The sequence below is a fragment of the Streptomyces spinoverrucosus genome, from assembly GCF_006539505.1.
GTDB lineage: Bacteria > Actinomycetota > Actinomycetes > Streptomycetales > Streptomycetaceae > Streptomyces > Streptomyces spinoverrucosus.
The window spans coordinates 1-54,884 of the sequence record NZ_BJND01000043.1 but is presented as its reverse complement, the minus strand read 5'-3'; the positions used below and the strand labels follow the sequence as shown (position 1 = coordinate 54,884).

At 71.6% G+C, this 54,884-nt stretch carries 54 protein-coding genes, 3 pseudogenes and 1 riboswitch (1 of these 58 running past the window's edge); of the genes and pseudogenes, 28 read left to right on the top strand and 29 right to left on the bottom strand.

Annotated features, from left to right (window positions below):
- Together SSP24_RS27300 and SSP24_RS27295 are read right to left on the bottom strand one after the other, a co-directional pair.
- A protein-coding gene (locus SSP24_RS27300) for a zinc-binding dehydrogenase (RefSeq protein WP_141312367.1) crosses the window boundary here: on the bottom strand, positions 1-663 show its 5' portion. It extends 309 nt beyond the left edge of the window; the window shows 663 of its 972 coding nt (coding positions 1-663); it begins with the start codon at positions 661-663; its stop codon lies beyond the left edge, outside the window.
- 51 nt (positions 664-714) lie between these two features.
- The gene (locus SSP24_RS27295; RefSeq protein ID WP_141312366.1) at positions 715-1,884 is read right to left on the bottom strand and encodes an FAD-dependent oxidoreductase; all 1,170 of its coding nucleotides are present in this window, start codon (positions 1,882-1,884) and stop codon (positions 715-717) included.
- Positions 1,885-2,022: 138 nt separating this feature from the next.
- On the opposite strand from SSP24_RS27295, the gene SSP24_RS27290 reads away from it, so the two are divergent.
- Positions 2,023-2,703 (top strand): pentapeptide repeat-containing protein, encoded by a 681-nt coding sequence (locus tag SSP24_RS27290; RefSeq protein ID WP_167529721.1) that lies wholly within the window; start codon positions 2,023-2,025, stop codon positions 2,701-2,703.
- 75 nt (positions 2,704-2,778) lie between these two features.
- Here the strand turns inward: SSP24_RS27290 and SSP24_RS27285 are convergent, their stop codons facing one another.
- The gene (locus SSP24_RS27285) at positions 2,779-3,279 is read right to left on the bottom strand and encodes a hypothetical protein (RefSeq protein WP_141312364.1); all 501 of its coding nucleotides are present in this window, start codon (positions 3,277-3,279) and stop codon (positions 2,779-2,781) included.
- A gap of 38 nt (positions 3,280-3,317) precedes the next feature.
- Between SSP24_RS27285 and SSP24_RS27280 the strand changes: the two genes are divergently transcribed.
- Positions 3,318-4,727: a M1 family metallopeptidase gene (locus tag SSP24_RS27280; protein ID WP_141312363.1), complete on the top strand. Its 1,410-nt coding sequence runs from the start codon at positions 3,318-3,320 to the stop codon at positions 4,725-4,727.
- Positions 4,728-4,778: 51 nt separating this feature from the next.
- Here SSP24_RS27280 and SSP24_RS44320 read toward each other — a convergent pair.
- Positions 4,779-4,949, bottom strand: a pseudogene (locus SSP24_RS44320) (helix-turn-helix domain-containing protein); the annotation flags it as partial.
- Between the two features lie 116 nt (positions 4,950-5,065).
- Positions 5,066-5,641, bottom strand: a complete 576-nt coding sequence (locus SSP24_RS27270) for a TerD family protein (protein WP_141312362.1) — start codon at positions 5,639-5,641, stop codon at positions 5,066-5,068.
- Between the two features lie 172 nt (positions 5,642-5,813).
- Between SSP24_RS27270 and arfB the strand changes: the two genes are divergently transcribed.
- Together arfB and SSP24_RS27260 are read left to right on the top strand one after the other, a co-directional pair.
- Positions 5,814-6,254, top strand: coding sequence for an alternative ribosome rescue aminoacyl-tRNA hydrolase ArfB (gene arfB / locus SSP24_RS27265; RefSeq protein ID WP_141312361.1), 441 nt, complete (start codon positions 5,814-5,816; stop codon positions 6,252-6,254).
- Between the two features lie 109 nt (positions 6,255-6,363).
- Positions 6,364-7,215 (top strand): sigma-70 family RNA polymerase sigma factor, encoded by an 852-nt coding sequence (locus SSP24_RS27260; RefSeq protein ID WP_141312360.1) that lies wholly within the window; start codon positions 6,364-6,366, stop codon positions 7,213-7,215.
- A 6-nt stretch (positions 7,216-7,221) separates the two neighbouring features.
- Here SSP24_RS27260 and SSP24_RS27255 read toward each other — a convergent pair whose 3' ends face one another.
- A complete protein-coding gene (locus tag SSP24_RS27255; RefSeq protein WP_167529720.1) occupies positions 7,222-7,824 on the bottom strand; it encodes a flavin reductase family protein in 603 nt (200 codons plus the stop codon).
- 320 nt (positions 7,825-8,144) lie between these two features.
- On the opposite strand from SSP24_RS27255, the gene cdgB reads away from it, so the two are divergent.
- Both cdgB and SSP24_RS27245 read left to right on the top strand, forming a co-directional pair.
- On the top strand, positions 8,145-9,809 hold the full coding sequence (cdgB, locus tag SSP24_RS27250) for a diguanylate cyclase CdgB (protein ID WP_141312359.1): 1,665 nt from the start codon (positions 8,145-8,147) through the stop codon (positions 9,807-9,809).
- Positions 9,810-9,930: 121 nt separating this feature from the next.
- Positions 9,931-10,869, top strand: coding sequence for a carbohydrate-binding protein (locus SSP24_RS27245; RefSeq protein WP_141312358.1), 939 nt, complete (start codon positions 9,931-9,933; stop codon positions 10,867-10,869).
- A gap of 13 nt (positions 10,870-10,882) precedes the next feature.
- Here SSP24_RS27245 and SSP24_RS27240 read toward each other — a convergent pair whose 3' ends face one another.
- The 3 genes from SSP24_RS27240 to SSP24_RS27230 all read right to left on the bottom strand — a co-directional run bounded on the left by SSP24_RS27240 (position 10,883) and on the right by SSP24_RS27230 (position 14,100).
- Complete coding sequence (locus tag SSP24_RS27240; protein ID WP_141312357.1) at positions 10,883-11,812, bottom strand: 1-phosphofructokinase family hexose kinase; 930 nt, start codon at positions 11,810-11,812, stop codon at positions 10,883-10,885.
- Positions 11,813-11,944: 132 nt separating this feature from the next.
- Complete coding sequence (nagA, locus tag SSP24_RS27235) at positions 11,945-13,051, bottom strand: N-acetylglucosamine-6-phosphate deacetylase (protein ID WP_229864913.1); 1,107 nt, start codon at positions 13,049-13,051, stop codon at positions 11,945-11,947.
- 104 nt (positions 13,052-13,155) lie between these two features.
- Positions 13,156-14,100 carry an ROK family protein gene (locus SSP24_RS27230; protein WP_141312355.1) on the bottom strand — a complete coding sequence of 315 codons (945 nt, stop codon included), beginning with the start codon at positions 14,098-14,100 and terminating at the stop codon, positions 13,156-13,158.
- Between the two features lie 160 nt (positions 14,101-14,260).
- Between SSP24_RS27230 and SSP24_RS27225 the strand changes: the two genes are divergently transcribed.
- The 3 genes from SSP24_RS27225 to otsB are packed head-to-tail and all read left to right on the top strand — an operon-like array spanning position 14,261 to position 16,667.
- Positions 14,261-15,499 carry an extracellular solute-binding protein gene (locus SSP24_RS27225; protein WP_141312354.1) on the top strand — a complete coding sequence of 413 codons (1,239 nt, stop codon included), beginning with the start codon at positions 14,261-14,263 and terminating at the stop codon, positions 15,497-15,499.
- 36 nt (positions 15,500-15,535) lie between these two features.
- A complete protein-coding gene (locus SSP24_RS27220; RefSeq protein ID WP_141312353.1) occupies positions 15,536-15,763 on the top strand; it encodes a DUF3263 domain-containing protein in 228 nt (75 codons plus the stop codon).
- Positions 15,764-15,806: 43 nt separating this feature from the next.
- Positions 15,807-16,667 (top strand): trehalose-phosphatase, encoded by an 861-nt coding sequence (gene otsB / locus SSP24_RS27215; protein WP_141312352.1) that lies wholly within the window; start codon positions 15,807-15,809, stop codon positions 16,665-16,667.
- 522 nt (positions 16,668-17,189) lie between these two features.
- On the opposite strand, the gene SSP24_RS27210 is transcribed toward otsB, so the two are convergent.
- Together SSP24_RS27210 and SSP24_RS27205 are read right to left on the bottom strand one after the other, a co-directional pair.
- Entirely contained in the window at positions 17,190-18,590 is a 1,401-nt protein-coding gene (locus SSP24_RS27210) for an alpha,alpha-trehalose-phosphate synthase (UDP-forming) (protein WP_141312351.1), read from the bottom strand.
- A gap of 94 nt (positions 18,591-18,684) precedes the next feature.
- Positions 18,685-19,629 (bottom strand): glucosyl-3-phosphoglycerate synthase, encoded by a 945-nt coding sequence (locus tag SSP24_RS27205; RefSeq protein ID WP_141312350.1) that lies wholly within the window; start codon positions 19,627-19,629, stop codon positions 18,685-18,687.
- Between the two features lie 171 nt (positions 19,630-19,800).
- Positions 19,801-19,942: riboswitch (SAM riboswitch) on the top strand.
- A 17-nt stretch (positions 19,943-19,959) separates the two neighbouring features.
- Between SSP24_RS27205 and thrC the strand changes: the two genes are divergently transcribed.
- The 6 genes from thrC to SSP24_RS27175 all read left to right on the top strand — a co-directional run bounded on the left by thrC (position 19,960) and on the right by SSP24_RS27175 (position 27,155).
- Positions 19,960-21,249 (top strand): threonine synthase, encoded by a 1,290-nt coding sequence (gene thrC, locus SSP24_RS27200; RefSeq protein WP_141312349.1) that lies wholly within the window; start codon positions 19,960-19,962, stop codon positions 21,247-21,249.
- A gap of 90 nt (positions 21,250-21,339) precedes the next feature.
- The gene (locus tag SSP24_RS27195) at positions 21,340-21,615 is read left to right on the top strand and encodes a ubiquitin-like small modifier protein 1 (protein WP_141312348.1); all 276 of its coding nucleotides are present in this window, start codon (positions 21,340-21,342) and stop codon (positions 21,613-21,615) included.
- A 437-nt stretch (positions 21,616-22,052) separates the two neighbouring features.
- Complete coding sequence (locus tag SSP24_RS27190; protein ID WP_019057200.1) at positions 22,053-22,259, top strand: cold-shock protein; 207 nt, start codon at positions 22,053-22,055, stop codon at positions 22,257-22,259.
- A gap of 293 nt (positions 22,260-22,552) precedes the next feature.
- Entirely contained in the window at positions 22,553-24,175 is a 1,623-nt protein-coding gene (groL, locus tag SSP24_RS27185) for a chaperonin GroEL (protein WP_141312347.1), read from the top strand.
- Between the two features lie 220 nt (positions 24,176-24,395).
- Positions 24,396-25,523 carry an NADH:flavin oxidoreductase gene (locus SSP24_RS27180; protein ID WP_141312346.1) on the top strand — a complete coding sequence of 376 codons (1,128 nt, stop codon included), beginning with the start codon at positions 24,396-24,398 and terminating at the stop codon, positions 25,521-25,523.
- Positions 25,524-25,670: 147 nt separating this feature from the next.
- Positions 25,671-27,155 (top strand): MFS transporter, encoded by a 1,485-nt coding sequence (locus tag SSP24_RS27175; RefSeq protein WP_141312345.1) that lies wholly within the window; start codon positions 25,671-25,673, stop codon positions 27,153-27,155.
- Positions 27,156-27,180: 25 nt separating this feature from the next.
- Here SSP24_RS27175 and SSP24_RS27170 read toward each other — a convergent pair whose 3' ends face one another.
- Complete coding sequence (locus tag SSP24_RS27170; protein WP_141312344.1) at positions 27,181-27,750, bottom strand: hypothetical protein; 570 nt, start codon at positions 27,748-27,750, stop codon at positions 27,181-27,183.
- Between the two features lie 65 nt (positions 27,751-27,815).
- Between SSP24_RS27170 and SSP24_RS27165 the strand changes: the two genes are divergently transcribed.
- The gene (locus SSP24_RS27165; protein ID WP_141312343.1) at positions 27,816-28,481 is read left to right on the top strand and encodes a class I SAM-dependent methyltransferase; all 666 of its coding nucleotides are present in this window, start codon (positions 27,816-27,818) and stop codon (positions 28,479-28,481) included.
- A 9-nt stretch (positions 28,482-28,490) separates the two neighbouring features.
- On the opposite strand, the gene SSP24_RS27160 is transcribed toward SSP24_RS27165, so the two are convergent.
- The gene (locus SSP24_RS27160; protein WP_141312342.1) at positions 28,491-28,820 is read right to left on the bottom strand and encodes a helix-turn-helix domain-containing protein; all 330 of its coding nucleotides are present in this window, start codon (positions 28,818-28,820) and stop codon (positions 28,491-28,493) included.
- A 394-nt stretch (positions 28,821-29,214) separates the two neighbouring features.
- Entirely contained in the window at positions 29,215-29,703 is a 489-nt protein-coding gene (locus SSP24_RS27155) for a hypothetical protein (protein WP_141312341.1), read from the bottom strand.
- A gap of 150 nt (positions 29,704-29,853) precedes the next feature.
- Here SSP24_RS27155 and SSP24_RS27150 point away from each other — a divergent pair, with 150 nt between their 5' ends.
- Both SSP24_RS27150 and SSP24_RS27145 read left to right on the top strand, forming a co-directional pair.
- Complete coding sequence (locus SSP24_RS27150) at positions 29,854-30,534, top strand: hypothetical protein (RefSeq protein ID WP_141312340.1); 681 nt, start codon at positions 29,854-29,856, stop codon at positions 30,532-30,534.
- Positions 30,497-30,864: pseudogene (locus SSP24_RS27145) on the top strand (class IV adenylate cyclase); the annotation flags it as partial. The gene SSP24_RS27150 and the pseudogene SSP24_RS27145, both read left to right, overlap by 38 nt.
- A gap of 146 nt (positions 30,865-31,010) precedes the next feature.
- Here SSP24_RS27145 and SSP24_RS27140 read toward each other — a convergent pair.
- The 4 genes from SSP24_RS27140 to SSP24_RS27125 form a co-directional block, all read right to left on the bottom strand.
- A complete protein-coding gene (locus SSP24_RS27140; RefSeq protein WP_141312339.1) occupies positions 31,011-32,660 on the bottom strand; it encodes an ABC-F family ATP-binding cassette domain-containing protein in 1,650 nt (549 codons plus the stop codon).
- Between the two features lie 318 nt (positions 32,661-32,978).
- Positions 32,979-33,509: a putative immunity protein gene (locus tag SSP24_RS27135; protein WP_141312338.1), complete on the bottom strand. Its 531-nt coding sequence runs from the start codon at positions 33,507-33,509 to the stop codon at positions 32,979-32,981.
- Between the two features lie 85 nt (positions 33,510-33,594).
- Positions 33,595-34,530 (bottom strand): N-acetylmuramic acid 6-phosphate etherase, encoded by a 936-nt coding sequence (murQ, locus tag SSP24_RS27130; protein WP_141312337.1) that lies wholly within the window; start codon positions 34,528-34,530, stop codon positions 33,595-33,597.
- Positions 34,531-34,623: 93 nt separating this feature from the next.
- Complete coding sequence (locus tag SSP24_RS27125; RefSeq protein ID WP_373306668.1) at positions 34,624-35,652, bottom strand: MurR/RpiR family transcriptional regulator; 1,029 nt, start codon at positions 35,650-35,652, stop codon at positions 34,624-34,626.
- A 67-nt stretch (positions 35,653-35,719) separates the two neighbouring features.
- On the opposite strand from SSP24_RS27125, the gene SSP24_RS27120 reads away from it, so the two are divergent.
- Together SSP24_RS27120 and SSP24_RS27115 are read left to right on the top strand one after the other, a co-directional pair.
- Positions 35,720-36,103, top strand: a complete 384-nt coding sequence (locus SSP24_RS27120) for a DUF8819 family protein (RefSeq protein WP_141312335.1) — start codon at positions 35,720-35,722, stop codon at positions 36,101-36,103.
- Positions 36,100-36,375 carry a DUF4031 domain-containing protein gene (locus SSP24_RS27115; RefSeq protein ID WP_141312403.1) on the top strand — a complete coding sequence of 92 codons (276 nt, stop codon included), beginning with the start codon at positions 36,100-36,102 and terminating at the stop codon, positions 36,373-36,375. The genes SSP24_RS27120 and SSP24_RS27115 overlap by 4 nt, the downstream gene beginning before the upstream one ends.
- Here the strand turns inward: SSP24_RS27115 and SSP24_RS27110 are convergent.
- Both SSP24_RS27110 and SSP24_RS27105 read right to left on the bottom strand, forming a co-directional pair.
- Positions 36,361-37,458: a GNAT family N-acetyltransferase gene (locus SSP24_RS27110; RefSeq protein ID WP_141312334.1), complete on the bottom strand. Its 1,098-nt coding sequence runs from the start codon at positions 37,456-37,458 to the stop codon at positions 36,361-36,363. The genes SSP24_RS27115 and SSP24_RS27110 overlap by 15 nt on opposite strands.
- A gap of 28 nt (positions 37,459-37,486) precedes the next feature.
- A complete protein-coding gene (locus SSP24_RS27105) occupies positions 37,487-38,140 on the bottom strand; it encodes an HD domain-containing protein (RefSeq protein ID WP_141312333.1) in 654 nt (217 codons plus the stop codon).
- Positions 38,141-38,169: 29 nt separating this feature from the next.
- On the opposite strand from SSP24_RS27105, the gene SSP24_RS27100 reads away from it, so the two are divergent.
- Together SSP24_RS27100 and SSP24_RS27095 are read left to right on the top strand one after the other, a co-directional pair.
- Complete coding sequence (locus tag SSP24_RS27100) at positions 38,170-38,847, top strand: maleylpyruvate isomerase family mycothiol-dependent enzyme (protein WP_373306669.1); 678 nt, start codon at positions 38,170-38,172, stop codon at positions 38,845-38,847.
- A gap of 179 nt (positions 38,848-39,026) precedes the next feature.
- Positions 39,027-39,719 carry a copper homeostasis protein CutC gene (locus tag SSP24_RS27095; protein WP_141312332.1) on the top strand — a complete coding sequence of 231 codons (693 nt, stop codon included), beginning with the start codon at positions 39,027-39,029 and terminating at the stop codon, positions 39,717-39,719.
- Between the two features lie 49 nt (positions 39,720-39,768).
- Here SSP24_RS27095 and SSP24_RS27090 read toward each other — a convergent pair whose 3' ends face one another.
- Positions 39,769-41,808, bottom strand: a complete 2,040-nt coding sequence (locus tag SSP24_RS27090) for a HelD family protein (RefSeq protein ID WP_141312331.1) — start codon at positions 41,806-41,808, stop codon at positions 39,769-39,771.
- A 704-nt stretch (positions 41,809-42,512) separates the two neighbouring features.
- Between SSP24_RS27090 and SSP24_RS27085 the strand changes: the two genes are divergently transcribed.
- Together SSP24_RS27085 and SSP24_RS44315 are read left to right on the top strand one after the other, a co-directional pair.
- Positions 42,513-42,698, top strand: coding sequence for a hypothetical protein (locus SSP24_RS27085; protein ID WP_141312330.1), 186 nt, complete (start codon positions 42,513-42,515; stop codon positions 42,696-42,698).
- Positions 42,699-42,715: 17 nt separating this feature from the next.
- A pseudogene (locus SSP24_RS44315) lies at positions 42,716-43,807 on the top strand (glycosyltransferase 87 family protein); the annotation flags it as partial.
- A gap of 20 nt (positions 43,808-43,827) precedes the next feature.
- On the opposite strand, the gene SSP24_RS27075 reads toward SSP24_RS44315, so the two are convergent.
- Positions 43,828-45,471: a DNA repair helicase XPB gene (locus SSP24_RS27075; RefSeq protein WP_141312329.1), complete on the bottom strand. Its 1,644-nt coding sequence runs from the start codon at positions 45,469-45,471 to the stop codon at positions 43,828-43,830.
- Positions 45,472-45,626: 155 nt separating this feature from the next.
- On the opposite strand from SSP24_RS27075, the gene istB reads away from it, so the two are divergent.
- Entirely contained in the window at positions 45,627-46,868 is a 1,242-nt protein-coding gene (gene istB / locus SSP24_RS27070; protein WP_141312328.1) for an IS21-like element helper ATPase IstB, read from the top strand.
- On the opposite strand, the gene SSP24_RS27065 is transcribed toward istB, so the two are convergent.
- The 3 genes from SSP24_RS27065 to SSP24_RS27060 all read right to left on the bottom strand — a co-directional run bounded on the left by SSP24_RS27065 (position 46,846) and on the right by SSP24_RS27060 (position 50,019).
- The gene (locus tag SSP24_RS27065) at positions 46,846-47,073 is read right to left on the bottom strand and encodes a hypothetical protein (protein WP_229864914.1); all 228 of its coding nucleotides are present in this window, start codon (positions 47,071-47,073) and stop codon (positions 46,846-46,848) included. The two genes, istB and SSP24_RS27065, sit on opposite strands and share 23 nt — an antisense overlap.
- Positions 47,074-47,184: 111 nt before the next feature.
- On the bottom strand, positions 47,185-47,307 hold the full coding sequence (locus tag SSP24_RS44970; protein ID WP_268255075.1) for a hypothetical protein: 123 nt from the start codon (positions 47,305-47,307) through the stop codon (positions 47,185-47,187).
- A gap of 180 nt (positions 47,308-47,487) precedes the next feature.
- Positions 47,488-50,019 (bottom strand): helicase C-terminal domain-containing protein, encoded by a 2,532-nt coding sequence (locus tag SSP24_RS27060; RefSeq protein WP_141312327.1) that lies wholly within the window; start codon positions 50,017-50,019, stop codon positions 47,488-47,490.
- A 160-nt stretch (positions 50,020-50,179) separates the two neighbouring features.
- Between SSP24_RS27060 and SSP24_RS27055 the strand changes: the two genes are divergently transcribed.
- A complete protein-coding gene (locus SSP24_RS27055; RefSeq protein WP_141312326.1) occupies positions 50,180-51,139 on the top strand; it encodes a hypothetical protein in 960 nt (319 codons plus the stop codon).
- Positions 51,140-51,204: 65 nt separating this feature from the next.
- On the top strand, positions 51,205-51,840 hold the full coding sequence (locus tag SSP24_RS27050) for an HAD family hydrolase (RefSeq protein WP_141312325.1): 636 nt from the start codon (positions 51,205-51,207) through the stop codon (positions 51,838-51,840).
- Here the strand turns inward: SSP24_RS27050 and SSP24_RS27045 are convergent.
- The gene (locus SSP24_RS27045) at positions 51,816-52,067 is read right to left on the bottom strand and encodes a hypothetical protein (RefSeq protein ID WP_141312324.1); all 252 of its coding nucleotides are present in this window, start codon (positions 52,065-52,067) and stop codon (positions 51,816-51,818) included. The genes SSP24_RS27050 and SSP24_RS27045 overlap by 25 nt on opposite strands.
- Positions 52,068-52,231: 164 nt before the next feature.
- Here SSP24_RS27045 and SSP24_RS44965 point away from each other — a divergent pair, with 164 nt between their 5' ends.
- The gene (locus SSP24_RS44965; RefSeq protein WP_129798464.1) at positions 52,232-52,615 is read left to right on the top strand and encodes a cold-shock protein; all 384 of its coding nucleotides are present in this window, start codon (positions 52,232-52,234) and stop codon (positions 52,613-52,615) included.
- Positions 52,616-52,639: 24 nt separating this feature from the next.
- Here SSP24_RS44965 and SSP24_RS27035 read toward each other — a convergent pair whose 3' ends face one another.
- From SSP24_RS27035 to SSP24_RS27025, 3 genes are read right to left on the bottom strand one after another with little or no spacing between them, the layout of a single operon-like run.
- The gene (locus SSP24_RS27035; RefSeq protein ID WP_141312323.1) at positions 52,640-53,482 is read right to left on the bottom strand and encodes a 1,4-dihydroxy-6-naphtoate synthase; all 843 of its coding nucleotides are present in this window, start codon (positions 53,480-53,482) and stop codon (positions 52,640-52,642) included.
- Complete coding sequence (locus SSP24_RS27030; RefSeq protein ID WP_141312322.1) at positions 53,479-54,165, bottom strand: futalosine hydrolase; 687 nt, start codon at positions 54,163-54,165, stop codon at positions 53,479-53,481. The genes SSP24_RS27035 and SSP24_RS27030 overlap by 4 nt, the downstream gene beginning before the upstream one ends.
- Positions 54,135-54,605, bottom strand: a complete 471-nt coding sequence (locus tag SSP24_RS27025; protein WP_141312321.1) for a DUF2771 domain-containing protein — start codon at positions 54,603-54,605, stop codon at positions 54,135-54,137. Before SSP24_RS27025 ends, SSP24_RS27030 begins: the two co-directional genes overlap by 31 nt.
- Between the last annotated feature and the right edge of the window lie 279 nt (positions 54,606-54,884).

Genomic DNA, 54,884 nt, shown 5'->3' with positions numbered 1-54,884 from the left:
GGTGTCGCCGCCGACGCCGTCGTACACGATCGTGACCTTGCCGTCGTACGCCCGGACCTTCTCGGGCCAGGCGGGGTCCCGGTAGTCGACGGCGAGGTCGGCGCCGTTCGCGGCGACCCGCTCCGTCTTCCGGGGGCCGCCGGCCAGGCCGATGACCGTGGCGCCCGCGTTCTTGGCGTACTGCACGAGGAGGGTGCCGATACCGCCGGCCGCGGCCGGGATCAGGACCACGTCACCCGGGCCCGGCTCGGCGAACTGCACGATCCCCATCGTGGTACGCCCCGTGCCGATCATGGCGACCGCCTCGGCGAAGTCGAGGCCTACAGGGATCTCGTGCAGACGTTCGGCGTCGGTGACGGCGCGTTCGGCGTAGCCGCCGGGGACGAAGCCGAGGTGCGCGACGACGCGCTTGCCGAGCCAGGCCTCGTCGGTCCCCTCGCCGAGCGACTCGACGACTCCAGCAACCTCGCGGCCGGGGATGGTGGGCAGCGTGGGCGCGGGGCCGGGGCCCTGGTGGCCGGCGCGGATGGCCGTGTCGAGCAGGTGTACGCCGGCGGCGGCGACGGCGATACGGACCTGGCCGGGGGCGGGTACGGGGTCGTCGACCTCCTCAGGGATGAGGTTCTCGGCGGGGCCGAAGGTGTGAAGGCGGATGGCGAGCATGGGGTCCCCCCGTGACTGGCGGTGTTCGTCTGACTTCCCCACTCTTCAACCTCAAGCATGCTTGAGGTCAAGCGTGTGCGGGCCGTGCTGTCCGAGCGCCAGCGATACGGCGGTCAGCGCGCTGTTGAAGGACACCTCCGACAGGACACCGGGCGCGGCGACCTGGTCGCCGGCCAGGTACACGCCGTCGCCGCGGTCCACGGCGGGCCGGTCGCGCCAGGTGGTGCCGGGCAGGTCCACGGCGCCGGTACGGCCGCCCGCGATCGCCTCGCGCCGCCAGGTGACGCGGTCCCGCCAGCCGTCGAACCCGAGATCGAGCAGTTGTTCGGCGCTGGCGATGCCATCGGCGCGGGACTCGTGCGGGGCGATCGGGATCTGGCCCTGGATGAGCTGCTCGCCGGCCGGGGCGAGGGTGCGGTCCTGCGCGGTGAAGCGTTCGAGCCAGCCGGGCGCGTCCAGGTCGGAGACGACGAAGGGGTCGCCGCGCCGGGTGCGTACGGCCAGGTCGATGAGGGCCGTACGACCGCTCGGCCAGCTCAGCGAGTCGTCGCCGAGGAGGCGGCGGGCGGCGTCGAGGGAGGTGGCGACGATGACGGGCGTGTCGGTGGGGAGGGTGTCGACGCGGGACAGGGTCTCGATACGGACGCCCAGATTCCAGGCGCGGGCGGCCATCCGGTCGATGACGCTCGCCCAGCCGCCGCGCGGATAGTGGGCCTCGGGCGGCAACTTGGTGGCCCGGCGCAGCCGTTCCTGCACGAACGCGGCGGACAGGGCGCCGGGGTCGTGGTGAAAGAGGGCCACGGCGGAGTAGTGCGCGGCGGCACGTGCGCCCTGCTCGCCCACCTGTTCGGTGGCCCAGGTCAGGAAGTCCAGGTCGACCGGGGCCTGTCGGACGGCGCGGCGCGACAGCCGGAGCATGGCGAGGGGCGGGGTGCGGCGCAGGACGCCCCGGTGGCGCAGCCGCAGCCGGGCGGCTTCCAGGGGCGGGATGGGGGCGAGGGGGCCGATCAGGTCGCGCTGCTTGAGCCAGGTCCAGTGCGGGCCGCCGTTGTAGAGGGCGTGCGGGCCCTCGTTCGTCCGGTACGGGCCCTCGGCGGTGCGCGCTCGGCCGCCGAGGGTGTGGTGGGCTTCGTGGACGGTGACCGTGGCGCCCGCTTCGGCGGCGGTGATGGCGGCGGTGAGGCCGGCGAAGCCGCCGCCGATGACGGTGACGTGGGGCATGGGGTCGGTCTCCCTTGGCTCGGGTTGGCCTTCTGGGAGTACGACTCGCTGCGCGCGCCGAATGTGACATCAGGGCGCGGATATGGGCGTTTGCGCAGGTCGGAGGGATTGTCAGTGGTGGGGTGGAGGATGGGGGGCATGGTGAGGCGGGCGGCTGGCGGCGGCGGCGTGAAGGCGGCACGGCGACCGGAGGTGCGGCTGTTGGAGTTGGAGGTGTACGGAGGGGGAGGACTGGAGTCGGACGGGGATTACGACGGGCTGGAGTTCAGGGAGGTGGAGCTGGGTGGGCAGGACGGCGGGGGCGCCCGCTTCTTGGACTGCGCGTTGACGGGGTGCGCGCTGGACGAGACGCGACTGCACCGGGCGCGTTTCCTGGGCTCGGTCCTCACCGCACCGCGCGGCGTCGGCACGAACCTGTCCGAGGCCACTCTGCGCGACGTCGAGCTGCGTGACGCCCGCCTGGGCGGTACGCAACTGCACGGTGCCGCACTGGAACGCGTCCTGATCCGGGGCGGCAAGCTCGACTTCCTGAACCTTCGCGGGGCCCGGCTGAAGGACGTGGTCTTCGACGGCTGCGTCCTGGTGGAACCGGACTTCGGGGGCGCGTCGCTGGAGCGCGTCGAGTTCACGGACTGCGCGCTGAAGGGGGCGGACTTCAGCGGGGCGACGCTGGCGGACGTGGACCTGCGGGGGGCGGTGCCACTGGAGATCACGCGGGGGGTCGACCGGCTGGCGGGGGCGGTGATCAGCGCGGGGCAGTTGGTGGAGCTGGCGCCGGTGCTGGCGGGGGCGTTGGGGATCAGGGTGGAAGGGGGGTGACTTTGGGCGGGGCTGGGGGATGAGGGGGCGTCGTCGAGGGCACGCCGGTTGCCTCGGTGACCCTCCGCCGCAGCGTCACGGCACGCGCGGAAACCGTGCCTGCAGTGACCAGATCGCCGGGTTCTCCGCCAGGTCCTCGTGCAGGTCGCACAGGTCGGCGATCAGGTCGTGCAGGAAGTCCCGGGCCTCGCGGCGGAGTTCGGTGTGGGAGAAGGTGAGCGGGGGTTCCTCGGCCGGCTGCCAGTCGGACTCGATGTCGACCCAGCCGAAGCGGCGCTCGAAGAGCAGACGGTCGGTGGACTCGGTGAAGTCCAGCTCCGCGTGCTGGGGACGGGCGGCACGGGAGCCCGCCGGGTCGCGGTCCAGCTGCTCGACGATGTCGCACAGCGCCCACGCGAAGTCGAGCACCGGCACCCATCCCCAGGCTGTGGACAGCTCCCGGTCCTTCTCGGTGTCGGCGAGATAGACGTCACCGCAGAACAGGTCGTGCCGCAGGGCGTGCACATCCGCGCGGCGGTAGTCGGTCTGGGGCGGGTCCGGGAACCGGTTGGAGAGGGCGTAGCCGATGTCGAGCACGTACGTGATGGTGTCATGCCCCTCGTAGGATCTCGGACGTGTCCCGTTTCGCACCGGTCGTCCCTGTTGCCGCCCTGCTCACGCTCGCCCTCACCGCATGTTCGAGCACCGGCGTCGAGGGCACCCCGGGCGGCTCCGGCGTGCGCGACCCGTACTTCCCGAAGGCGGGCAACGGCGGCTACGACGTCACCCACTACGACCTGGCCCTCTCCTACACCCCCGCCACCCGCCACCTCACCGCCCGCACGACGATCACGGCCCGCGCCACCCAGGACCTCTCCGCCTTCAACCTCGACCTCCAGGGGCTGAACGTCGAGACGGTCACCGTCGACGGCACCACCGCCCGCTGGAACCGAGCCGGCCAGGAACTGACCGTCCGCCCCCGCGACGACCTCGCCGAGGGCCGCACCTTCCGCGTGACGGTCCGCTACTCCGGCACCCCGGCCACCCTCACCGACCCGGACGGCTCCGAGGAGGGCTGGCTGCCCACCGACGACGGCGCGCTCGCCCTGGGCCAGCCGGTCGGCTCCATGGCCTGGTACCCCGGCAACCACCACCCCTCGGACAAGGCGACGTACGCCATCACGGTCACCGTGCCGAAGGGCCTGCGGGCGGTCTCGAACGGGGAACTGAAGACCGAGAAGACCACCGACGGCCGTACGACCACCACCTGGCACACCGCCCAACCCATGGCGAGCTACGTCACCACCCTCGCCGTCGGCCGCTACGACATCAGCCACACGCGGACCCCGGACGGCCTGCCCGTGTACACCGCCGTCGACCCGACCGAGGCCTCCGCCAGTCGCAAGGTGCTGGCCCGTATCCCCGAGGTCCTCGCCTGGGCGGAGGAACTCTTCGGCCCGTACCCCTTCACCTCCACCGGCGCGATCGTCGACCGCCCCGGTGACGCCTCCTACGCCCTGGAGACCCAGACCCGCCCCGTCTTCCCCGGCGCCCCGGACATCGAGCTCCTCGTCCACGAAATCGCCCACGAGTGGTACGGCAACTCGGTCACGCCCAAGTCCTGGCGGGACATGTGGCTCAACGAGGGCTTCGCGACGTACGCGGAGTGGCTGTGGCAGGAGGACCACGGCGGCCCCACCGCCCAGCACATCTTCGACGCGCTCTACGACGGCACCCACTACGCCATCCCCGAGGACAACAAGGCCGTCTGGTCCTTCCCGCCCGCGCATCCCACGGACGCCGCCCACATCTCCGGCGACCCCGTCTACGACCGCGGCGCGATGGTCCTGCACAAGATCCGCCAGACCCTCGCCGACGACACCGCCTTCCGCGCCCTCCTGCGCGGCTGGGCCACCACCCACCGCCACGGCAACGCGAGCACCGAGGACTTCACGACGTACGTGGAGAAGCAGGCCCCCGACAAGGACTTCGCCCCGATCTGGAAGGACTGGCTGTACGGGGAGGGCAGGCCGGAGCGGCGGTGATGAAGGCGCGGCCCGGCTTCTGAGGGGGGCGAGGTCGGTCGAGGGCGGGGGTCAGGCGACTGAGGGGCGTCCGTCCGGCGGTGCTTGGTTCGGCTCGGCGCAGCCGTGTGCGGTGAAGACGAACGTTGAGCGGTCGCCGTCGAGGTCGATCGTCAGCGACGCGTCCAGGGCCTTGGCCAGACGGGTCAGCAGTGGCAGGGTCGGTACGGAGTCGCCGCCCTTGGATCAGCAGGAGACGGGCGACGCCTGAGGCGACGGCGAAGCCTGCCACCCATGCGGCGGGCCCCCCAACGCGGCGTTGAGGGGCCCGGTGTTCAAGCCGCTGGAGTGGGCGTCGCTCAGACGTTCACGCCGAAGTCCTGGGCGATGCCGACCAGGCCCGAGGCGTAGCCCTGGCCGACTGCGCGGAACTTCCACTCGGCGCCGTTGCGGTAGAGCTCGCCGAAGACCATCGCGGTCTCGGTGGCTGCGTCCTCCGACAGGTCGTAGCGGGCGATCTCGGTGCCGCCGGCTTGGTTGATGATGCGGATGTAGGCGTTGCGGACCTGGCCGAAGTTCTGCGAGCGGTTCTCCGCGTCGTAGATCGAGACCGGGAAGACGATCTTGTCGATGTCGGCGGGGAGGCCGGCCAGGTTGACGTTGATCTGCTCGTCGTCGCCCTCGCCCTCGCCCGTGCGGTTGTCACCGGTGTGGACGATCGTGTTGTCCGGCGTCTGCTTGTTGTTGAAGAAGACGAAGTGGCCGTCCGAGTAGACCTTGCCCTGTGGGTTGACCGCGATCGCCGACGCGTCGAGGTCGAAGTCGGTGCCGGTGGTGGTGCGGACGTCCCAGCCGAGGCCCACGGTGACGGCGGTCAGGCCCGGAGCCTCCTTGGTGAGCGAGACGTTGCCACCCTTGGACAGGCTTACAGCCATGGTCGGGAGTTCCTTCCCTCGATGCGTGCGCTATGCGTGTGCGGTTACTGAAGCTACAGCTACCCCTATGAACGTCGAGGGTGGTGCCACGGGTTCCCCGGACTTTACTTTCTTTACCCAACAGCCGGATCCGGCGATATTCGGGTGACTCCCACCCCGTCCAAGCGGGAACATGTCAGCCATGTCCGGTCACCCGCACGTCATCCGCGGCTCCGTCTCGCTCCCCGAGGCCGAGCTCCAGTGGCGTTTCTCGCGTTCCTCCGGGCCGGGTGGCCAGCACGTGAACACCAGCGACACCAGCGTGGAGCTGCGGTTCGACCTCGCCGCCACCGAGGCCCTGCCCGAGGTGTGGAAGCGGCGCGCCCTGGAGCGGCTGGCGGGCCGCCTCGTCGACGGCGTCGTCACCGTACGTTCCTCCGAGCACCGTTCCCAGTGGCGCAACCGCGAGGCCGCCGCCGTACGCCTCGCCGCGCTGCTCGCCGAGGCCACCGCTCCCCCGCCCAAGCCCCGCAGGCCGACCCGCATCCCACGCGGCATCAACGAACGCAGGCTGCGGGAGAAGAAGCAGCGGTCGGACACCAAGCGGGGGCGGTCCGGTCGCGACTGGCGGTAGCGGCCCGACTGCTCCTGTCACATCGGCTGTCACATCACCCGTCCCGCATCCGTCATAGTCCTGACGGCATCGTGCCGGGCACCCACGACGAGGGCTGGTGACGGGACACATGAGCGAGCAGGACTTCCTTGCCGAGCGCTTCGAGGCGCACCGCACGCACCTGCGTGCCGTCGCCTACCGCATGCTCGGCTCCCTCGCCGAGGCCGACGACGCCGTGCAGGAGGCCTGGTTCCGGCTGAGCCGCAGCGACACCCGCGAGGTCGACAACCTCGCCGGGTGGCTCACCACCGTCGTCGGGCGGGTCTGCCTCGACATGCTGCGCTCTCGCAAGTCCCGCGCCGAGGAGCCGCTGGACCAGTCCCTGGACGCCGCCACCACAGGCCCCGGCCCCGACCCCGAGCACGACGCCCTCCTCGCCGATTCCGTCGGCGTCGCCCTGCTCGTCGTACTCGACACGCTCACGCCCGCCGAACGGCTCGCCTTCGTGCTGCACGACATGTTCGCGGTGCCCTACGACGAGGTCGCCGGCATCGTCGGGCGGACGCCGACGGCGGCTCGGCAGCTGGCCAGCCGGGCGCGGCGGCGGGTGCAGGGCGCTCCGGCGCCGGACGCGGATCTCGCCCGGCAGCGGGAGGTCGTCGAGGCCTTCCTGGCCGCCGCGCGGGCCGGCGACTTCGAGGGGCTGCTGAAGGTGCTCGACCCGGATGTCGTCGCCCGGGCGGAGATCGGCGTGACCATCGGTGCGGCCGCGGTCGCGGCCAACGCGGCGCGCTTCGCGCACCTCGCCCGGGTCTCCCGGACCGTCCTGCTCGACGGGGTGCCCGGGGTGGCGACGCTCTCCGACGACGGGCAGCGGCTGCTGCGGGCCATGCGGTTCACCGTCGTACGGGAGCGCATCGCCGTCATCGAGATCGTCACCGACGCGGCACGCCTGTCCCGGCTGGAGGTCACGCTGCCCTGAGAAACCTCACCCCAGGTGCCGGTACCGCCCCTTGAAGTACAGCAGCGGCCCGCCGTCCGCGCTCGGCACCCGAGCCGTCAGCACCCGCCCGATCACCAGCGTGTGGTCCCCGGCCGTCACCCGCTGCTCGGTCCGGCACTCCAGGGTCGCGAGCGCGCCGCCCACGAGCGGCGCGCCGCTCGCCTCGCCGCGGGCGTAGGGGATGTCCTCGAAGAGCAGGCGGTCGCTGATGCGGCCTTTCATGGCGAACCGGCCGGCGATGTGCCGCTGGCTCTCGGAGAGAACCGAGACCGCCCACAGGGGCTGTTCGGCGAGCAGGTCGTCCATGCGGGCGCCCTCGCGCAGGCTGACCAGGACCAGCGGCGGGTCGAGGGAGACGGACATGAACGCCGTCGCCGTCATGCCGACATCCTCGCCGGCCGGCGCCAGCGGGTCGTCCGGGTCGAGTGCCGGCTCGCGCGCGGTCACCAGGACCACCCCCGCGGCCAGCCGGGACATCGCGGCACGGAACTCGTCGTTGGTCACCCCCACAGCATGCCCAAAGGGCGCTGCCGTGGACGGCTGGGCGGGCACCGTGACGGGCGGTGCGGATGCGTGTGTGTTCGGCACATACGGAACGCTAATCTCCGTGCGTGCGCGCCCGCATCGGACCTCGGCCCGAAGGCGGTCCTAGGTCCTGCGACGGACACCGATGGCCACCGATGGGCACCGATGGGCATCCGCACAATTCTTGCGTTCGGTAAACGCACGGGAAAACCGCAGAAACCCCACTCAATTGTTCACGTTTAGCTGTGACTTGAGTCACAAGGGCCATTAATTGTTGACCCTGTGTACCGGGTGGGCAGCGCGCTGTGATTCAGTGGCGGGAGGGTGTAAGGCCAAACGTAAGGGCACTTGATTCGCTGCGAGATCTCGGGGGGAGGGCGAGCATGGAGACCGAGTCGGAGCCGTATGTCCGCCTTGCGTCCCTGCGACAGCTGCACCAGGTCATGGGCGACATGAACACGGCCCGCAGCCTGGCGGACACATTGCAGACGGTCGCGGACGGGGTCGTCACCGCCCTCAACTACGAGCTGGCGTGCGTCAACCTCGTACGCCCGGACGGCGACCTCGTCGTCGCCGCCTTCTCCGGCAACCCCGCCGCCGAGGCACTGATCACCGGCCGGGTCGGCTCCCGCGAGTCCTGGGAGCGGCGCCTGAGCATGGGCGAGCAGTGGGGCGACCTCGTCTTCATCCCGCACACCGAGGGCTGGGTCCTCGACGACGACGACGTCCCGCAGTGGTACACCGAGGGGCCCGCGCCGCGCTTCGAGGACGAGTGGCACCCCTCCGACCGCCTTTTCGCGCCGATGTACGCCCCCGGAGCGCAGGGCGGTGCCTCTTCCGGCGAGCTGATCGGCGTCCTGTCCGTGGACCGGCCGCGCAACGGGCGGCGGCCGGGCGCGTGGGGGCGTGAGGCGCTCCAGATGTACGCCTTCCAGGCGGCCATCGCCATCAGCAACGCGCGTCTACGCGCGAATATGCAGCGGGCACTGGTCCGCCTGGAGCGCGAGCAGCAAGCCCTGCGCGCCAGCGAGGAAAGCTTCCGGCAGGCGTTCGAGTACGCCCCCTCCGGCATGGCCATCGCCGAGATGGGCGGCGACCAGCACGGCCGCATACTCCGCACCAACGACGCCCTGTGCCGCCTGCTCGGCCGCCCCGCCTCCGCGATGCGCCGCTACTCCTTCTCCGACCTCGTCCACCCCGAGGACATAGGCACGCTCCTGCGCACCTCCGCCGAGGGCGGCCGAGCCGAGCTACGCCTCGGGCGCCGCGACGGCAGCTACGTCTGGGTCTCCTTGCGCAACTCCGTCGTCGCCGACGCCGCCGACGGCCCCCGCTTCCTGCTCACCCACGTCGAGGACATCGAGGAACGCAAGCGCCGCGAGCTCCAGCTCGCCCACCGCGCCTCCCACGACTCCCTCACCGGCCTGCCGAACTCCGCCGAGCTGCGCTCCCGCCTCTCCTCCCGGCTCTGCCAGCGCCCGCAGACCGGCTACCCCGGCGCCCACGACTCCCACGACGCGGCCTACGGCCACCCCGTCTACGACGCAGGCGGGCACGGCTTCGACTTCGTGCCGGGCGGCCAGGACAGCTTCGACGTCTACGACCACCACGTCCACACGATCGCCCCCGAGGGCGATCATGACGACGGCACCAAGGGGCTCGCGGTGCTCTTCTGCGACCTCGACGGCTTCAAGTCGATCAACGACCGGTTCGGGCACAACGCGGGCGACGCCGTGCTCATCGAGGTGGCCCGGCGGCTCAGCAACGGCGTCCGCGACGGCGACACGGTCGCCCGGCTCGGCGGCGACGAGTTCGTGATCCTCGCCGACGGGCTCGGCCGGGCCGACGCCCAGGACCTCGCCGTGCGGCTGCGCAACGAGATCATCCAGCCGATCCGGGCCGAGGGCCGGGCCGTCAGGGTCGGGGCCAGTTTCGGCATCGGCTGGGCGCACTGCGGCATGACGGCGGACGAGGTGTTGAAATCCGCTGACGAACGGATGTATGTCGAGAAACGGTCTCGTCCCAAACAGCACCGGCGGGCGGGATGATCCGCAGCTCGGGGGGATGATGCGACCGGGGTCACCCGTTTGGGCCATCGGGAGCGGGTAGGCTCGCCATTCTCATCACACGTACCGCATTCGTTCCGCACCTGTTGAGGAGTACCAAGGGATGACGCCCGGCAACAACGGCGCGAGCACGCCCGAGGACGACGACCCGTTCGGCTACCTGTACGCCGACGGTCAGGCCAACGGCGCCCAGCCCCCGTCCGGCGGCTACGGCTACCCGAACTCGGTCAGCAGGGTGCGCGCGGTCGGCGAGCGGCCGTACGGTCAGCAGGCGTACGGCCAGCAGAGCGTGCCGCAGCAGCAGGGTGCGTACGGCAGGCCGAACGCCTCCTACGCCGCCCCCGAGACGTTCCCGGGCAGCGCGCCGACCACCCAGCAGCCGATGCCCGGACACGCCTCCGGCGGGGGCGGCGGCCGGGGCCGCGGGCCCAACACCAAGGGCCTGCTGATCGGTGCGATCGCGGTGGTCGCCGCGGTCGTCATCGGCATCAGCGTGGCCATGCTGGGCGGCGGCGATGATGACGCGGCTGGCGATCAGCCCTCCCCCACCCCGTCCGTCTCGCAGAGCGCGGAGCCGACCCCGTCGGGGGAGAGCAGCGCGGACAGCGAGGTCGAGCTGCCGAAGATCGACGCCAAGGCCCTCCAGCTCGGCGGCGGCGCCACCACCGCGTCCGACATCAAGGGCGCCCAGGCGGACGGCGGCGTCTACGTGACCGGCTTCAACGCCGTCGGCGCCTCGGTCACCTGGACCGTCAACGGCATCCCCGAGTCCGGCAAGTACACCCTGTACGTCGGCTACGGCGTGCCCGGCAAGGACGCCAACGCGACCCTCACGGTCAACGGCACGCCCTCCACCACGGGCGTCGACCTGAAGAACTGGGCCAACGCCCCCGAGGGCGACTACGCCAAGGGCTGGACGCGCACCTACAACTACATCCAGCTCAACAAGGGCACCAACACCATCAAGGTCTCCTGCGAGCAGGGCAACCAGTGCGACGCCAACCTCGACCAGATGTGGCTGGTCAAGGGCTGGGTCGAGTAGCGGCGGCCGCCGCTCAGGCCGCGCTGGCCTCCCCGGTCACCGCGACCCGCCCCAGCAGCTCCTCGTACGTCCGCCGGTCGAACTCGCCCGCGACCGGCGCGTGCACCGTGGCGGTCGCCAGCGCGACCGCGCGGGTCAGGCGCTCCGGCCACGGCCGGCGCTCCACCAGTGCGGCCAGCAGGCCAGCCGTCGCGGAGTCGCCGGCGCCGGTCGGGTTGCCGTGCACACGGCCGGGCGGGGTGGCGCGCCAGGTGCCCTCCGGGGTGGCCGCCAGCAGGCCCTCCGGGCCCAGGGAGGCGACGACGGCGTGGGCGCCCCGGCGGCGGGCGGCGTGGGTGGCGCGCAACGGCTCGTGGGAGCCGGTGAGTTCGGCCAGTTCGTCGCTGTTGGGCTTGACGATGTCGGGGCGGGCGGCGACCCCGCGGCGCAGCGGCTCGCCGCTGGTGTCCAGCAGCACCGGCACGCCGGCCGCGCGGGCGGTGCGTATCAGGCCCGCGTACGCGCCCACCGGCACCCCCGGCGGCAGGCTGCCGCACAGGGCGACCGCCGAGGCCGACGCGAGCAGATCCTCGTAGGCCTCCTGGAGGGCGGACCACTCGGGCGGTGCGATCGCCGGGCCGGGTTCGTTGAGCTGGGTCGTGTCGCCGGTGCGCTCGTCGACCACGGCTATCGTGCGCCGGGTCGCGCCGCCGATCGGGACCAGCGCGTCGACCACGCCGGGCGTGGCCGTCAGCCGGTCCTGGACGATCCGTCCGGTGCCGCCGCCGGCGAACCCGGTGACCGTCACCTCGTGGCCGAGCGCGGCCAGCACCCGGGCCACGTTGACGCCCTTGCCGCCGGGGCGTTCGGTGACCTCGGAGACCCGGTGGGTGGCGTGCGGCCGCAGGGACCGTACGCGGTACGTGATGTCGAGAGCGGTGTTCAGCGTGACCGTGAGGATCACCTGGGCCGACCTCCCCCGAAGGATGCGCTTGTCGTGTTGTCCGGAGAGTTTTTCCGGAGGGTCGATCATGCCAAAGAGACGGCGGTCGGCCCAGTCCTCGGGTCGGCCACCGTCTCTCTACTGGCGGATGAATCAGCCCAGTTGGGGATCGACCACCCATTCGCCCCGGCGCATCACGCCCTTGAGGTCGAAGTCCGCGTCCAGGACCACCAGGTCGGCGTCCTTGCCGGGCTCCAGGGAGCCGATCCGGTCGTCCATCCCGAGCAGCCGCGCCGGGTTGGCGGACAGAGCCCTGACGACGTCCTCGACCGGGAGCCGGTCGATGGTCACCGCCCGCTTGAAGGCGCGGTCCAGGGTGAGCGTGGAGCCCGCGATCGAGCCGCCCTCCACCAGCCGGGCCACACCCTCACTGACCTCGACCTCCAGCGGGCCGAGCATGTAGCGGCCGTCGCCGAAACCGGCCGCGTCCATCGCGTCAGTGATGAACGCGACCCGCTCCGGGCCCGCGTGATGGAACGCCAGCTCCAGCGCGGCCGGATGCAGATGCGTACCGTCGTTGATCAGCTCGACCGTGACGCGGTCGTCCTGAAGGAGGGCGGCGATCGGGCCGGGGGCGCGGTGGCCGAGCGCGGGCATCGCGTTGAAGAGGTGCGTGGCGACCGTCGCGCCCGCGTCGATCGCCTCGACCGTCTGCTCGTACGTCGCGTCCGTGTGGCCCACCGCAGCGATCACGCCGTGCTCCACCAGCAGGCGTACGGAGTCGATGCCGCCCGGCAGTTCGGTGGCCAGCGTCAGCATCCTGGCCTGGCCGCGCGCGGCGTCGATCAGCTTGCGCACCTGGGCCGGTTCCGGGTCGCGCAGCAGGTCCTCCGCGTGGGCGCCCTTGCGGCACGGGGAGATGAACGGGCCCTCGAAGTGGATGCCGGCGATCTCGCCCTGCTCGGCCAGCTCGGAGAGCAGGCCGGCGCGGTGGGTGAGGGAGTCCATGTCGCCGGTGACCGTGGAGGCGACCAGGGTTGTGGTGCCGTGGAGGCGGTGGGTGTGAATGCCGGTGACTACGTCGTCTGGTGTGCCCGAAGTGAACGAAGCTCCACCGCCGCCGTGGTTGTGGATGTCAACGAAGCCGGGGACCACGTAGTGGCCGGTGAGGTCGATGAACTGGGCGTTCTCCGGGGCGGTGGCGGCGATGCGGGTGCCGTCGACGGTCACTTGGCCGTCTTTGACGGTTCCTGTGGGCATGACGACGTTGGCACCGGCGAGCACCGTGGGGGTTCCGGCCGTCGCGGGGTGCGGGTGGTGTGTGGCTGGTCGCGCAGTTCCCCGCGCCCCTGGGGGGGTTGCCATCAGGGCGTTGCCTCCTTGCGGTCGGTGTGGTTGAGGAGATCCCAGGCCAGGAGCCCGGCGCCCAGGCAGCCGGCCGTGTCGCCCAGGGCCGCGGGGACGATCGTCGGCAGTTTCTGGAAGGTGACGCGTCGGTCGACCGCGTCCCGCAGTGGTGTGAACAAGGTTTCTCCTGCCTCGGCCAGCCCGCCACCGATGACGAGTGTGCGCGGGTCCAGCAGGGTGAGGGCGGTGACCAGGCCGTCGGCGAGGGTGTCGATGGCCTGCTGCCAGATCCGTACGGCCCGCGGGTCGCCGGATTCGACCGCCTTCGCGCAGTCCGCCGCGTCCGCCTGGGCGTCGCCGGTTGCCGTCGCCCATGCCTCGCTGACCGCCGACGCCGACGCGAACCGCTCCAGGCAGCCGCGCTGGCCGCAGGGGCAGGGGGTCCCTCCGGGGCGTACGACGACATGGCCGATCTCGCCCGCGAAGCCGTGCGCGCCCGACTCCACCCGGCCGTCGATGCCGATGGCGCCCGCTATGCCGGTGCCCAGCGCCACGAACAGGAAGCGGTCCGCTCCCCGGCCCGCGCCGATCCGGCCCTCGGCCAGGCCGCCGGTGCGCACGTCGTGGCCGAGGGCGACCGGGATGCCGTCGAGCCGCTCGGTGAGCAGCGTGCGCAGGGGTACGTCCCGCCAGCCGAGGTTGGCCGCGTAGGCGGCGATGCCCTGCTGCTCGTCGACGATGCCGGGGACGGCGACTCCGGCGGCGCTCGCGGGGGTGCCGAGGTGCTGGGCGCCGTACGCGCGCAGCTCGGCGGCGAAGTCGAGGATGCCGTCGACCACCGCCTGCGGCCCGCGCTCGCGGCCGGTCGCGCGGCGGGCCTGGTGCAGCAGGGCGCCGTCCGCCCCGACCAGGGCGGCCTTCATCCCGGTGCCGCCCACATCGAGGGCGATGACGTGTCTCACGGGGGACAGTGTGGCCCGTGGACCCGGAAGAGGTCTAGTCCACTTGCGTGGTGTAGACCTTAATCCGGAATTCGGACCACGTGAACGATCACGTGAACGGCGTATGGACAGGGTGGGCAACAGCGTGCAGCGGCGGGGCAGGACAGGAATGATCGCGGTGATGTCCGCACTGGGCATGACGGCGGTCCTCGGCGGCTGCGGCCTCACTTCGGGCTCCGACGACGTCACGCTCAGACTGGTTGCCGCGGACTACGGCGACAGCGCGGCGAACAACTCCAAGAAGTACTGGGCGAAGCTCGTCGACGCGTACGAGGCCGACCACCCCGGCGTCCAGGTCGAGGTCACCGTCTACTCCTGGAACGACGTCGACCGCGAGGTCAAGGAGATGGTCGACGCCGGGAAGGCGCCCGACATGGCGCAGATCGGGGCGTACGCCGACTACGCGGCCGACGATCTGCTCTACACCGCCGACGACCTGCTCTCCATCCCCGTCCAGGCCGGTTTCTCCTCCGCGCTCGCGCAGGCGGGGCAGGTCAACGGGGCGCAGTACGGCATGCCGTTCGCCGCCTCCACCCGGCTGCTCTTCTACAACAAGAAGCTCTTCCAGGAGGCCGACCTCACCCCGCCGACCACCTGGGCGGAGCTGGCCGACGCCGCCGAGGCGCTGAAGGCGGAGGGCGTGAAGTACCCCTACGCGCTGCCGCTCGGCTCGGAGGAGGCGCAGGCCGAGACCATGCAGTGGCTGCTCAGCGGGGGCGGCGGCTACACCGACGGGGTCAGCACGTACACCATCGACTCGGCGGAGAACGTCGAGACCCTCACCTGGCTGCGCGACAAGCTGGTCGCCAAGAAGCTCACCGGGCCGGTCGCCCCCGGCAAGCTCAACCGGGCCGACGCCTTCGCCGCGTTCGCCAAGGGCGAGGTCGGCATGCTGAACGGGCATCCGTCCCTGATGAAGACGGCCGAGAAGCAGGGCGTGGAGTTCGGCATGGTGCCGATGCCCGGCGTGGACGGCGAGTCCAAGGCCACCATGGGCGTCGCCGACTGGATGCTCGCCTTCAAGCAGAACGGCCACAAGGAGCAGGTCGGCGAGTTCCTCGACTTCGTCTACAGCGAGGAGAACGTCCTCGACTTCTCCCGGGAGTACGACCTGCTGCCGGTCACCAACCCCGCCTCCGACGTGATGAGCGCGGCGGCGGAGGACCGGGACCTGAAGCCCTTCCTGGACGAACTCGCGCTCTCGGAGCTGTACCCGGTCGGCAAGACGTCCTGGGCGGAGGTCAGCGCGGAGGTCAAGAAGCGGATCGGCTCCGCCGTGGAACCGGGCGGCAGCCCGGAGGCGATCCTGAGCCAGCTGCAGTCGACGGCCACGACGGCGGAGAGCTCGGCGGCCGGGTAGGGGCCGTTGTCGGTGGTGGCCGCTACCGTGCGGAGCATGGACCAGCTCGCTCGACGGGAACAGGACATCCTCGCTCTGGAGCGCCGTGGCTTTTCGGGCCCCGGCGCCAAGGAGCGTACGATACGTGAGGAGCTGGGTCTGGCCCCCGTCCGCTACTACCAGCTGCTCAACGCCCTGCTCGACGACCCGCGCGCGCTGGCGCACGACCCGGTGACGGTGAATCGACTGCGGCGGATACGGGAGCGGCGGCGGGCGGAGCGGTAGGAACGGCAGGGCCGGACCGGTTCCGGGTCGATAGGGTCGCCGTATGGGCAGCCACGAGACCGGAACCGGCAAGACTCCCCCGACGCCCGCCACCTCCGCCGGGCGGGCCGGGCTCGACGCGATCCTCGCGCGGCCCGGCAAGGCGGTGATCGCGCTCGACTTCGACGGGACCCTCGCCCCGATCGTGCCCGACCCCGAGCAGGCCCGCGCCCACCCGGACGCCGTACCCGCGCTCGCCGCCCTCGCCCCGAAGGTGGCCGCGGTCGCGGTGATCACCGGCCGCCCGGCCGACGTCGCCGTGCGCCACGGCGGCTTCGCGGGCGTCGACGGCCTGGAGCACCTCGTCGTCCTCGGTCACTACGGCGCCGAACGCTGGGACGCCGTCAGCGGCGAGGTCAGTGCCCCGGCCCCGCACCCCGGCGTCGCGGCCGTGCGGGAGGAGCTGCCCGGCCTGCTCGACCGGGTCGGCGCCGGGCCGGGCACATGGATCGAGGACAAGAGCCGCGCCATCGCCGTCCACACCCGCCGCGCCACCGACCCCCAGGCCGCGTTCGAGGCCCTGCGCGAACCCCTCTCCGACCTCGCCACCCGCCACGGCCTGATCGTCGAACCCGGCCGCATGGTCCTGGAACTGCGCCCGCCCGGCATGGACAAGGGCGTCGCCCTCCTCGAATACGTCCGGGAACTCGGCGCCGAGTCCGTCCTCTACGCCGGCGACGACCTCGGCGACCTCCCCGCATACGCGGCGATCGACAAACTCCGCTCCGACGGCACACCGGGCCTCCTGGTATGCAGCGGCAGCGACGAGGTGACCGAGCTACGACAACGAGCGGACGTGGTGGTCGACGGCCCGGAGGGGGTCGTGGGTCTGCTGGCGGGGCTCGCGGCGCAGCTAGGCGGCTGATCGCGGGGCCCGCGGCTCGGCTGGTGGGCTGATCGCGGCGCTGCTGGTGGGCTTGTGGGGCTCGCGCCACAGCTGGGGGCTGCTCGCACGAGGCTGTCAGCTGCTGGGGTGCTCGTGAGGCTCGCGGCGCAGCTGGTGGGCTGCTCGCGGGGTGCGGTCAGCTGCGGGGGTGCTCGTGGGGTTCGCGCTTCAGCTGGAGGGCTGCTCGCGGGGGTGCGGTCAGCTGCGGGGATGCTCGCGGGGTTCGCGCCTCAGCTGGTGGGCTGATCGCGCGGGGCGGTCAACTGCGGGGGTGCTCGCGGGGCTCGCGGCGCAGCCGGCGGCCTACTCGCGCCGGAGCGGTCAGCCGACGGGGTGCTTGCGCGGGGCAGTCAGGTGCGGGGGTGCACGTGGGGCTCGCGGCTCAGCCAGTGGCCTGCTCGCGTGGTGCGGTGAGCCGACGGGGTGCTTGCGCGGGGCGGTCAGCTGCTGGGGTGGTCGTGGGGCTCGCGGCTCAGTCAGTGGCCTGCTCGCGCGGTGCGGTCAGGCGGCGGGCTGTTCGCGCAGGGCGTTCAGTTGGTCCAGGAACCACTGGGCCGGGGGCAGTGCCGTCGCGGATGCCGCCAGGCGCTTCGTTCGTTCGGCGCGTTCGCCGGGGCGCATCGTCAGTGCCTCGTACAGCGCGTCGGCCGTGCCGCCGATGTCGTACGGGTTCACCCCGATGGCGTCCTCGTGCAGCTCCTCGTACGCCCCCGCCTCCCGGGACAGGACCAGCGCGCACCCCTCGTCGGACACGAGCGGCACCTCCTTGGCGACCAGGTTCATGCCGTCCCGGATCGGGTTCACCAGGGCGACGTCCGCGAGCCGGTACGCGGCGAGGGAGCGGGCGAAGTCGTCCTTCACATGCAGTACGACCGGCGTCCAGCCCGGCGTCCCGTACCGCTCGTTGATCTCCTCGGCCACCCGCCGCACCTCCGCCGTGTAGTCGCGGTACACGGTGAGGTCCTGCCGCGACGGGTACGCGAAGGCGACGTGCACGACCCGCTTCCGCCACTCGGGGTGGTCGTCGAGGAGCTGCCGGTACGCCAGCAGCCCGCGCACGATGTTCTTGGACAGCTCGGTCCGGTCGACGCGGACGATCGCCTTGCGCCCCTCGCCGATCTCCGCCCGCAGCGCCACCATCCGCTCCTCGACGTCGGCCTCGTGCGACCGCTTCCGCAGGAAGTCGGCGTCCGCACCGAGCCCGTGCACGCCGACCCGCGTGTCCCCGAGGCCGCCGGCGAACGCCTCGCAGCACGCGGTGAAGGCATCCGCCCACCGATGCGTGAGGAACCCCAGCCGGTCCGCGCCCAGCATCCCCCGCAGCACTTGCCCGGCGACATCGTCCGGCAGCATCCGGAAGTACTCCGGCGGCGCCCACGGCGTATGCGAGAAGTGGCCGATCCGCACATCCGGCCGCAGCTCGCGCAGCATCCCCGGCACCAGCGTCAGGTGATAGTCCTGCACCAGCACCGCCGCCCCCTCGGCCGCCTCCTGGGCCAGCGCCTCGGCGAACGCCCGGTTGTACGCCTCGTACGACGCCCACTGCCGCCGGAACTCCGCGTCGAAGACCGGCTCCACCGGCGTCTGGTACAGCATGTGGTGAACAAACCACAGCACCGAGTTGGCGATCCCGTTGTACGCGTCCGCGTGCACGTCGGCCGGAATGTCCAGCATCCGCACCCCGGCCTCGCCGACCCCGCGCCGCACCGCCTCACGGTCACCGTCACCGAGCGCCGAGCACACCCACAGCGCACCGGCGTCCGGACCGATCGCGGACAGGCCGGAGACGAGCCCGCCGCCACCGCGTTTGGCGTGCAGCGAGCCGTCGTCGCGCACCTCGTACGACACCGGGCCACGGTTGGAGGCCACCAGTACCTGCGCAGGACCGTACGTCGAAGCCATACGCCTCAACCTAGCCCTCTCCCGAACCGCTCAAACGTACGGTTCGAGCCCTGAAGGGACCGGAAAGGACCGGGAAGGCGACCGTATACAACGGTCAGGCCACCTTCCGGGCCGCGTACTCCGCGATCTCCACCATCGGCGGCCGCTCCTCCGTGTCCACGGAGAACGTCCGTGCCTCGAACCCGTCCTCCACCCGCTCGAACTGGGTGAGGGAGGGGCGGATGAGGTGGCCCCGGGCCAGCCGCAGCTGGGCCGTGCGGTAGATCGCCGCCGCCATCCGGCCCAGCGCCTGCCCGTCCTGGTGCCGGTGCTTGCGTACCCCGATGTCGACCTGCGCGAGCGCGTCGAGCCCGACCAGATGCAGGGAATCCACCAGCATGCCCAGCTCCACGCCGTACCCGACCGGGAACGGCAGCTGCTCCAGCAGCGAGCGCCGGGCCGCGTACTCCCCGCCGAGCGGCTGGACGAAACCGGCCAGCTGCGGCCAGTGCATGTTCAGCAGCGGGCGGGCCATCAGCTCGGTCACCCGGCCGCCCTGCCCGGCCGCGCCGCCCAGGGGACGGTCGTACATCCCCTTGACCAGGTCGACCCCCGGGTCGGTGAGCAGCGGGCCGACGATGCCCGTGACGAAGTCCGAGGAGAACTCCTTCAGGTCGGCGTCGATGAAGCAGATGATGTCGCCGCGCGTGACGAGCAGTGAGCGCCACAGCACCTCGCCCTTGCCGGGGACGGCCGGGATGCGCGGGAGTATCTCGTCGCGGTGCACCACCCGGGCGCCCGCCGCGGCGGCCACCTCGGAGGTGCGGTCGGTGGACCCGGAGTCGACCACGACGATCTCGTCGACCAGCGGGACCTGCTCGACGAGGTCGTGCCGGATCGCGGCGACGATGTCGCCGACGGTCTCCTCCTCGTTGAGCGCGGGCAGCACGACACTGACCGACTGGCCCGTGTGGCGCTTCGCGGCCAGGATCTTGTGGAGCGGGCGATCGGTCAGTGACCAGGAGCGGGTGCTCAGCCAGCGCTCGACTTCTTCCAGCACAGTCTGCGGCTCCTCTGCGTTCTCTCGGCGAGCGGACGAGGTCTGTGATCCATCTCGCGGTTCGGACGACTATCTCAACTGTCCTGGCCTTCGGTTACAGTCTTGAACAACGCTGATGACCATCGCATGTCGGGGGCCGTCCGCGTCCACAACCGCACAACAACCGCATACAGCTCATCCAGAGGGGCAGAGGGACACGGCCCGATGAAGCCCCGGCAACCCCCCTGATTCCGGACTCGTTCACGCGAGGCTCCCGGCCAGGGAAGGTGCCAATTCCGTCTCACGGCGAGGTGCGTCGTGAGGAAGATGAGGAGAAAGGGCCTCGCCTCCATGGCTGTGCAGACTGTCGAAAGCAGCACCAGCAATCCCACCGTCGACCTCGGTCCCGCCGCGGCGCTGTCCTGTCGCGAGTGCGGCCACCGCGTCCCACTCGGCCCGGTCTTCGCGTGCGAGGAGTGTTTCGGCCCGCTGGAGATCGCGTACGACTTCTCCGCGTACGACGCCGAGGAGCTCCGTAAGCGCATCGAGGCGGGCCCGTCCAACATCTGGCGTTACGCGCCCCTGCTGCCCGTCCCCGCCGACGTGGCCGACAAGCCGAACCTGAACCCCGGCTGGACCAAGCTGGTCAAGGCCGACCACCTCGCCCGTGAACTCGGCGTCGAGCCCGGCAAGCTGTTCGTCAAGGACGACTCCGGCAACCCGACCCACTCCTTCAAGGACCGGGTGGTCGCCCAGGCCCTGGAAGCCGCGCGGGCCTTCGGCTTCACCACGCTCTCCTGCTCCTCCACCGGCAACCTCGCCGGCGCCGTCGGCGCCGCCGCCGCCCGGGCGGGCCTTCGCTCCTGCGTGTTCATCCCGCACGACCTGGAGCAGGGCAAGGTCGTCATGGCCGCGGTCTACGGCGGTGAACTCGTCGGCATCGAGGGCAACTACGACGACGTGAACCGCTTCTGCTCCGAGCTGATCGGCGACCCGGCGGGCGAGGGCTGGGGCTTCGTCAACGTCAACCTGCGGCCGTACTACGCGGAGGGGTCCAAGACCCTGGCGTACGAGATCTGCGAGCAGCTCGGCTGGCGGCTGCCCGACCAGATCGTGGTGCCGATCGCGTCCGGCTCCCAGCTGACGAAGATCGACAAGGGGCTGCAGGAGCTGATCAAGCTCGGGCTCGTCGAGGACAAGCCGTACAAGATCTTCGGGGCGCAGGCGGAGGGGTGCTCGCCGGTGTCGACCGCGTTCAAGGCGGGGCACGACGTGGTGCGGCCGCAGAAGCCGAACACGATCGCCAAGTCGCTGGCCATCGGCAACCCGGCGGACGGTCCCTATGTCCTCGACATCGCGCGCCGTACGGGCGGCTTCGTGGAGGACGTGACGGATGAGCAGGTCGTGGATGCGATCAAGGTGCTGGCGCGGACCGAGGGGATCTTTGCGGAGACCGCGGGTGGGGTGACGGTTGGTGTGACGCGGAAGTTGATCGAGAACGGTGTGCTGGATCCGTCGCTGACGACCGTGGTGCTGAACACCGGGGACGGTCTGAAGACGCTGGATGCGGTGGCGGGTACGGGTCTGACTGCCACCATTCGTCCGAGCCTTGAGTCGTTCCGTGCGGCTGGGCTCGCGTAAGAGAGCTTTGTATTTCGTCTGCGGGCCGGTTGGGGCTGGTCGCGCAGTTCCCCGCGCCCCTAGGGGCGTCACCCTGACCGGAGGTTTCAAGTGAGCGTGACCGTTCGCATCCCCACCATCCTGCGTACCTACACCGGCGGCCAGGCTGAGGTCTCCGCCGAGGGGGCGACCCTCGGTGAGGTGATCGCCGATCTGGAGAAGAACCACACCGGGATCGCCGCCCGGGTCCTGGACGACCAGGGCAAGCTGCGGCGGTTCGTCAATGTGTACGTCAATGACGACGACGTCCGCTTCGAGCAGGGGCTGGAGACGGCCACCCCGGACGGTGCCGGCGTGTCGATCATTCCGGCGGTGGCCGGCGGCTGAAACCGCCCGCGTTACCGTGAGTAACTTCGGTTACTCAATGTTCATCGAATTGCCCCCTCCGTGAGAGAAGCGGAGGGGGCAATTCAGTGTGGTTGAGCGCGGTAGAGTTGGGGAACGCGTCGCGGATCGACATGCCGGACGCATATGAGTGCCGGCTCCGAGCGACGAGAAGTAGCCAAAGTGTGTGGCTCTTTTGCGCCGTTCATTCCTTTTGCGGGGCCCGACTTGCCCTGAATCCGGACGAATTCTCCGTAAATCACCGACCGTCCGCGCCCAGATTTCTCGTCCGATTGACCTGTTGCAGACGGCAGTTGGACAGATACATTCAGCCGCGGTCGACGCGTTCCGGCGCACGCCCCCAATCAATGGGGGGTGAGGTCTGACCCGGATCCGCGAAGTGTGGATCTGTGCAAGGGCCAGTAATAGGGGAGTTAGGCATGGCTCAGGGCACCGTCAAGTGGTTCAACGCGGAGAAGGGGTACGGCTTCATCGCGGTCGACGGTGGTGCGGATGTTTTCGTCCACTACAGCGCGATCCAGATGGACGGATACCGCACCCTGGAAGAGGGTCAGCGGGTCGATTTCGAGATCTCGCAGGGCCAGAAGGGGCCGCAGGCGGACATGGTCCGGCTCGCGACCAGCTGAAGCACGCGCCGACTGCAGCGACGTTCTTCTGTTCATCTTCGAAGGGCTCGCACCTCCCGGGGTGCGAGCCCTTCGGCCTGTCCCGGGGTCAGTCCGTGGGAGCCGCTTGCACTCGGCATGCCCGAGTGCTAATCATTGGGCGTTAGCACTCTGAAGGTGAGAGTGACAAGAAGGACCGGGTCGGTGAGGCCGCAAGCCGGGTGGGGCAAGGAACCACGAGGCGTGCGAGCCGTCCGTCGCGGGCGCCAGCGCGGTCCGGAGCAATCCACCCCAGTCCGGGAGGACCACTTCACATGGCCAAGATCATCGCGTTCGACGAGGAGGCGCGGCGGGGCCTCGAGCGCGGCATGAACCAGCTCGCGGACGCCGTCAAGGTGACCCTCGGCCCCAAGGGCCGCAACGTCGTCCTTGAGAAGAAGTGGGGCGCCCCCACGATCACCAACGACGGTGTCTCCATCGCCAAGGAGATCGAGCTGGAGGACCCGTACGAGAAGATCGGCGCCGAGCTGGTCAAGGAAGTCGCCAAGAAGACGGACGACGTCGCCGGTGACGGTACGACCACCGCGACCGTCCTCGCCCAGGCCCTGGTCAAGGAGGGTCTGCGCAACGTCGCCGCCGGTGCCAACCCGATGGCCCTGAAGCGCGGCATCGAGAAGGCCGTCGAGGCCGTCTCCGGTGCGCTGCTCGACCAGGCCAAGGAGGTCGAGACCAAGGAGCAGATCGCCTCCACGGCCTCCATCTCCGCCGCCGACACCCAGATCGGCGAGCTGATCGCCGAGGCCATGGACAAGGTCGGCAAGGAAGGCGTCATCACCGTCGAGGAGTCCCAGACCTTCGGTCTGGAGCTGGAGCTCACCGAGGGTATGCGCTTCGACAAGGGCTACATCTCGGCGTACTTCGCCACCGACATGGAGCGCATGGAGGCGGTGCTCGAGGACCCCTACATCCTCATCGCCAACTCCAAGGTCTCCAACGTCAAGGACCTGCTCCCGCTCCTGGAGAAGGTCATGCAGTCGGGCAAGCCGCTGCTGATCATCGCCGAGGACGTCGAGGGCGAGGCCCTGTCGACCCTGGTCGTCAACAAGATCCGCGGCACCTTCAAGTCCGTCGCCGTCAAGGCCCCGGGCTTCGGTGACCGCCGCAAGGCCATGCTCGGCGACATCGCCATCCTCACGGGCGGCGAGGTCATCTCCGAGGAGGTCGGCCTCAAGCTGGAGAACGCGACCCTGGACCTCCTGGGCCGCGCCCGCAAGGTCGTCATCACCAAGGACGAGACCACCATCGTCGACGGCGCCGGCTCCGCCGACCAGGTCGCGGGCCGTGTCAACCAGATCCGCGCCGAGATCGAGAACAGCGACTCGGACTACGACCGCGAGAAGCTCCAGGAGCGGCTGGCGAAGCTGGCCGGCGGCGTGGCCGTCATCAAGGCCGGTGCCGCCACCGAGGTCGAGCTCAAGGAGCGCAAGCACCGCATCGAGGACGCCGTTCGCAACGCGAAGGCGGCCGTCGAGGAGGGCATCGTCGCCGGTGGTGGCGTGGCCCTCATCCAGGCCTCCTCGGTCTTCGAGAAGCTGGACCTGGAGGGTGACGAGGCGACCGGCGCCCAGGCCGTGAAGCTCGCCCTGGAGGCCCCGCTGAAGCAGATCGCCGTCAACGCCGGCCTCGAGGGCGGCGTCGTGGTGGAGAAGGTGCGCAACCTGACCCCGGGCCACGGCCTGAACGCCGCGACCGGCGAGTACGTCGACCTGGTCAAGGAAGGCATCATCGACCCGGCGAAGGTGACCCGTTCCGCCCTGCAGAACGCCGCCTCCATCGCCGCGCTCTTCCTCACCACCGAGGCCGTCATCGCCGACAAGCCGGAGAAGGCCGCCGCGCCTGCCGGTGGCGGCATGCCGGGCGGTGACATGGACTTCTGATCCTTCCGAGGATCGGACCCGTCCGTAAGTACCGAGGGCGGCACTCCCTGGAGACAGGGGGTGCCGCCCTCGGGCGTGTCCGGGGTCACACCGGAGGCCGGGAGCGGGGGCGGAATGCGGTGTCCGGCGAGGCAGTTAATGATGTGCAAGTATGCACGCGCATCAATCAGCCAATCGTCGGCTGTTCCGCCAACCGTCGGCTACTCCGAGGAGCCCCCACGTGACCGTCACCGCGTCCTCCGTCTCCCGAGCGACCCAGGTCCTCGCCCGCCCCTTCACCGTCGGCGGCCTGACCGTCCCGAACCGCATCGTGATGGCGCCGATGACCCGCAAGTTCTCCCCGGGCGGCATCCCGGGCGCGGATGTGGCGTCGTACTACTCCCGTCGCGCAGGAGCGGGCGTCGGTCTGATCGTCACCGAGGGCACCTACATCGGCCACGAGTCCGCCGGGGAGAGTGACGCCGTCCCGCGCTTCCACGGCCAGGAGCAGCTGGCCGGGTGGGCGAAGGTCGCCGAGGAGGTGCACGCGGCGGGCGGGAAGATCGTGCCGCAGCTGTGGCACATCGGCATGGTGCGCAAGCCGGGCGCCCCGCCCGTCCCCGAGGCCCCGGCGGTCGGTCCGTCCGGCCTGCGCCTGGACGGCACCGAGGGTACCGGCAGGGCGATGACCCAGCAGGACCTGGACGACGTCGTCGCGGCCTTCGCCGAGGCGGCCGCCGCGGCCGAACGGATCGGCTTCGACGGGGTCGAGCTGCACGGCGCCCACGGCTACCTCATCGACCAGTTCCTGTGGGCCGGCACCAACCGCCGTACGGACGCCTACGGCGGTGACCCGGTCGCCCGTGCCAAGTTCGCGGCGGAGATCGTGGCCGCCGTACGCGCGGCGGTCTCGCCGGACTTCCCCGTGATCTTCCGCTACTCGCAGTGGAAGCCGGAGGCCTACGACGCGAAGCTCGCCGAGACCCCGGAGCAGCTGGAAGCGATCCTCGCCCCGCTCGCGGCGGCCGGCGTCGACGCCTTCCACGCCTCCACGCGCCGCTACTGGCTGCCGGAGTTCGAGGGCTCGGACCTCAACCTCGCGGGCTGGACCAAGAAGCTCACCGGCAAGACCGCCATCACGGTCGGGTCCGTGGGCCTGGACGGGGAGTTCCTCAAGGCGTTCCAGGGCGAGGGCGCCGGGGTGGGCAGCATCGACAACCTGCTGGACCGGCTGGAGCGCGACGAGTTCGACCTGGTGGCCGTGGGGCGGGCGCTGCTGCAGGACCCGCAGTGGGCGGCGAAGGTGCTCGCGGGCCGGTTCGACGAGGTGGCGCCGTATGACGCGGCGTCGTTGGGGTCGCTGAGCTGAGTGTCGTAACGAGGGGCGGCATCCGTGGACTGACACGGGTGCCGCCCCTCTTTGCGTGCTGACCAGGCCTGCTTGAGTAAGTCAATCAACTGACTTAAGGTTGCCTGAGTCAAGCACTCGCCTGTGTGATGTCGCCGGAGGCCACCCATGTCCGACACCCCTGCCCGACCCGCCCCGACCGGGGGGAGCGCCCCGCCGAGGTCGAACGCCGTGGTGGCGGTGCTGGCCTTCGCCGGAATCGTCGTATCCCTGATGCAGACCCTGGTCATCCCGATCGTCCCGGAGCTGCCGCGCCTGCTGAACGCCTCCTCGTCGAACACCGCCTGGGCCGTCACGGCCACGCTGCTCGCCGCCGCCGTGGCCACGCCCGTCATGGGCCGGCTCGGCGACATGTACGGCAAGCGCCGGATGCTGCTGGTCAGCGTGGTGATGCTGGTGGCGGGCTCGGTCACGGCCGCCCTCAGCGACTCCCTCGCCCCGGTGATCGTCGGCCGGGTGCTCCAGGGCCTTGCCTCGGGCGTGATCCCGCTCGGCATCAGCATCATGCGCGACGAACTCCCCGCCGAGCGCCTCGGCTCCGCCACCGCCCTGATGAGCGCGTCCCTGGGCGTCGGCGGCGCGCTGGGCCTGCCCGCCGCCGCGCTGATCGCCGACAACTTCGACTGGCACGTCCTGTTCTGGACCTCGGCGGCACTGGGCGTCGTGGCCGGACTTCTGGTCCTGACCCTGGTGCCCGAGTCGCAGGTCCGCACCGGCGGCCGCTTCGACCTGGTCGGCGGCGTGGGCATGGCGGTCGGCCTGGTCTGCCTGCTGCTCGGCATCTCCAAGGGCGCCGACTGGGGCTGGACCAGCGGCACCACGCTCGGCCTGTTCGGCGTGGCGGTCGTGGTCCTGCTCGTCTGGGGCTGGTGGGAGCTGCGCGTCGGGCAGCCGCTGGTGGACCTCCGGGCCACGGCCCGCCGCCAGGTCCTGGTCACGAACCTCGCCTCGGTGGCGGTCGGCTTCGCGATGTTCGCGATGTCCCTGGTCATCCCGCAGCTGCTGCAACTGCCCTCGGAGACGGGCTACGGCCTCGGCCAGTCGATGCTCGCGGCGGGCCTGGTCATGGCCCCGTCCGGCCTGGTCATGATGGCCACGGCACCGGTGTCGGCGGCGGTCTCCAAGGCGAAGGGCCCCAAGGTCACCCTGATGATCGGCGCCCTGATCGTCGCGGCGGGCTACGCGCTGAACATCCTGCTGATGGACCAGGTCTGGCACTTCGTCCTGGTCTCCTGCGTCATCGGCGCCGGCATCGGCTTCACATACGGCTCGATGCCCGCGCTCATCATGAGCGCCGTACCCGCGTCGGAGACGGCCGCGGCGAACAGCCTCAACACGCTGATGCGGTCCATCGGTACTTCGGTGGCGAGCGCGGTGGCGGGCGTGATCCTGGCCCAGATGACGACGACGTTCGGCTCGTTCTCGCTCCCCTCGCAGGACGGTTTCCGCACGGTGCTGGCGGTCGGCGCGGGGGCGGCGCTCCTCGCGTTCGCGGTGGCGTCGTTCCTGCCGCGCCAGAACGCGGGCGGTCAGGCGCAGGGGACGGCACCCTCCGTGCCACCCAGGCGGCTGTCCGAATCCGCGAAGGCGTAGCAGACGCAGTCGGCTGGGCCGCCGATCAAAGATTCCCCATCGGCTCGATGTCGATCCTCACCGGCGTCCCCCACACCCGCAGCACCTCGTAGTCGGTGAACTCGTGCACGAGCCGATACGCCATCGCGGGCCGCGAACCGCGCCGCTGGGCCGCCAGATACAGCTCGGCCTCCCGCCGGTCCCGGCGCGGGGTGCCGCACAACTGCCACTCCTGCCCGTTCCACAGCTCCGGCAGCCACCGCTGCTGGGGCTGTGGCCGGTCACCGCGCACGCCGTACCGGGACGGCGCGGACTCGGTGGGCGGGCCGGGCGCGGCCGGTCCGTTGAACTCGGCACGCCGGGCGGCACGTCGCCGGGTCTCGCACAGCAGACACAGGTCGGGCGCGCTCTCGTCGACGGGCCCCGTCGGATGCTCGGTGCAGCGGGTGCTGGGCGCGGCGGTGGTGACACTCTCCTCCAGCAGGTCGAGCGCCCGCCGCAGATCGGCCTTGACCTCGTGCAACCGGGCGTCCGGGGTGTCGCCGGTGAGGGCCTCACCGTGCTCGCCGAGCAGCCGGAGGGCCCGCCCCAGGGCGGTGAGCTGGGCATGATTCATGATGGTCCCTACGGCCCTTCCTTGCTGACGACAGCACTGACGACAGCCTGCGATCGTACGGAGCAATGGTGGACGAACACGAGCTGGGAGACGCACAGCGTGCGCACTGGCAGGAGGTGTACACCGCCCACCCCGGTATGTACGGCGAACAACCGTCCACGCCGGCACTCCACGCGGCGACAGTCTTCCGCACGGCGGGAGCCCGCACGGTCCTCGAACTGGGCGCGGGCCATGGCCGGGACGCCCTGTACTTCGCCCGCGAGGGCTTCACGGTCCACGCGACGGACTTCAGCGCGACGGCCCTGGACCAGCTCCGGAAGGCCGCGCGCGAGCAGGGCGTACAGGACAGGGTGACCTGCGAAGTCCAGGACGTGAGACGGCCGTTGGCCCTGCCGGACGCCTCGGTGGACGGGGTCTTCGCCCACATGCTGCTCTGCATGGCGCTGACCACGCAGGAACTCCACACCCTGCTCACCGAGCTCCACCGCGTCCTACGCCCGGGCGGCACCCTCGTCTACACCGTCCGCCACACAGGCGACGCCCACTACGGCGCCGGAACCCCGCACGGAGACGACATCTGGGAACACGGCGGCTTCGCGGTCCACTTCTTCTCACGCGAACTGGTGAACGCCTTGGCGGAGGGCTGGGAACTGACGGAGATCCACGCTTTCGAGGAGGGCGAGCTACCACGCCGCCTGTGGCGTGTGACCCAGCGCGTGCCGCTGGAGTGAGACCTGGATTCAGGCGGCCGTATGCGCGACGAACGCCACTTCCTCGCGGTCGTCGTCCAAGGCGATGTTCAGGGTCGAGTCCATGGCCAGGGCCAGGCGTCGCAGCAGCGGCAGAGTCGGTACGGTGTCGGCGCCTTCGAGGCGGGAGATCTTCGCCTGGGTGAGCCCGGCCCGCTCGGCGAGCTGCGCCTGGGACAACCCCAACTCCTTACGGCGGTCATAAACGGCCTTGGCAAACGCCATGGCCAACCGAACCTCCGCCCGCCCGGCCTCGGCAGCCTCGGCGTACCCCTCGACCAGCTGCCGCTCACGGCCCAGCTTCCAACGAGCGTGGCTCATCGGATTCTCCCTTCTCCATTCGCCCACGGACCCGGCCTGCCTCACAGGGAACCGCGCCCCCAACCCACACACCGCAAGCCGCTCAGCCCACCCGGCGTGCATGCGAGACGCTGACGCGCACCCCCAACCCCGGCCGACCACCCGGCCCACCCGCACGGCCATCACCGTCGGCCACCCGCCTTTCCGGGCCGCCCGCTCGCTTCTTCCCCGTGCTTCCGTGGCCCGGGTCAAGGGGCGGCCGCAGGCCGATCGCCGCAAGGCGACGCGCAGCGACAGCGAAGCGCCCTTGAGGCGGGCGGCGGAAGCACGACACTGACCAAGAAGCGGGCGGCCCCAACGGCCACTTGGAAGATGACGGGCCGACCACGTACCTCAACCGCACCGAAGCCGACGCTCACCCCTCCCGAGCCACCCCCTCCGGCCACACCACGTCAACCGGCAGCCCCACCTCCCGAGCCTCGATGACGGTGTCCGCCGTGCCACCCCCCTTGCCGCTCGGCGGCTCGCCGTTCCAGACAGCGACCAGACGATCGGCGCGCTGGAGAAGCGTTCGGTTGGCGTCCTCGTACGCCGCCCGGTTCGCGGCCTCGTGGGGATGCACAAGCACCTCGTCCGCAGCCTCGACAAGCCGATCGAACGTCTCGGCGTGATCGGGCTTGACCTTGTTCTGCCGATAGTCCTGCGAGGGAATGACCGCCACCAGACGCCCACCAAGCTCCAGCACAACGTCGGCGAACAACGAGTCCGAGCCCTTGGCGAGGCAAGAGACACCGGTCAGCCCGCCACCGGCGTACGGCTTGAGCGTCTCACGCAGAGCATCGCGCACCAGCGCAGCGCTGGCCCCGGTCAGATCCATGTGCCCGGTAACGGCGATCGTGGTCACGTTGCTCCCTCAACTCGACTGCACAGCACAAAGCGCACTGATACCGGAAGTCACCTCGTACTGCGCCCCAGCCCGGGCGGGGTCCCGAGGCGTACCGCCTACCCTCACCGCACGCACCGGCGGGTACGTACGCATACGAAGGAGGCGGCGATGGCAGCCTCGGAGCTACCCCCCGTACCGTCCCTCTCCGGGCAACCAAGACCGCCCACCGCCCCGCGCGTCGAGGGCTCCTGGGACGCCGGGCGCCACCGGCTGACCATCGCTCACCGCCAGACGCCCGGCACCATCTTGGGCCTGACCGAACACGGCGACCCGCTCCTGGAGACCGCCGCGGCCCACCGCCCGCCCGGCGGCCTGCGGACCACTGCGCTGATAGTGGTGTACGCCGTCCTGCCGGTCACAGTCGTGATGACGGTCACCCTGTGGTTCACCGCCTACGACCGGGCGGAGGCCTACCTGATCATGGTCGCCGTCGTCGGCGCGTTCGCCCTGCTGTCCTTCCTGAGCGAAGTCAGGGACACCACCGTCGTACTGCGCGCCGGCGCCCGTGCCATCGCCGAGGTGGACTCCGACGGTGACGGCACCGAGCTGCCCCTCTACGAACTGCGCGCGATCAGCGTCAGAAACTCGCTGCGAGGCCCCGCACTACGGCTCGTCGGACCGAACAAGCAGCGCCTCACACTCCCCTTTGGGCTTCTGGAGGCCAACCAGCAGTTGTGGGACCTGGTCTACAACGGCATACGTCACTCGGAGGCCGCCGGAGCCGAGATCGACGCCCACACCCGACAGGTACTTGGCCTTCCGTTACGTGCCCCCGAGACCAACCCGTAGTTGCGATACGTACTACGACCGGCCGGACGGTTCGTTGGAGAAGGCCGGGGAAGAGCTGCGCGTGCGTACCGTGCACGGCGTGGACGGTACGCGCACGGTGCTTACGTACAAGGGTGCTGTCGTCGACGAGGGTTCTGGTTCCAAGCCGGAGTACGAGACCCGCGTCGAAGATGCCGAGACAGCGCATGCCATCCTGCGCGGGCTCGGTCATGTGGGGGTGATCGCGTTCGAGAAGCGGTGCCGGAACTACGAGTTCGAACGTACGACCGACAGGTGCTCGCCACCCTGGTCCGTGTGCCGGAGATCGACGGTACGTTCCTGGAGGTCGAGTGACGCGCGAGCTGTACACGGACGCCGTTGCGGCGCAGCGGCGACGCTGACGGCCAAGCGGCCGCGAGGCGGCCCGCCGGTGAGCGGGTTCACCTCGCGGCCGGGAGCTGTTGCTCGGGGTCAGGCGAAGGTGTGCTCGACCCGGTTCACCGTGCGGTTCGCGTCAGTTCCGTGGGAGACAGTGCCACGTGAGGCCATTGGGCGAGATCGCGTTGCATCTGGCGGTCGTGCGTGGCTACGACGATGGCCGCGCCGGTCGCCCTGAGCGCGTCGGTGAGTTCGTCGACCAGGGTGATGGACAGGTGGTTGGTGGGCTCGTCCAGGAGCAGGACGTGCGGGCGGGCGGAGAGGGCGCAGGCCAGGTCGAGGCGGCGTTGCTGGCCCATGGACAGCTCGGCCACCGCCTTGTTGGCGTCGCGTGAGGTGAGCAGGCCCAGCGCCGTCAGCCCTACCGTCTCGCTCTCCCTCAGCACACCTGCGGTGACCAGGCGCGCGAGGTGCGCGTCGTAGACGTCTCGCGCCCGCCGGTTCGTGGCCTCGGGCGACTCCTGCCCCAGCAGGTGGACCCGCGCCTTGCGCGCCCGGCGTACCTGTCCCGTGGCCGGAGCGAGTCGCCCCGCCAGCACGGACAGGAGCGTTGACTTGCCCGCGCCGTTCGGTCCGGTGATCGTCAGTTTGTCGCCGGATTTCAGGGACAGGGAGGTCGGCTCGTGCAGCCGCGCGGCAACGGTCACCTCCTCGGCGCGCAGCAGCACGGCACCGGGCAGTGCGGGCAGGTCCGGCATGGAGAAGCGCAGCGGCGGTACGGGCGCGGTGACTTTGTGCCGCTCCAGGTCTTCCTGACGGCGGTGCACGGAGCGGGCCAACGCGCCGGCGCGGGTGGCGCGCTGGTGCTTGCCGGTGCCCTTGTCCGGGCGCCAGCCGGTGACCAGGCGGTTCTGCGCTTCGGACAGGGCCTGCTGGAGGCGGAGGTGTTCGGCCTGCTGCTGCTCGTACTGGGCCTCCCACTGGCTCCGTTCGGCCTCGCGTCCCTCCCGGTAGCCGGTGTATCCGCCGCCGTAGACGCGCGGGGTGCCGTCGCGGGTGGGGTCGAGGTCGAGCAGGGTGGTGGCCGCGTCCGACAGCAGTGCCCGGTCGTGGCTCACCACGACGACGCCGCCGGCGTGGGCCCGCAGCCGGGCGGTGAGGTACTCCAGGCCCGCGAGGTCGAGGTGGTTGGTCGGCTCGTCGAGGAGCAGGAAGTCGTACTCGGCCCCCAACAAGCAGGCCAGGCGGACCCGGTAGCGCTGGCCCACCGACAACGTGCTGAGCGGCCGGGCGCGGTCACTGACGGCGCCGAGTCCTTCGAGGGCGACATCGACGCGGCGATCGGCGTCCCAGGCCTCCAACGCCTGCGCCGCTTCCAGTGCGTCGGCGTACTCCCGTTCGGCGCCGACCCGCTCTTCGGCGAGCGCCGCGGCGGCCGCGTCGAGGCGCTTCAGGGCCGCGCGGGCGTCGGCGAGGTGCTCGTCGATGAAGTCGCCGACGGTGCGCCGGTCCGCCGTCGGCATCTCCTGTTCGGCCAGGGCGAGGGTCCCCACGCGGTGCACTGTCCCCTCGTCCGGGGCCAGGCTGCCGGCCAGGACGTGCAGCAGGGTCGACTTGCCGCGCCCGTTCTCGCCGACGATGCCCCAGCGGGCGCGCGGAGAGACGTTCATCTCGACGCCGGACAGCACGGTACGGCCCCCGCGGTCGACGCGGACACCGGCGCACGTCAGCTGGGCGCGTTCGCGGGCGGGCAGGGTGATGGCGGTCATGCGTTCTTCCTCCGTGAAGAAGGCGCACTTCACCCTGGGCCGGAAGAAATCCGGAAAAAGGGAAATGAAAGGAAAGAAGGGGGAAGCGGCCTTCGGTCTGACGACGGCCGGCCCCTCTCACGGGGTGGCCACGGACAACACCTCGACTCCCGCCGCCTCGACCAGAGTGGGAGGAGCGGGGCCAGTGGGGCCCGTCAGACGAACAGGAAGATGCAGTACACGCCGTAACTCACGTTCCCACGGTAACAGGGCCCAGGTCGCGCCGGGCCGGCCTGTGCGCGCACTCCCACGGCGTGGACCGACGAAGGCTGATCGCCCTCAGGCGCGCAGAGCGGCGTCGAGATCGCGGATGAGTTCTCCCACGCGTCCGCCTCCGGGAGGCGCGGCGGGCAGGCGGTCGAGTACCTCGGTGACCGCTGCCGGTGCGTGCTGACGCGCCCATTCGAGGGTCCCCGCGGCTACGCGCTCGTCTTCTCCGGACAGCTCTTCCGCTCGTGCCGCATGCGCCGCCGCGCCGAGAATGTGTTTCACCTGGTGGGCGCTCGCCTTGGGATGGAGATATGCAGCGGCGGCCGCATGACTTGCCGCGCGTGCCGCGTCGACCGCGGCGGGTTCGGCGGCCTCTTGTGCCGCTTTGTACGCCGCCCAGGCGCGCTGCCGCAGAGCGGCCGTGCGTCTGCCGCCCCCTGCGAAAGCGTCCGCGGCATCGATCGCCTCGCGAGGGCGCGTGTCCGCAGGGTGACTCTGCTCGAAGAGCGACAGCACCCTGCGTGCGCAGTCTGCGGCATAGCCCGCGATTTGCCGGAGTTCGTGTTCGCTCAGCTCTATGTCGGCCGACTCAGGGGGCATGGGCCCAATACTGCCGCAGGACACACCGGTTGCCAGCGGGTCGGTTGCGCCACCGCCGCAGCAGGGTCCGTGCCGACGCTGCGGTTCAGCGGGCCGCCGCCCCGAGCGCCGTGCGCAGGTGGCCGTTGGACTCCTCCAGGAGGCGGGCGGCCGTGGCGCCGTCCACGCCGCCGATGATCGTCAGGATGGCCGCCTTGACCTCGCCGTCGGTGGCGGCGAGGGCCCGTTCGATCTCATCGTCCGACGCGCCCGTGGCCAGGGCGACGATACGGCGGGACCGGGCGCGCAGCTTGTCGTTCGAGGCGCGTACGTCGACCATGAGGTTCCCGTACGTCTTGCCCAGCCGGATCATCGTGATCGTCGAGAGCATGTTGAGGACCAGCTTCTGAGCCGTGCCCGCCTTCAGGCGGGTGGAGCCGGTGAGCAGTTCGGGGCCTACGACGATCTCGATGCCGTGGTCGGCGGCGGCCGCGAGGGGGCTGTGCGCGTTGCAGGCCAGGCCGACGGTCAGGGCGCCGCGCGCGCGGGCGTGCTCGACGGCGGAGACGGCGTACGGGGTGCGGCCGGAGGCCGAGACGCCGACCACCGTGTCGTCGGGGGTCAGCCGCAGCGCGTCCAGGTCCTGCCGGGCGAGGTCACCCGAGTCCTCGGCACCCTCGACCGAGGTGACCATGGCCTCCGGGCCGCCCGCGATCAGGCCCACGACCCGGGTGGGGTCGGTGTTGAAGGTGGGCGGGCACTCGGAGGCGTCCAGCACGCCCAGGCGGCCCGCCGTACCGGCACCGGCGTAGACGAGCCGGCCGCCGCGGGACATGCGGGCGGCGATGTCGTCGATCGCCGCGGCGATCTGCGGCAGCCGCTGGGCGACGGCTGCGGGGACGAGGGCGTCCTCGCCGTTCATCAGCTGCGCGATCTCCAGGGTGGGCAGCCGGTCGATCTCGGCCAGCTCGGGCCGGAACGCCTCGGTGGTCAGGGACTCCAACTGGGCTTGCACTTCACGGGGGTCGGAGGTGGAGGTCATGGAGAAGCGGCTCTTTTCGATGTCTGTTCAACGTCTTCTTGGTACGGGCCGGGTCGCGCCCGAGGGGACGTACAGCGCTTCCGGCCCCGTGCGCTACCGCGGCCCACTCCGATGCCGATGAGCCAACGCCTCGTACGAAGCGGCCAGCGCCGGCGCCGTCGTCTCGTACGTCCGCTGCGCCACCCCCACGAACAGACAGTCCACCACCAGCAACTGACTGGTCCGCGACGACATCGCCGCGGGCCGCAGCTCGCTCTCCCGAGCCGTGGACGTCGTCAGCACATGGTCGGCGTACTGCGCGACGGGCCCGTCCGGGCGGCCGGTGATCGCCACCGTCGTGGCTCCGTGCTCGAAGGCCACCCGCAGCGGCTCGATGACATCACCCGTCGACCCGGAGTGCGTGATCGCGATGGCGACATCCCCGGCCCGCAGCTGCACGGCGTTGGTGACGGCCAGGTGGGGATCACTGTGCGCGTGGGCTATGAGCCCTATGCGCAGCAGCTTCTGGGTGAGGTCCTGCGCGACCAGCCCGGACGCGCCGATGCCGTACACATCGGTGCGCCGGGCGGCGGCGAGCGCGGTGACCGCCGCGCCGAGCTGCACGGTGTCGAGTCCGGCCGCCGTGTCGGCGAGGGTCTGCTGTTCGTCGTAGGCGAGCTTGGCGACGACGTCGGCGATCGGGTCGTCGACCGCGATGTCGGTCGTGATGGCGGGGGCGCGCCCGGACTGCTGCTGGGCGGCTAGGCCGGCGAGGGCGAGGCGCAGGTCGCGGTAGCCGGGGTAGCCGAGGAGGCGGGCGGTGCGGACGACGGTGGCCTCGCTGGTGCCGGTGAGCTCGGCGAGGCCGGTGACCGTGAGGGCCGCGCAGCCGGCCGGGTCGTGCGCCACGGCCTCGGCGACGCGCTGCATGGAGCGGGTCATGGACGGGGCGAGCGTACGCACCTTGGCGGCGAGGGCGGCGGGCACGGGCGGGGTGGTGCGGGGCCCATCGGCCCTGCCCGAAGCGCCACCCGACGCCTTGCCCGAAGCGCCGCCCGAAGCGCCGCCCGACCCCCTGCCCGAAGCGCCGCCCGAAGCCCTGCCCGACGTGCGCTCCGAAGCACTGCCGAAAATTTCCTTCACTTCACGGGTCACAGTTGAAAGATATTTTCGGCTCGGCGTTGTGGTCAAGAGTGCGCACAATAGGGGCATGGACCCCATCAGCCCCCTGGAGCAGGCGCTGCACGCGGCCCGCGCCCTCGTGCTCGCCGACCTCGTCGCGGGCCAGGTCGCCGAGGCGGACGTCGTCTCGCTGGTCGAGGAGTCCGTCGTACAGCGGCGCTGGTGGGTCGAACAGTGGCCGGACGGCGTGGAGTACGTCGCCGGGCTGATCGCCCAGGACGTCCAGGACGCCCTGCTGGAGCGCTACGGCCGCTGGCCCCTCTGCCCGGTCTGCGGCTCCGGCGACCCGCACGCCCTGGACGTCGAACCGGAACTCGGCCCCGACCCGCACTGGGTGTGCACCAAGGCCGGCGTGAAGGTCGCGGCGGTCGGCTCCCTGGGGACGTGCTCGGGCGGGCCGCCCTCGTCGTGACCATCTACATCGACCCGCCGACCTGGCCCGGCCACGGCCGCATGTGGTCCCACCTCGTCAGCGATGTCTCGTACGACGAACTCCACAAGTTCGCCGAGGAGTTGGGCGTCCCGCGCCGCGCCTTCGAGCGGGATCACTACGACATCCCGTCCCACCGCTACGCCGACGCGGTCGCCGCCGGTGCGGTGGAGGTCAGCAGCCGGGAAGTGGTGCGGCTGTTGCAGGGGGCGGGGTTGCGCAGGCCGAAGGGGCGGGGCTCAGGGCCGTCGTAGCTCGTAGGCCATCTGGTCGTCGTCGCCGTCGCCGCTCACCCGTACGAACCCGGCTCGTTCCAGCACCCTTTGCGACGGTACGTTGTCCCGCTCCACCGTCGCGAACAGGGACCGTACGTCCTCCCGGGCCAGGGCCCAGCCCGCCAGCGCGCGCAGGGCCTCGGTGGCGTAGCCATGGCCGCGGGCCGGTTCGGTGAGGTCGTAGCCGATCTCCGCGCGGCCGTCCTCGTCGGGGGCGCCGTGGAAGCCGATGCCGCCGATCGCGCGGCCGTCCTCGTGGCGTACCAGCACGAAGAGACCGAACTCCGGGCGATGCACGCCCGACTCGTACGCCTTCACCGTCATCCCCGCCGCCTCGCAGGTGCCCTCGAACGGGCCGCCCTCGACCCACGCGAACCCGCCGTCGCCGCCCGTGGCGAGGTCGGTGGCCGCGAGGGGGGTGACGCCTTCCAGGGTGAGGCGGTCGGCGGGGATGACGAGGTTGTTGCTCCAGCGCCAGCCGGTGACCGGGGCGCGGCCCGGGAGGTCGCCGCGACCGGTAGCCCACAGGAGGGTGCGCCAGGGGTCGGTGGCGGGCTGGATGTGCGGGAAGATCGTTCCGAGGACGAACGTGGACAGCTCGGCGGGTGGTTCGTAGGCGAGGTCGAGGCCCTCGGCGATGTCGTGCGTGTGCAGAAGCACTTCGGCGACGCCCATCGCGGCGAAGCCGACAGGGCCTGCGCTGCGGAAGGGGTACGGGTGGAAGGCGCGCACCTCGCGGGGCGTGGTGCGGATCGCCGCCGTGAGCAACGCGCCCGTCGTCTCGATGACGTGGAGTACGCCGTCGTTGTCGGCCGGGTCGAGACCGTCGGCGCCGTCGCCGTCGAGGGTGATCTCGAAGGGGACGTACGCGTCCTGCGCACGCCCGGCGAGCTGCCCCGCGTACGCCAGCAGGTCGCTCGCGATGTGAGCGGCCGTCTCGCGGCAACTCCACGTCAGCCGACCGGCCTTGACCGCCCGCCAGTCGCGATCCGTCGCCGTCCGCAGCACCGCGACGGCGCCCGCGACGGCCTGCTGTACCTGTTCCCCACCCATGTCCGCCATGCCGGGCAGGCTAGGCGACGGGGTGCCTTCAGGACGACAGGATTTCCAGCTCGGACGTGATGTTGTAACGGGCCGTCGCCTCCCAGTGCTCCGCGCCGTACGGGGTGCGGAACAGGTGGGGCAGGGCGAGCAGGTCGCGCAGGACGGCGGAGCGGCCCGTGCGGAAGGCGTCGGAGGGGACGAAGCCGTACTCCTCGCGGACGGCCGCCGTGTAGGCGGCGTACTTCGACGGCGGCGAGGCGAGGATCGCGAGGTCGGCGTCGCACAGGACCTGGCCGTTGCGGTCGTCGTCGGCCGGGGCGTGGCCCGCGGTGAGCCGGACCAGGCGGGCGACCTCGGCGGTCTTCGCGGCGGACACCCCGGCCTCGTCGAGCGCGCGTTCGGCGAGCCGGGCGGAGCGTTCCTCGTTCTCGGAGCGGTCGGGGAGATAGACCGCGTCGTGGAACCAGGCGGCGAGGCGGACGAGGTCGGGGTCGTCGGCGTACTGCTGCAGTACGTCGATGTGGTCGAGGACCGCGGTGAGGTGGGCGAGCGTGTGGTAGTGCCGCTGCGGCTCCTGCCAGCGGGCGAGGAGGTTGTCGGCGTACGGGGCCGGGTCGGGGCCGCCCTCGGGGGCTCGGGCGGCTTCCAGTGTCTGGACGAAGCGGGCGCGGAGGGTGTTGAGGGTGCTGGGGTCGGGCATGCCGTCAATTCTGCGCCTAGCGTGGGGGCATGACTTCTGCTGACATGCACGGCGAGGTACGGGACCCGGAGCTGCCGGGGCGGCTGCTGGTGGTGGAGCGGGATCAGCTGATCCCCTGGTTGCGGGGGCGGACGGACGGGGACTTCGCGACGCCGACGGAGGCGTGTCCGGGGTGGACGGTGCGGGATGTGCTGGCGCACTGTTCGTCGGCGCTGATGCGGGCGGTCGAGGGGCGGTTCGAGGAGGGCGTGTTCTCGCCCGAGTCGAACGACCGTGACATCGCCGAGCGCGCCGACTGGACGAACGCGCAGGTCGTCGACGAGCTGGAACGCGGCATGACCGAGGCGGGCCCGGTGATCGCCAAGGCGGGCGGCACGCTGGACGGGCTGGCGCTGGGGGAGTGGGTGCACGCGGGGGACGTGCGCGAGGCGCTCGGGGTGCCGGGGGCGTACGCCGGGGTGGGGCTGCCGTACGCCCTCGATCTGCTGGCCCGGATCACGCGGGAGCGGGGGCATGTGCCGCTGCACGCCGACCTCGACGACGTCGACCAGCCGCTGCGGTTCGGGGACGGGAGCGGGGAACGGACGCCGGGGCGGTACATCGGGGATGCGCCGACGCTCGTACGGCTGTACGCGGGGCGGCCGGTGGACGCGGCGGGGTTCGAGCTGGCGGGGGTGGGGGTGGGGGAGCTGAACATCTTCGGGTGAGCTGATCACCTTCGGGTGGGCTGATCACCTTCGGGTGAGCTGAACATCTTCGGCTGCGCGATGCGCCTCCGGCCCCGGCGCCGGTACGACGCCGTCTCGCGGGCTCGATCCCCGCGGGCGTACCCTGATATTGGACTAGACCTGTAGCCGCTTCGGGGAATGCCCAAGAAAGGGGTGCCATGAGCACGCGTGCAGTCCTGGAGGTGATCGCCCTCGACGCCGAGGACGCGGTCGCCGCCCAGGCCGGAGGCGCGGATCGCCTCGAACTGGTCACCGACATGGCGGCGGACGGGCTGACACCGTCCGTCGAGACCTTCGTCGCGATCCGGGCCGCCGTCGACATTCCGCTGCGCGTGATGCTGCGGCTGGCGGACGGGTTCGCCGCGGGCGACGTGGCGCGGCTCGTCGAGGTCGCCGGGCGGATGCGGGAGGCCGGGGCCGAGGAGTTCGTGCTCGGGTTCCTCGATGCCCACGGCGAGGTGGACCTGGATGCCGTGGAGCGGGTGGTCGGCGTGCTGGACGGGTGCCGGTGGACGTTCCACCGCGCGATCGACCGGGCGGCGGATCGGGACGCGCTGCGCAAGGCGCTGGACGGGGTGCCGGGGCTGGACACGTATCTGACGGCCGGGGCGGCCGGTGGGGTGGACGAGGGGCTGCCGGCGCTGCTCGCCGAGGCGGGGCGGCGGGGGGAGCCGGGGTACGAGCCTCGGATTCTGGTGGGCGGGGGGTTGCGGTTGGAGCATGTGCCGCGGCTGGTGGCTGCCGGGGTGGACGCGTTTCATATCGGCGGGGCGGCTCGGCCGGAGGGCTGGGAGGGGCCGGTTTCGGTGGAGGCCGTCGGGGAGTGGCGGCGGGTGTTGGACGGCGCTTGATGCCCACCCGGGCGGCCCCATGCGGCACGAGGCCCGCCGGGTTGGTCCCTCAGGTCAGCTGCTCCGGCAACGGCGCCTTGTGCGTCACCGTCAGACCCGACACCGCTCGCGTCAGGGCCACGTACAGCCGCCGCAGCCCCGTTCGTTCGTCCGGTTCGGCGTCGACGATCGCCTGGGGTTCGTCCAGGACCACGTAGTCGTACTCCAGGCCCTTGGCCAGCGAGGCCGGGACCAGGGTCAGGCGGGTGTCGTACGACGTCTCCTCGCCGGGGGCCAGGTAGCCGATCCCGGCTGAGGTGAGCGCCTCCGCGAGCGCCGGGATCCGGGCGTCCGCCGCGATCAGGCCGATCGAGCCCTCGTGGGTGAGCGATGCGGCGCAGGCCGCCACCACGTCCGTATCGCCCGCGACCTGCCTTACCTCGAACGAACCGGGGTTCTCCCGCACCGACGCCACCGGCGTCAGGCCCGGCGCGATGTGCGGCAGCAGCCGGGAGGCGTACGTGATGACGTCCGTCGGGACGCGGAAACCCGCCGTCAGTTCCTCGATCACCGCGTCGTCCTTGCCCAGATGGGCGAGCGCCTCCTGCCAACTGCGCGTCGCCCACGGCGTGGTGCCCTGCGCCAGGTCGCCGAGGACCGTCGCGGAGCCGGTGGTGCAGCGGCGGCCGACCGCCCGGTACTGCATGGGCGACAGGTCCTGCGCCTCGTCGAGGACGACATGGCCGAGGGACGGCGTCCGGTCGATCAGGTCCCGCGCCTCGTCGATCAGCACCGCGTCCGCCGCCGACCACTTGGCCGACTTCACCGACCGGGCCGGTCTCGCCCACAGGATCGTCTTCTGCTCGTCCTCGCTCAGTACGCCTTCCGCGTGTACGGCGAGAAAGTCCGCGTCCGTCAGCAGCCGCAGCACCAGCTTCGCCGGGTCCACGGCCGGCCAGATCGCCTTGACGGCCGCCTTCACGGCAGTGTTGCGGGCCACCGCGTCCTGCACCCGGTCGTCCGGCGCCTCACCCGACCGTTCCATCTGCACCAGCACGGCATGCGCGATCCGCTGTGGCAGGGCATCGCGGGCGGCGCCGTACCGGATGCCCCGGTCCAGCAACTCCCGCACGATCTCCTCGACTTCGTACGCCGGAACCCGCCACCGCCGTGACCCGCGCACCACGACGACCGGCTCCGTGGGCATGGTCACGTGCGCGTACAGCGCCCGGCGGACGACCTCCGCCATCCTCGCGTCGCCCTTGACGAGGGCGGCCGCCGCGTCGTCCGTGCCCCGTACCTCCACATGCGCCACCAGGTCGTCGACCGTGGCCTGGCGGACCGTCAACTCGCCCAGCGCCGGGAGAACTTGCTCGATGTAGTGCAGGAAGGAGCGGTTCGGGCCGATCACCAGGGTGCCCGTGCGGGCCAGCCGGTCGCGGTGGGCGTAGAGGAGGTAGGCGACGCGGTGCAGGCCGACCGCGGTCTTTCCGGTGCCGGGGCCGCCCTGTACGCACACCGTGCCGCCCAGTCCGCTGCGGACGATCTCGTCCTGCTCGGGCTGGATCGTGGCGACGATGTCCCGCATCGGGCCGACACGCGGGCGCTCGATCTCCTGCTGGAGCAGCTTGCTGGTCCGCGCCGCCTCGGCCGGGTCGGAGAGGTGCTCGTCCTCGTACGCCGTCAACTCCCCGCCGATGTAACCGAAACGGCGGCGCAGCGCGATGTCCATCGGGTCCTTCTTGGACGCCCGGTAGAACGGCTGTGACACCGGCGCACGCCAGTCGATGACCATGGGGTCGCCGTCCGCGTCGTGCACATGCCGGCGCCCGATGTAGAAGCGCTCGCCTTCCGCGCCCTCGGCCTGCTCGACGCCGGGGGCGTGCAGGTAGTCGAGGCGGCCGAAGAACAGTGGGGTGTCGCTGAGGTCGGCGAGGGCCTTGATGCGCTCGTCGATCTGGCGTTCCAGGATCTGCGCGTTGACCCAGTTGGCGGTGACGTCGCTGATGTCGAGCGACTCGACGTCCTCACGCATGGCCCGCAGGGCGGCACGGGACGCGGTGAGGTGGGAACGCTCACGGGCGAGCGGATCGTCGGCGGGCGTGGACAAGGCGGTGCCTCCGAAGAGCTACGGGTGCGGTGAGGGATGCCCCCGGTTTCCGTCCGGGCGGCGGCACTCCGCAAGGGAGGCGGGCAAGAGCGGAGATTCTAGGTGAGCGGCAGAGGACGGGCCAACGAATTTCTTCCCGACGGCCACCGGCTTCCCCTTGGCCCGCCTCACCGGCGTTCCCCTGGCCCGCCGTCCTGGCCTCCCCTCAGGGTCGGCCTACGGCCCCCCCGGTGGCCGCCTGCGGCTGGCTGTTGGGGCTGGTGGCTGTGGCCGTCTGCGGCTGGCTGTTCGGGCTGGTGGCTGTGGCCGTCTGCGGCTGGCTGTTCGGGCTGGTCGCCGTGGCCGTCTGCGGCTGGCTGTGGGGGCTGGTCGCCGTGGCCCCTGCGGCTGGCCGCTCGGGCTCGTCGCCGCGCCCCCTGCGGCCCGCTGCTCGGGCTCGTCGCCACGCCCCCTGCGGCCCGCCGCTCGGGCTCGTCGCCACGCCCCCTGCGCCCCCGGCCCCTCAGACCCCCTTCCCCACGCCCCCTGCGCCCCCGCCCCTCAGGGCCCGCTCCCCCCGCCCCCACGCCCGCCCCCTACGCCCCCTAGGGGCCCAGCCCTCCTCCCTCAGGGCCATGGCTCCCCCTGAAGGGCTACCCAAGGGCCACGCAGGTTCGGCCCCCAGACCGATGCCCCCTTTACGGTGCGAAATCCACCATGGATGCATGAGTGCAGCGACCTTCACCCCAGCCCCCGCGCCGGCCCGCGCCCCCGGCACATCAGCCCTCACCCCCACCCACCGTCACGGCCTCGGCGAAGCCCTGCGTGCCGTGCGGGTGTTCGCGGGTGCCGCGTTCGATGTGATCATCCTCGGTGAGTACGGCGAGGAGGCGGGCGTCCGCCGCAAGTGAGCGTCTAGTGTCACCGTGTGACGAGACGATCACGCTCGGCAGCCTCCGCGACCCTCCTCGCCGTCTCCGTCGCGGCCTTCGCCGCCCTGTGCGTCGTACAACGCCCACCCATGGCCGACGCCCTGGTGTACCGGGCCGAGGGCGCAGCCGTCCTGCACGGCCGTGACCTGTACGCCTTCACCGTCACCGAGTGGGACCTGCCCGCCACCTATCCCCCCTTCGCCGCGCTCGTCTTCACCCCCGCCGCCTGGATCCCCGTAGCGGCCCTGAAAGCCGGCTTCCTCGCGGTCAACACCCTGCTCACCGCCTGCCTGGTCCACCTCTCGGCCCGACTCGCCGGCCGCCCCCTGCGCCTCCCGGCCCTCTGCGCGGCCACCGCCCTCGCCCTGTGGCTGGAACCGGTCTTCCAGACGCTCCTCTACGGCCAGATCAACCTCGCTCTCGCCTGCCTGATCCTCTGGGACCTCACCCGCCCGCCCGGCGCCCTGGGCAAGGGCGTGGCCATCGGCATCGCGGCCGGCATCAAGCTCACGCCGGCCGTCTTCATCGCGTACCTGCTGCTGCGCGGCCGCCACCGGGAGGCCGCCACCGCCACGACCGCCTTCGCGGCGACCGTCGCCCTCGGCGCGCTGGCGCTCCCCGCCGCCAGCGCGGACTTCTGGCTGCGCCGCCTCTACGAGACCGACCGGGTGGGCAAGCCCTGGATCATCGACAACCAGTCGCTCCAGGGCCTGATCGCCCGCGCCCTGGGCGACCCGGCGCCGGGCCTCGCCTGGGTGGCGCCCGCCGTCCTGATCGCGGCCGCCGCCCTGTGGCTGATCCACCGCACGCCGGACGACCGCCACGCCCTGCTGCTGACGGCCGTCACCGCGCTGCTGACCTCACCGATCAGCTGGTCCCACCACTGGGTCTGGTGCGTGCCCCTGATCGCCGTACTCCTGGCGGACGGCCGCACCCACCTGGCGCTCACCGTGACGTTCCTCTTCACGGCCCGCACCATGTGGCTCGTCCCCCACCAGGGCGACCTGGACCTTCACCTCCCGTGGTGGCAACAGCCCCTGGCCTCGCCCTATCCCCTCGTGGGACTGGTGGTGCTGACGTCAAAGGCCCTGCGTACGGTCTTATGGAGTCAGCTCTCCGCCAGCAACTCGTCCGCGTCCATGATCCGGTACGCGTACCCCTGCTCCGCCAGGAACCGCTGGCGGTGGGCCGCGAAGTCCTGGTCGAGCGTGTCGCGGGCGACGACCGAGTAGAAGTGCGCCTGGTGGCCGTCCGCCTTCGGGCGCAGCACGCGCCCCAGCCGCTGGGCCTCCTCCTGACGCGACCCGAAGGTCCCGGACACCTGGACGGCGACGGTCGCCTCCGGCAGGTCGATGGAGAAGTTGGCGACCTTGGAGACGACCAGGACGCTGATCTCGCCCTCCCGGAAGGCGTCGAAGAGCTTCTCGCGCTGGGCGTTGGACGTCTCGCCCTTGATCACCGGCGCCCCGAGATGCTCCCCCAGCTCGTCGAGCTGGTCGATGTACTGCCCGATGACGAGGATCTGCTGCCCGGCGAACCGCCGGACGATCGCCTCCGTCACCTTCCGCTTGGTCTCGGTCGTGGAGCAGAAGCGGTACTTCTCCTCCTGCTCCGCCGTCGCGTACGCGAGCCGCTCGGAGTCCGTGAGATTCACCCGGACCTCCACGCAGTCGGCGGGCGCGATGTACCCCTGCGCCTCGATCTCCTTCCACGGCGCGTCGAACCGCTTCGGCCCGATCAGCGAGAACACGTCCGACTCACGGCCGTCCTCGCGCACCAGCGTCGCCGTCAGGCCCAGGCGGCGGCGCGCCTGGAGGTCGGCGGTGAACTTGAAGACCGGCGCGGGCAGCAGATGCACCTCGTCGTAGACGATCAGCCCCCAGTCCCGGGAGTCGAACAGCTCCAGGTGCGGATAGACACCCTTCCGCTTCGTCGTCAGCACCTGGTACGTCGCGATGGTGACCGGCCGGATCTCCTTCCTCGTGCCGCTGTACTCACCGATCTCGTCCTCGGTCAGCGAGGTCCGCTTCACCAGCTCGTGCTTCCACTGCCGGGCCGAGACCGTGTTGGTGACGAGGATCAGGGTCGTCGCCTTCGCCTGGGCCATGGACCCCGCACCGACCAGCGTCTTACCGGCCCCACAGGGCAGTACGACCACCCCGGACCCGCCGTGCCAGAAGTTCTCCACGGCCTGCTTCTGGTACGGCCGCAGCGCCCAGCCGTCCTCGCGCAGCTCGATCGGGTGCGCCTCGCCGTCGACGTACCCGGCGAGGTCCTCGGCCGGCCAGCCCAGCTTCAGCAGCACCTGCTTGATCTGCCCGCGCTCGGAGGGGTGCACGGCGACGGTGTCCGGGTCGATGCGGGTGCCGACCAGGGGTGCGATCCGCTTGGAGCGGAGCACCTCCTCCAGGACCGGGCGGTCGGTGGTGGTGAGGACGAGGCCGTGCGCCGGGTGCTTGCTCAGGGTCAGGCGGCCGTACCGGTCCATCGTGTCGGCGATGTCGACGAGCAGCGCGTGCGGCACGGGATAGCGGCTGTACGTCACCAGCGCGTCCACGACCTGCTCGGCGTCGTGCCCGGCCGCGCGCGCGTTCCACAGGCCGAGCGGCGTCACCCGGTAGGTGTGGATGTGCTCGGGCGCCCGCTCCAGCTCGGCGAACGCCGCGATCGCCCGACGGCACTCGTCGGCCTGCTCGTGATCGACTTCGAGGAGCAGGGTCTTGTCCGACTGGACGATCAATGGTCCGTTCACGCGTGGCTGCCTTTCCGGATGCTCGGTGGGGGGCCAAACGTCCAGTGTGCCTGATCCTTCTCGGAGTCCTGTAGGAGTCCGGTCGGAGTCCTACAGGATGTCTTTTCATTCGTGTGAGTGGCGTGGTTTCACCTGGACGGCGGTGGCTGCGAACAATGCAGAGCGTGCAGGCCATCACTCGTGCCCCGTCCCCGCCCACCACCACCCTCGGTTACGCGCTGTTCGCCACGCGCTGGCTGCAGGCGCCGCTGTACTTCGGTCTCGTGGCAGCCCAGGGGGTCTATGTCTACAAGTTCTTCAACGAGCTCTGGGCGTTAATCGTTCGCTGCGTCACCGGGCAGGCGACGGAGACCTACGTCATGCTCGCCGTGCTCAAACTCGTCGACGTCGTCATGATCGCCAATCTGCTGATCATGGTGATCGTCGGCGGCTACGAGACGTTCGTCTCCCGGATCGGCCTCCAGGGCCACCGTGACCAGCCGGAATGGCTCTCGCACGTGAACTCCAACGTGCTGAAGGTCAAGCTGGCCACCGCCATCGTCGGTATCTCGTCCGTCCATCTGCTGCAGATGTTCGTGGATGTGCACCACACCTCACGGCACTCCCTGCTGTGGGGCACGGTGATCCACATGGCGTTCATCGTGTCGGCCGCGATCCTCGCGTACATGTCGGGGCCGATGGCGGCGCAGGCCGAGCGGGCCCACCAGTCCTCCCATCAGCCCCAGCAGTCCTCCCACCAGCCCGAGCAGCGGCACGCCGCCGAGGACGCTCCGCCCGGGAGGGCCGTGATCCCGGCCCAGCGGGAGGAGGTGCCGAGCGCCGAGGCGCGGCTGCGGGCGGCCGGGTTCCCCGCCCGCAAGCTGCTGGAGGACTTCGACGCCGAGCACCCGCGGTCCTTCGACCGGGAGGCCGTGGCCCGGCTCGGCAAGCTGGACTTCGTAGTCGCCCGGCGCAACGTCGTGTTCGTGGGGCCGCCGGGCACCGGCAAGACGCACCTCGCCATCGGCCTCGGCGTGCGCGCCTGCCAGGCCGGTCACCGGGTGCTGTTCGCGACCGCCGGTGAGTGGGCGGCGCGGCTGGCGAAGGCGCAGGCCGACGGCCGGCTCGGGGAGGAGCTGCACCGCCTCGACGTCTACCCGCTGCTGATCGTCGACGAGGTCGGCTACCTGCCCTTCGACGCCGACACCTCGCAGCTCTTCTTCCGGCTGGTCGCGCACCGCTACGAGCGCGGCTCGCTGATCGTCACCGGCGACCGCCCACTGGAGCGGTGGGACGAGGTGTTCGGCGGTGCGGCCGCCCCGGCGATGGTGGACCGACTGGCCCATCACGCCGAGGTCGTCCGCCTCGAAGGGGACAGCTACCGGATGCGCCGGGCTAGTTCAGAGTGGGCAGGGTGAGGTTGTTGACCAGCGGCTGAGCGAGGACATGTCCGTCGACATTGACGAGGGGTCCGCCCGCCGCCCCCGCGATCGGGAGCGGCGCGGCAGTCGGCGCCGCCGAGGCCTTGGGCGCGAGCGCGACGACAAGGGCGGCCGTGGTCACCACCGCGGCGGCGGAGAGGGCGATGGCACGGTGGGCGCACGGGGGGAGCTTGGAACGCATGGGGACGCCAGGGCCTTTCAGGGGTTCGTCTCGGGGGTTCGTCTCAGGGTTTCGTCGGGCGGGCCGGACCCGGGACGCAGGGACCGGCCCGACGGGTGTGCGGGGGGTACGTCAGACGGCCGGGAGCTCGATGATGATCCCGGCGACTTCAAGGGCGGCGGCCTGAGTGGTGAGGGCGCCGAGCATCACGGCTGTGGCGGCCAGTACGGCGGCGACACGACGGGCAGCTCGCATGGGGGGTTTCCTTTCGGATGCGCTCGCCCGAACTCCTCCGAGTACGGGCTTGATCAGGACATCCGGTGGCTGCCCGGCCCCCCGTACGGCGATGCGGGATGTGCCGGAAGCTCCCTCATGGGTGGGAAGGGCCCGGCGTGGCGTGCATGAATCCCGGCGTACGCCCGCACGGGTGAGGTCCTAGTCCTCCGCCAGCTCCGCCACCCCCGTGATCCGGTGCAGCGGATACGTGCGGACCTCGTCCGCGGTGTGGTCGTACGCCGTCACGAAGCCGCCCTCCACCCGCACCGGCGCGATCACCCGCTGACTGGCGGCGCCCTCGGCGTTGACGTACCCGATCCACAGGGCCTGGCCGGTCAGGACGGCGGCCTGCATGGTGGCGAGGGTCTCGGCGGAGCTGGTGCGCGGCAGGCCGCCGCCGGTCGCGGTGGGCGTGGGGGACTTCCGTGGCGTCGTCGAGGCCAGATCTCCCGCGCGGATCGCGCGGATCGCGGCCCCGAGGAGCGTGGCGTCGGGCGCGGGCGGCCCGTCCGGCACCGGCTCCGGCGGCGTGCGCGGCGGGGAGCGGTGGGCGTGCGCCCGCGTGATCAGTACGTCGCCCTCGGCGGACTCGGCGGCGGGCGCGAAGCCCATGCCGCGCAGCCCCTCCAGCAGCGTCGCCGGGTCGGCCTGCGCGGCCAGCACGGTCGGCGCGAGGCGGCGCAGCCGCAGTCCGGCGGACCGCTTGTCGGCGAGGATCTCGTTGAGCAGCGCGTCGTCGTCGCAGCGCACGTACGCCGAGGCCGCGCCCACCCGGAGGTGCCCGTGCCTGCGGGCCACGTCGTCGATCAGGTACGCCAGCGGCTGCGGAACCGGCGTACGGGAGTGCTCGGCGAGGAAGGCGTGCAGGTTGGAGGCGCTGCGCCCGGCGTCCAGAGCGCGGCGTACGGAGGCGGGCGTGAAGCGGTAGACGGTCGCCCCGCCCTTGGACTCCACGTCGGCGAGCACACCCAGCAGGTCCGCGAGGTGCCGCTGCAACGGGCCCGGCGCCACCGCCGTCAGATCGGCCTGGAGCAGGACGTGGTCCAGCGGCTCGGGCAGCAGCGGGGCGAGCAGCCGGGCGGCCGTGACGGAGGCGACGGACTGCTCGGCGGGCGTGAGGGGTTCCAGGGGCGGGGTGGGGCGGTGGTGGACGGGGAGTTTGTCGCCGGGCCCCTCGGGGTCCTCGGTGGGCGCGTGCGCCGGGGCGTGCGCCCCCAGCAACGCCCGCCCGTGCGCCGAGAGCGCCCCCCGCCCGGTCACCCCGAGCAACTCGGCCTCGGACAGTGCCCACTGGGCGAGCCGGACCCGCAGATCGGCGTCGGGGGCAGTCTCCCGCCGCAGCGGCCGCTCCCACCGCAGCCGCGCCAGCACCGATTCACCCGCCGCGGCCGCCCCCTCCGGCAACTCCGCGAGCAGGCTCAGCACCCGGTGCCGTACCTCCGGAGCCGCCGACCGGTCGAGCCCCGGTCCCAGCGCGGCCAGCGAGCGGTCCTTCGCGTCCCGGCCGCCCACCAGCCCGGCCGTCCGGGTGGCCGCCAGCCATGCCTGAGCCAGCCGGGCCCAGCGCTGGGCGGCGGGCTGCTCCAGCCACTCGTCGTAGGCGGGGGTCGCCGCGTACCGCTCGTCGGCCTCCCCGTCGGAGGCGATCAGGCCCGCCGCGTAGGCCAGTTCGACCCAGAAGGCCGCGACCGGCTCGGACACGTCGAGCGCGACGGCGGTCCGCTTCAGGTCACGGACGCTCAGCCCACCCGCGCGCAGCACCGCCGGGCCGCCCTCGTCCCAGTCCTTCAGCAGCTCCTCGACGGTCGCCAGGGCGGTGTACGCCTGCCCGGCCGCCGTGGCGTCCACAACCTGTGGACGGTGCGCGGCCGCCGCCTCCACGGGCGGCGGCACCGGCTCCGCCGTGCGGTGCGCCCTGCCGCCCCGCAGGTGAAGGGCCACCTCGCGGGGGAGTACGACCGTGCCGGGCGCCGTCGGCAGCAGCAGCCCGCGGTCCAGCAGCCAGCGCAGCCGGGGTGCCGGGTCGGCGGTGACCTGGCCGTACGGCGGCCCCCACACAAGCCGCTCCAGCACCTCCACCGACTCGGCCGGGGCCTCGTCGAGCAGCGCGGACATCCGCTTGCGGTCGGTGAACAGCGCGGTGAGCGCGGCCGCAGCGGAGACGGAGTCGGGCGTGGAGGACAGCCCGGCGGCCGTGACGAGTTCCTGGATCCGGCCCGGTGACATGCCCGCCGTCGCCTCCTGGACCGTCGGGCCAAGCCCGGTCGGGGACGGATGCTGCGGGGTCGGGGCGAGCAGCTCACGGGCGGTGCGCACCAGGCGCAGCCGGTCGTCGGCGCCCCACACGAGGGCCTGCTCGCGCAGCGTGCCGAGGCCGCGCGGCAGGGCGGCGGCGACGAGAGGGTCGCCGTCGTCGCCGGCCATGAGCCCGAGCAGTTCCTCGTACGTCGCCGGATCGGCCGCCACGGCCAGCGCCTCCGCCGCCTGCAGCGCGAAGCGGTCCAGCCGCTCCAGGGCGCGGACCACCGAGGCACGGGTGCCGGCGCGGGTGGCGAGCTGGGTGAGGTCGGTGGGGACGGGCGTGATGAGATCGGGCCGGCTGCGCAGGAGCGCGGCCAGCGAGGCGTCGTCCCGCGCGCGAAGCGCCTCCGCGAGGGACCGCGGGGCCGCCGGCTTCTCCTCGGTGCTCATCCGGTCAACGGTAGCGGGTCGGCGCCGGGGCGCGCGGAGCATCCGCATGCCGGGTGGGGCCCGGCGCCGACAGGCTGCGGCAGTACGGCGAACCGCTGGATCACCCTGCGCTAACGTCGTGGCACGGGGATTCCGGCACACCCGCCCCGGAGGGGACAGCGTGGGGATCGAGAGCGACAAGGTCGTCTACGAGTATCTGAGCCGCGTCGGTGACGTGGCTCAGCAGCGGCAGCTGCCCTCCGCCACCCGTATGCGCCTGGTCTCCCAGCTGCGCGACGAGATCGACCGGCGCCGCGCCAAGGCCGTCGTCGACAGCCCCGCCGCCGTCCGCCGCATCCTGGACCGTATCGGCAGCCCGGACGAGGTGGTGGCCGCGGCGGGGGAGGGTGGCGGTGCCGTGGAGTCGCCGTCCGCCGCCGTGCCCGTACAACGAGACAGCCAGGGGAAGGGCAAGGGGCTGCGCCGAATCGTGCCGCGGCCCCGGCCCGCCGAGCCGGAGACCTCGCCCGCCGACGCCCCCGCCCCGCCGCACCGCGCGGGCGAGCACGAGCTCGGGGACAGCGCCACCCAGCCCGACTGGTGGCGGGTGGACAGCAGCCCCTTCGGCGTCGGCGACAGCGTGCCCGGGTTCGTCGGCGGCGTGGAGATCCCGGAGCTGCTCAGGCCGCCGGAGGACGAGAAGGACGCCGACCCCGAGCCGGCGGCCCAGAAGACCCCGGAGCCCGACCCGGCCCCCGACGCCGGACAGCCCGCCCCGCGCCGCCGGCTCCTGCCGACCCCCGGCACCTGGAACAACCCCCTCCTCCTGCTCGCCGCCGCCCTCCTCGTCGCCGGTGCCGTGCTCGGCAACCTGCTCCCGCTCGCCGTCGGCTGGCTCATCGCGTACGCCTCCCGCCGTCTGACCAGGTGGGAGATGAAGCTGGCGGTGATGATCCTGCCCGGCGCCGCGGTCGCCGCCGGTTTCGTCTTCCTGTGGGGCAGGCTCGACGGCCGCTGGGGCACCCCCATCGCCGACGGCCACATGAACGACGCCCTCGCCGAGACCTGGCCCTGGGTGGTGCGGGGCGCTGCCGTGGCGTCGGCGCTGTTCCTGGTGTGGCGCTCCCAGAAGAAGAGCTGAGGGCCGCAGTTCGCGGGCCCGGCCCTCACACCCTGTTCACCCGGGCCATACCCCCACTCGGCACAATGGCCCCCATGACCTCGCGCCCGCTCACCGTCGGCTTCGATCTCGACATGACGCTCATAGACTCCCGCCCCGGCATCCACGCCTGCTACCTGGCGCTGGCCGAGCGGACGGGGACGTACATCGACGCCGACCTCGCGATCACCCGGCTGGGGCCACCGCTGGAGGAGGAGCTGCGGCACTGGTTCCCGGAGACGGAGGTCGCCGCCGTGGCCGATGTCTACCGGGCCATGTATCCGACGATCGCCATCGCCGCGACCCCCGCCATGGCCGGCGCGCACGAGGCGATATCGGCGGTACGGGCGGCCGGTGGACGCGCGGTCGTGGTCACCGCCAAGTACGAGCCCAACGCCAAGCTGCACCTCGCCCACCTCGGCATCGAGCCGGACGCGGTGGTCGGCGACCTGTGGGCGGAGGCGAAGGCGGCGGCGCTGCGCGAGCACGGCGCGGGCGTGTACGTCGGCGACCACACCGGCGACGTCCGCGGCGCCCGCGCGGCGGACGCGCTGTCGGTGACGGTGGCGACCGGCCCGTGCGACGCCGAGGAGCTCACGGCGGCGGGCGCGGACGTCGTACTCACCGGCCTGGGTGAGTTCCCGGAGTGGCTTTCGGCCTATCTCGACGCGCCGCGCGCCTGACGCCGCCCCGCCGCGATCGACCGGAACAGCCCCGCTCCGGCGATGAGGAAGCCGACCCCCATGAGCATGCTCAATCCGAACATGTACGTCGGAAAAGGCGTCGTACCGAGGAGCAGTGGAGCCACCGTGACCAGAGTGGCCACGGCTCCGACGATGAAGACGATGCCGCCGGTACGGATCAGTCGGTCACCGGGCGCGGCGGAATTCGGTTGGGTTTTGTCACGCACCGGACCAGGGTAGTTCCCAGCGCGAAGGAACAACCGGGCGACGTCTTGTCACCGGCCTGAAGACCATTAGCCTTGGTACCGGCGGGTCACGGACGACCCGCCCCAGTGCTATCAAGAGCCGTTTCAGAAGCAGTTTTCCGACGAGTACGAGGACGAGGACAGACGTGCCTACCGGCAAGGTCAAGTGGTTCAACAGCGAGAAGGGCTTCGGCTTTCTCTCCCGCGACGACGGCGGTGACGTCTTCGTCCATTCCTCGGTTCTCCCCGCCGGAGTCGAGACGCTCAAGCCGGGACAGCGCGTGGAGTTCGGGGTCGTCGCCGGGCAGCGCGGCGACCAGGCCCTCTCCGTCACCCTCCTGGACCCGACCCCGTCGGTCGCGGCCGCCCAGCGCAAGAAGCCGGACGAGCTGGCCTCCATCGTCCAGGACCTGACGACGCTCCTGGAGAACATCACCCCGATGCTCGAAAAGGGCCGCTACCCCGACAAGGCCTCCGGCAAGAAGATCGCCGGTCTGCTCCGGGCGGTCGCCGACCAGCTCGACGTATAGACCTGCTGGACCTGCGCTACGGCGCTAGGGGAAATCCAGCGCGTCCGGGCCGAGGGGCGGCACCAGCCCCTCGGCCGCCGCACGGGTGAGCAGACCGCGGACGGCCGCGTAGCCGTCCTCGCCGAGGCCGGCGGTGAATTCGTTGACGTACAGCCCGATGTGCTGGTCGGCGACGACCGGGTCCATCTCCTGGGCGTGCGCCATGACGTAAGGGCGGGACGCCTCGGGGTCCTCCCAGGCCATGTGCACGGAGGTCCGGATGGCCTCGGCGAGCCGCGTCAGCGTCTGCGCGCCCAGTGACCGCTTGGCGATGATCGCGCCCAGCGGGATCGGCAGCCCGGTGGTGTGCTCCCAGTGCTCGCCCATGTCGGCGAGCTTGTGCAGGCCGTAGTTCTGGTACGTGAAGCGCGCCTCGTGGATGACCAGGCCCGCGTCGACCTTCCCGTCCCGCACGGCGGGCATGATCTCGTGGAACGGCATCACGACGATCTCGCCGACCCCGCCGGGCAGCGTGTCGGCGGCCCACAGGCGGAACAGCAAATACGCCGTCGACTTCTCGCTCGGCACCGCGACCGTGCGTCCGGTCAGGTCGGTGCCCGGCTCCCGGGTCAGCACGAGCGGCCCGCAGCCCCGGCCCAGCGCGCCGCCGCACGGCAGCAGGGTGTAGGTGCCGAGGACGTACGGCAGCACGGCGTACGACACCTTCAGCACGTCCAGCTCGCCGCGCTCGGCCATGCCATTGGTGACGTCGATGTCCGCGAACGTCACGTCCAGTGCGGGCGCGCCGGGGACGCGGCCGTGGGCGAGGGCGTCGAAGACGAAGGTGTCGTTGGGGCAGGGGGAGTACGCGATCTGCAGACGGCTCATGCCGGTTTCCAACTCTCCAGTACGGGGGTGAGCTTCCCGAAGCCGTCCGTGAGCGCCTGAAGGGCCTCGCCGATCCGCCAGGCGGCGCGGTCGCGCGGGCCGACCGGGTTGGAGATCGCGCGCAGTTCCATCACGGGCGTGCCGTGCGCGGCGGCGGCCTCGGCGACGCCAAAGCCCTCCATGGCCTCGGCGAGGGCACGCGGGTGGTGGGCGCGCAGGGCGGTGGCGCGGGCGGCGGTGCCGGTCACCGTGGACACGGTCAGGACCGTGCCGGTGCGGGCCCCGGTGGCGGTCGCGGCGTCCCGTACGAGTGCTTGTGGCGGACGGTGGGTGACGGTGCCGAAGCCCAGGTCGGTGACCGGGAGGAAGCCCTCGGCGGTCTCGGCGCCCAGGTCGGCGGCGGTGATCTCGTCGGCGACGACCAGCGAGCCGACGGGCGCCTCGGGTACGAAGCCGCCGGCGATGCCGGTGGAGACGACCAGTTGGAAGGGGTGGCCGTCGCGGGCTGCCTCGGTCAGGGCGGTCGCGGTGCGGGCGGCGGCGCTGGCGGGGCCGACGCCCACGGCGATGACCTGCCCGGAGAATGTCCGGGCCACCGCGTCCCGCTCGGCGGGGACCGCGGTGGCTACGAGGATCCGTGCGGCGGACGTGGTCAGGCGTCCTTCTTCAGCTTGAAGGACCACAAGCCGGTGACCTCCTGCTCGCCCTCCCTGATGGAGACCAGCGTGGAGTCGCCCTGGGCGCCGTACTGGGCGTTGAAGAACACGCTGCCCGGGATGGTGCGGTAGGTCTTGTCGCTGGAGTCGGTGAGCGGCTGGCCGTTCATCAGGATCGTCCAGCCCTTCTCCGCGATCTTCGGGTCCACACCGAAGCGAACGGTTTCGTCGGGGTCGACCGAGATGGACTTGATGTCCGAGTCCTTCAGGCACTCGGTCAGCTCGGCGGTCTTCAGGGCGGCGTCGTCGCTGTAGCAGGTCGCCTCGGCGTTGACCGAGCTGGAGCCGACGGTGATCGTCGACACTGGCGTCGGCTTGTCGCAGGCCGACAGGACGAGCAGTCCGGCGGAAACGGCGCCGGCGGCGGCGACGGCGCGGCGGCGTCGCACAGCGGATTGCATGGTCATGGTCGAAGGCTATCGGGCATGTCCAGTGGCCTGCCTATGCGGGGGGCGGGGGCGTGCCGGAGGTCGGGGCGGTCGGGGGCTGGTGCGGGGACGTGCGGTGGGTCAGGGCGGTCGGGGCGGCTGGTGCGGGGGCGTGCGGTGGGTCAGGCAGGATGCGGCTGGTGCGGGGGCGTGCGATGGGTCAGGCCGGTCGTGGGCGGTGTGGGGGCATGCGGTGGGGTAGGCCAGTCGCGGGCGGGTGCGGGGGCGTGCCCGTGGGGCAGTCCACGCACCGGCGGG

Coding starts and splice junctions, on each gene's coding strand:
- SSP24_RS27295 (WP_141312366.1), bottom strand. CDS start 1,884: ATGCCCCACGTCACCGTCATCGGCGGCGGCTTCGCCGGCCTCACCGCC.
- SSP24_RS27290 (WP_167529721.1), top strand. CDS start 2,023: ATGGTGAGGCGGGCGGCTGGCGGCGGCGGCGTGAAGGCGGCACGGCGA.
- SSP24_RS27270 (WP_141312362.1), bottom strand. CDS start 5,641: ATGGCTGTAAGCCTGTCCAAGGGTGGCAACGTCTCGCTCACCAAGGAG.
- arfB (WP_141312361.1), top strand. CDS start 5,814: ATGTCAGCCATGTCCGGTCACCCGCACGTCATCCGCGGCTCCGTCTCG.
- SSP24_RS27260 (WP_141312360.1), top strand. CDS start 6,364: ATGAGCGAGCAGGACTTCCTTGCCGAGCGCTTCGAGGCGCACCGCACG.
- cdgB (WP_141312359.1), top strand. CDS start 8,145: ATGGAGACCGAGTCGGAGCCGTATGTCCGCCTTGCGTCCCTGCGACAG.
- SSP24_RS27245 (WP_141312358.1), top strand. CDS start 9,931: ATGACGCCCGGCAACAACGGCGCGAGCACGCCCGAGGACGACGACCCG.
- nagA (WP_229864913.1), bottom strand. CDS start 13,051: ATGCCCACAGGAACCGTCAAAGACGGCCAAGTGACCGTCGACGGCACC.
- SSP24_RS27225 (WP_141312354.1), top strand. CDS start 14,261: ATGTCCGCACTGGGCATGACGGCGGTCCTCGGCGGCTGCGGCCTCACT.
- SSP24_RS27220 (WP_141312353.1), top strand. CDS start 15,536: ATGGACCAGCTCGCTCGACGGGAACAGGACATCCTCGCTCTGGAGCGC.
- otsB (WP_141312352.1), top strand. CDS start 15,807: ATGGGCAGCCACGAGACCGGAACCGGCAAGACTCCCCCGACGCCCGCC.
- SSP24_RS27210 (WP_141312351.1), bottom strand. CDS start 18,590: ATGGCTTCGACGTACGGTCCTGCGCAGGTACTGGTGGCCTCCAACCGT.
- thrC (WP_141312349.1), top strand. CDS start 19,960: ATGGCTGTGCAGACTGTCGAAAGCAGCACCAGCAATCCCACCGTCGAC.
- SSP24_RS27190 (WP_019057200.1), top strand. CDS start 22,053: ATGGCTCAGGGCACCGTCAAGTGGTTCAACGCGGAGAAGGGGTACGGC.
- groL (WP_141312347.1), top strand. CDS start 22,553: ATGGCCAAGATCATCGCGTTCGACGAGGAGGCGCGGCGGGGCCTCGAG.
- SSP24_RS27175 (WP_141312345.1), top strand. CDS start 25,671: ATGTCCGACACCCCTGCCCGACCCGCCCCGACCGGGGGGAGCGCCCCG.
- SSP24_RS27170 (WP_141312344.1), bottom strand. CDS start 27,750: ATGAATCATGCCCAGCTCACCGCCCTGGGGCGGGCCCTCCGGCTGCTC.
- SSP24_RS27165 (WP_141312343.1), top strand. CDS start 27,816: ATGGTGGACGAACACGAGCTGGGAGACGCACAGCGTGCGCACTGGCAG.
- SSP24_RS27160 (WP_141312342.1), bottom strand. CDS start 28,820: ATGAGCCACGCTCGTTGGAAGCTGGGCCGTGAGCGGCAGCTGGTCGAG.
- SSP24_RS27150 (WP_141312340.1), top strand. CDS start 29,854: ATGGCAGCCTCGGAGCTACCCCCCGTACCGTCCCTCTCCGGGCAACCA.
- SSP24_RS27140 (WP_141312339.1), bottom strand. CDS start 32,660: ATGACCGCCATCACCCTGCCCGCCCGCGAACGCGCCCAGCTGACGTGC.
- SSP24_RS27135 (WP_141312338.1), bottom strand. CDS start 33,509: ATGCCCCCTGAGTCGGCCGACATAGAGCTGAGCGAACACGAACTCCGG.
- murQ (WP_141312337.1), bottom strand. CDS start 34,530: ATGACCTCCACCTCCGACCCCCGTGAAGTGCAAGCCCAGTTGGAGTCC.
- SSP24_RS27120 (WP_141312335.1), top strand. CDS start 35,720: ATGGACCCCATCAGCCCCCTGGAGCAGGCGCTGCACGCGGCCCGCGCC.
- SSP24_RS27110 (WP_141312334.1), bottom strand. CDS start 37,458: ATGGCGGACATGGGTGGGGAACAGGTACAGCAGGCCGTCGCGGGCGCC.
- SSP24_RS27105 (WP_141312333.1), bottom strand. CDS start 38,140: ATGCCCGACCCCAGCACCCTCAACACCCTCCGCGCCCGCTTCGTCCAG.
- SSP24_RS27100 (WP_373306669.1), top strand. CDS start 38,170: ATGACTTCTGCTGACATGCACGGCGAGGTACGGGACCCGGAGCTGCCG.
- SSP24_RS27095 (WP_141312332.1), top strand. CDS start 39,027: ATGAGCACGCGTGCAGTCCTGGAGGTGATCGCCCTCGACGCCGAGGAC.
- SSP24_RS27085 (WP_141312330.1), top strand. CDS start 42,513: ATGAGTGCAGCGACCTTCACCCCAGCCCCCGCGCCGGCCCGCGCCCCC.
- istB (WP_141312328.1), top strand. CDS start 45,627: ATGCAGAGCGTGCAGGCCATCACTCGTGCCCCGTCCCCGCCCACCACC.
- SSP24_RS27065 (WP_229864914.1), bottom strand. CDS start 47,073: ATGCGTTCCAAGCTCCCCCCGTGCGCCCACCGTGCCATCGCCCTCTCC.
- SSP24_RS44970 (WP_268255075.1), bottom strand. CDS start 47,307: ATGCGAGCTGCCCGTCGTGTCGCCGCCGTACTGGCCGCCACAGCCGTG.
- SSP24_RS27060 (WP_141312327.1), bottom strand. CDS start 50,019: ATGAGCACCGAGGAGAAGCCGGCGGCCCCGCGGTCCCTCGCGGAGGCG.
- SSP24_RS27050 (WP_141312325.1), top strand. CDS start 51,205: ATGGCCCCCATGACCTCGCGCCCGCTCACCGTCGGCTTCGATCTCGAC.
- SSP24_RS27035 (WP_141312323.1), bottom strand. CDS start 53,482: ATGAGCCGTCTGCAGATCGCGTACTCCCCCTGCCCCAACGACACCTTC.
- SSP24_RS27025 (WP_141312321.1), bottom strand. CDS start 54,605: ATGACCATGCAATCCGCTGTGCGACGCCGCCGCGCCGTCGCCGCCGCC.